Source organism: Rhizobium centroccidentale (genome assembly GCF_030182565.1).
Taxonomy (GTDB): Bacteria; Pseudomonadota; Alphaproteobacteria; order Rhizobiales; family Rhizobiaceae; genus Rhizobium.
On the sequence record NZ_JAQJCG010000013.1, the window covers coordinates 1 to 57671 of the forward strand.

The 57671-nt window shown below is 60.5% G+C and carries 55 protein-coding genes and 1 pseudogene (1 of these 56 running past the window's edge); 15 read left to right on the forward strand and 41 right to left on the reverse strand.

What is annotated here, in order from left to right:
* The 10 genes from PH562_RS17650 to PH562_RS17695 all read right to left on the reverse strand — a co-directional run.
* The coding region (locus tag PH562_RS17650) for a DUF2207 domain-containing protein (RefSeq protein ID WP_285174389.1) at positions 1–1913 on the reverse strand (1913 nt) is incomplete at its 3' end.
* An 88-nt stretch (positions 1914–2001) separates the two neighbouring features.
* Positions 2002–3258, reverse strand: coding sequence for a 3-phosphoshikimate 1-carboxyvinyltransferase (locus tag PH562_RS17655; protein ID WP_285174564.1), 1257 nt, complete (start codon positions 3256–3258; stop codon positions 2002–2004).
* An 87-nt stretch (positions 3259–3345) separates the two neighbouring features.
* Positions 3346–3897 (reverse strand): LemA family protein, encoded by a 552-nt coding sequence (locus tag PH562_RS17660; protein ID WP_285174390.1) that lies wholly within the window; start codon positions 3895–3897, stop codon positions 3346–3348.
* Between the two features lie 124 nt (positions 3898–4021).
* A complete protein-coding gene (locus PH562_RS17665) occupies positions 4022–4981 on the reverse strand; it encodes a glycine--tRNA ligase subunit alpha (RefSeq protein WP_113346150.1) in 960 nt (319 codons plus the stop codon).
* Positions 4982–5100: 119 nt separating this feature from the next.
* A complete protein-coding gene (locus PH562_RS17670) occupies positions 5101–5502 on the reverse strand; it encodes a PIN domain-containing protein (protein ID WP_285174566.1) in 402 nt (133 codons plus the stop codon).
* The gene (locus PH562_RS17675) at positions 5502–5732 is read right to left on the reverse strand and encodes an AbrB/MazE/SpoVT family DNA-binding domain-containing protein (RefSeq protein WP_095434099.1); all 231 of its coding nucleotides are present in this window, start codon (positions 5730–5732) and stop codon (positions 5502–5504) included. The genes PH562_RS17670 and PH562_RS17675 overlap by 1 nt, the downstream gene beginning before the upstream one ends.
* 64 nt (positions 5733–5796) lie before the next feature.
* Positions 5797–5988 carry an NfeD family protein gene (locus PH562_RS17680; protein ID WP_285174391.1) on the reverse strand — a complete coding sequence of 64 codons (192 nt, stop codon included), beginning with the start codon at positions 5986–5988 and terminating at the stop codon, positions 5797–5799.
* A gap of 16 nt (positions 5989–6004) precedes the next feature.
* A complete protein-coding gene (locus PH562_RS17685) occupies positions 6005–6865 on the reverse strand; it encodes a S49 family peptidase (RefSeq protein ID WP_285174392.1) in 861 nt (286 codons plus the stop codon).
* Positions 6866–6975: 110 nt separating this feature from the next.
* Positions 6976–7752 carry a tRNA1(Val) (adenine(37)-N6)-methyltransferase gene (locus tag PH562_RS17690; protein ID WP_285174393.1) on the reverse strand — a complete coding sequence of 259 codons (777 nt, stop codon included), beginning with the start codon at positions 7750–7752 and terminating at the stop codon, positions 6976–6978.
* Positions 7753–7760: 8 nt separating this feature from the next.
* Complete coding sequence (locus tag PH562_RS17695; RefSeq protein WP_069612438.1) at positions 7761–7991, reverse strand: putative signal transducing protein; 231 nt, start codon at positions 7989–7991, stop codon at positions 7761–7763.
* A gap of 108 nt (positions 7992–8099) precedes the next feature.
* On the opposite strand from PH562_RS17695, the gene PH562_RS17700 reads away from it, so the two are divergent.
* The 4 genes from PH562_RS17700 (at position 8100) to moaB (ending at position 12572) form a co-directional block, all read left to right on the forward strand.
* Positions 8100–9116 carry a polyprenyl synthetase family protein gene (locus PH562_RS17700; RefSeq protein WP_069612437.1) on the forward strand — a complete coding sequence of 339 codons (1017 nt, stop codon included), beginning with the start codon at positions 8100–8102 and terminating at the stop codon, positions 9114–9116.
* Positions 9117–9240: 124 nt separating this feature from the next.
* Positions 9241–11097, forward strand: coding sequence for a tetratricopeptide repeat protein (locus tag PH562_RS17705; RefSeq protein ID WP_285174394.1), 1857 nt, complete (start codon positions 9241–9243; stop codon positions 11095–11097).
* Positions 11098–11103: 6 nt separating this feature from the next.
* Entirely contained in the window at positions 11104–12018 is a 915-nt protein-coding gene (locus PH562_RS17710; RefSeq protein WP_285174395.1) for a 4-(cytidine 5'-diphospho)-2-C-methyl-D-erythritol kinase, read from the forward strand.
* Positions 12018–12572 (forward strand): molybdenum cofactor biosynthesis protein B, encoded by a 555-nt coding sequence (moaB, locus tag PH562_RS17715; RefSeq protein ID WP_285174396.1) that lies wholly within the window; start codon positions 12018–12020, stop codon positions 12570–12572. The genes PH562_RS17710 and moaB overlap by 1 nt, the downstream gene beginning before the upstream one ends.
* Before the next feature lie 31 nt (positions 12573–12603).
* Here moaB and PH562_RS17720 read toward each other — a convergent pair whose 3' ends face one another.
* Together PH562_RS17720 and PH562_RS17725 are read right to left on the reverse strand one after the other, a co-directional pair.
* On the reverse strand, positions 12604–12912 hold the full coding sequence (locus PH562_RS17720) for a hypothetical protein (RefSeq protein ID WP_285174397.1): 309 nt from the start codon (positions 12910–12912) through the stop codon (positions 12604–12606).
* Positions 12913–13088: 176 nt separating this feature from the next.
* Entirely contained in the window at positions 13089–13607 is a 519-nt protein-coding gene (locus PH562_RS17725; protein ID WP_285174568.1) for a glycosyltransferase family 2 protein, read from the reverse strand.
* Positions 13608–13848: 241 nt separating this feature from the next.
* On the opposite strand from PH562_RS17725, the gene PH562_RS17730 reads away from it, so the two are divergent.
* Both PH562_RS17730 and PH562_RS17735 read left to right on the forward strand, forming a co-directional pair.
* Entirely contained in the window at positions 13849–15006 is a 1158-nt protein-coding gene (locus PH562_RS17730; RefSeq protein ID WP_285174398.1) for a PA0069 family radical SAM protein, read from the forward strand.
* Positions 15007–15111: 105 nt separating this feature from the next.
* Entirely contained in the window at positions 15112–15771 is a 660-nt protein-coding gene (locus PH562_RS17735) for a ribonuclease HII (RefSeq protein ID WP_113233194.1), read from the forward strand.
* 3 nt (positions 15772–15774) lie between these two features.
* Here the strand turns inward: PH562_RS17735 and PH562_RS17740 are convergent.
* The 13 genes and pseudogenes from PH562_RS17740 to PH562_RS17800 all read right to left on the reverse strand — a co-directional run.
* Positions 15775–16596: pseudogene (locus PH562_RS17740) on the reverse strand (phosphotransferase); the annotation flags it as partial.
* Between the two features lie 64 nt (positions 16597–16660).
* Positions 16661–17152, reverse strand: a complete 492-nt coding sequence (locus tag PH562_RS17745; protein ID WP_069612429.1) for a F0F1 ATP synthase subunit B — start codon at positions 17150–17152, stop codon at positions 16661–16663.
* Between the two features lie 3 nt (positions 17153–17155).
* Positions 17156–17749, reverse strand: a complete 594-nt coding sequence (locus PH562_RS17750) for a F0F1 ATP synthase subunit B (protein ID WP_113233179.1) — start codon at positions 17747–17749, stop codon at positions 17156–17158.
* A gap of 78 nt (positions 17750–17827) precedes the next feature.
* On the reverse strand, positions 17828–18055 hold the full coding sequence (locus PH562_RS17755; RefSeq protein ID WP_015338972.1) for a F0F1 ATP synthase subunit C: 228 nt from the start codon (positions 18053–18055) through the stop codon (positions 17828–17830).
* Positions 18056–18122: 67 nt separating this feature from the next.
* Positions 18123–18875, reverse strand: coding sequence for a F0F1 ATP synthase subunit A (locus PH562_RS17760; RefSeq protein ID WP_112341244.1), 753 nt, complete (start codon positions 18873–18875; stop codon positions 18123–18125).
* A 78-nt stretch (positions 18876–18953) separates the two neighbouring features.
* Positions 18954–19298 carry an AtpZ/AtpI family protein gene (locus PH562_RS17765; RefSeq protein WP_285174400.1) on the reverse strand — a complete coding sequence of 115 codons (345 nt, stop codon included), beginning with the start codon at positions 19296–19298 and terminating at the stop codon, positions 18954–18956.
* A 314-nt stretch (positions 19299–19612) separates the two neighbouring features.
* Entirely contained in the window at positions 19613–20791 is a 1179-nt protein-coding gene (locus tag PH562_RS17770) for a cell wall hydrolase (protein WP_285174401.1), read from the reverse strand.
* Between the two features lie 187 nt (positions 20792–20978).
* The gene (locus PH562_RS17775; RefSeq protein WP_285174402.1) at positions 20979–21710 is read right to left on the reverse strand and encodes a hypothetical protein; all 732 of its coding nucleotides are present in this window, start codon (positions 21708–21710) and stop codon (positions 20979–20981) included.
* Positions 21711–21851: 141 nt separating this feature from the next.
* Positions 21852–23717, reverse strand: a complete 1866-nt coding sequence (locus PH562_RS17780) for a potassium transporter Kup (RefSeq protein ID WP_374820198.1) — start codon at positions 23715–23717, stop codon at positions 21852–21854.
* Between the two features lie 53 nt (positions 23718–23770).
* Entirely contained in the window at positions 23771–24748 is a 978-nt protein-coding gene (locus PH562_RS17785; protein ID WP_285174404.1) for a magnesium transporter CorA family protein, read from the reverse strand.
* Between the two features lie 414 nt (positions 24749–25162).
* Positions 25163–26317, reverse strand: a complete 1155-nt coding sequence (gene apbC, locus PH562_RS17790) for an iron-sulfur cluster carrier protein ApbC (protein ID WP_285174405.1) — start codon at positions 26315–26317, stop codon at positions 25163–25165.
* Between the two features lie 622 nt (positions 26318–26939).
* Complete coding sequence (locus tag PH562_RS17795) at positions 26940–27680, reverse strand: helix-turn-helix transcriptional regulator (RefSeq protein ID WP_374820194.1); 741 nt, start codon at positions 27678–27680, stop codon at positions 26940–26942.
* Positions 27681–28001: 321 nt separating this feature from the next.
* The gene (locus PH562_RS17800) at positions 28002–28811 is read right to left on the reverse strand and encodes an IclR family transcriptional regulator (protein ID WP_285174570.1); all 810 of its coding nucleotides are present in this window, start codon (positions 28809–28811) and stop codon (positions 28002–28004) included.
* Between the two features lie 125 nt (positions 28812–28936).
* Between PH562_RS17800 and PH562_RS17805 the strand changes: the two genes are divergently transcribed.
* The 5 genes from PH562_RS17805 to PH562_RS17825 all read left to right on the forward strand — a co-directional run bounded on the left by PH562_RS17805 (position 28937) and on the right by PH562_RS17825 (position 33178).
* Complete coding sequence (locus PH562_RS17805; protein WP_285174406.1) at positions 28937–29707, forward strand: SDR family NAD(P)-dependent oxidoreductase; 771 nt, start codon at positions 28937–28939, stop codon at positions 29705–29707.
* A 37-nt stretch (positions 29708–29744) separates the two neighbouring features.
* Positions 29745–30677 carry a 2-dehydro-3-deoxygalactonokinase gene (locus PH562_RS17810; RefSeq protein WP_113233170.1) on the forward strand — a complete coding sequence of 311 codons (933 nt, stop codon included), beginning with the start codon at positions 29745–29747 and terminating at the stop codon, positions 30675–30677.
* Positions 30677–31312 (forward strand): 2-dehydro-3-deoxy-6-phosphogalactonate aldolase, encoded by a 636-nt coding sequence (locus PH562_RS17815; RefSeq protein ID WP_285174407.1) that lies wholly within the window; start codon positions 30677–30679, stop codon positions 31310–31312. The genes PH562_RS17810 and PH562_RS17815 overlap by 1 nt, the downstream gene beginning before the upstream one ends.
* A gap of 3 nt (positions 31313–31315) precedes the next feature.
* Positions 31316–32203, forward strand: a complete 888-nt coding sequence (locus tag PH562_RS17820) for an SMP-30/gluconolactonase/LRE family protein (protein ID WP_285174408.1) — start codon at positions 31316–31318, stop codon at positions 32201–32203.
* A gap of 357 nt (positions 32204–32560) precedes the next feature.
* Positions 32561–33178 carry a PRC-barrel domain-containing protein gene (locus tag PH562_RS17825; protein ID WP_285174409.1) on the forward strand — a complete coding sequence of 206 codons (618 nt, stop codon included), beginning with the start codon at positions 32561–32563 and terminating at the stop codon, positions 33176–33178.
* 85 nt (positions 33179–33263) lie between these two features.
* Here the strand turns inward: PH562_RS17825 and PH562_RS17830 are convergent, their stop codons facing one another.
* Complete coding sequence (locus tag PH562_RS17830) at positions 33264–34619, reverse strand: putative bifunctional diguanylate cyclase/phosphodiesterase (RefSeq protein ID WP_285174410.1); 1356 nt, start codon at positions 34617–34619, stop codon at positions 33264–33266.
* A gap of 127 nt (positions 34620–34746) precedes the next feature.
* Positions 34747–36480: a response regulator gene (locus PH562_RS17835; RefSeq protein WP_483315360.1), complete on the reverse strand. Its 1734-nt coding sequence runs from the start codon at positions 36478–36480 to the stop codon at positions 34747–34749.
* Positions 36481–36824: 344 nt separating this feature from the next.
* Between PH562_RS17835 and mutL the strand changes: the two genes are divergently transcribed.
* The gene (mutL, locus tag PH562_RS17840) at positions 36825–38657 is read left to right on the forward strand and encodes a DNA mismatch repair endonuclease MutL (RefSeq protein WP_285174411.1); all 1833 of its coding nucleotides are present in this window, start codon (positions 36825–36827) and stop codon (positions 38655–38657) included.
* Between the two features lie 161 nt (positions 38658–38818).
* Positions 38819–39049, forward strand: a complete 231-nt coding sequence (locus PH562_RS17845) for a DUF2093 domain-containing protein (protein ID WP_069612411.1) — start codon at positions 38819–38821, stop codon at positions 39047–39049.
* A 26-nt stretch (positions 39050–39075) separates the two neighbouring features.
* Here PH562_RS17845 and lpxK read toward each other — a convergent pair whose 3' ends face one another.
* The 6 genes from lpxK to PH562_RS17875 form a co-directional block, all read right to left on the reverse strand.
* Positions 39076–40122, reverse strand: coding sequence for a tetraacyldisaccharide 4'-kinase (lpxK, locus tag PH562_RS17850; RefSeq protein ID WP_285174412.1), 1047 nt, complete (start codon positions 40120–40122; stop codon positions 39076–39078).
* Between the two features lie 84 nt (positions 40123–40206).
* A complete protein-coding gene (locus tag PH562_RS17855; protein WP_285174413.1) occupies positions 40207–40938 on the reverse strand; it encodes an HAD family hydrolase in 732 nt (243 codons plus the stop codon).
* A gap of 12 nt (positions 40939–40950) precedes the next feature.
* Positions 40951–42270, reverse strand: coding sequence for a lipid IV(A) 3-deoxy-D-manno-octulosonic acid transferase (gene waaA / locus PH562_RS17860; RefSeq protein WP_285174414.1), 1320 nt, complete (start codon positions 42268–42270; stop codon positions 40951–40953).
* A 180-nt stretch (positions 42271–42450) separates the two neighbouring features.
* The gene (locus tag PH562_RS17865; RefSeq protein WP_285174415.1) at positions 42451–42696 is read right to left on the reverse strand and encodes a DUF4170 domain-containing protein; all 246 of its coding nucleotides are present in this window, start codon (positions 42694–42696) and stop codon (positions 42451–42453) included.
* Between the two features lie 61 nt (positions 42697–42757).
* On the reverse strand, positions 42758–43564 hold the full coding sequence (locus PH562_RS17870; RefSeq protein ID WP_285174416.1) for a 3'(2'),5'-bisphosphate nucleotidase CysQ: 807 nt from the start codon (positions 43562–43564) through the stop codon (positions 42758–42760).
* Between the two features lie 27 nt (positions 43565–43591).
* Positions 43592–44944: a TldD/PmbA family protein gene (locus PH562_RS17875; protein WP_285174417.1), complete on the reverse strand. Its 1353-nt coding sequence runs from the start codon at positions 44942–44944 to the stop codon at positions 43592–43594.
* A gap of 150 nt (positions 44945–45094) precedes the next feature.
* On the opposite strand from PH562_RS17875, the gene PH562_RS17880 reads away from it, so the two are divergent.
* Complete coding sequence (locus tag PH562_RS17880) at positions 45095–46915, forward strand: monovalent cation:proton antiporter-2 (CPA2) family protein (RefSeq protein WP_285174418.1); 1821 nt, start codon at positions 45095–45097, stop codon at positions 46913–46915.
* 55 nt (positions 46916–46970) lie between these two features.
* Here the strand turns inward: PH562_RS17880 and PH562_RS17885 are convergent, their stop codons facing one another.
* From PH562_RS17885 to PH562_RS17895, 3 genes are read right to left on the reverse strand one after another with little or no spacing between them, the layout of a single operon-like run.
* Complete coding sequence (locus tag PH562_RS17885; protein ID WP_285174419.1) at positions 46971–47837, reverse strand: patatin-like phospholipase family protein; 867 nt, start codon at positions 47835–47837, stop codon at positions 46971–46973.
* 18 nt (positions 47838–47855) lie between these two features.
* The gene (gene rsmD / locus PH562_RS17890) at positions 47856–48422 is read right to left on the reverse strand and encodes a 16S rRNA (guanine(966)-N(2))-methyltransferase RsmD (protein WP_285174420.1); all 567 of its coding nucleotides are present in this window, start codon (positions 48420–48422) and stop codon (positions 47856–47858) included.
* 6 nt (positions 48423–48428) lie between these two features.
* On the reverse strand, positions 48429–50393 hold the full coding sequence (locus PH562_RS17895; RefSeq protein ID WP_285174421.1) for a pseudouridine synthase: 1965 nt from the start codon (positions 50391–50393) through the stop codon (positions 48429–48431).
* A 72-nt stretch (positions 50394–50465) separates the two neighbouring features.
* Here PH562_RS17895 and PH562_RS17900 point away from each other — a divergent pair, with 72 nt between their 5' ends.
* Positions 50466–50924, forward strand: a complete 459-nt coding sequence (locus PH562_RS17900; protein ID WP_285174422.1) for a nucleoside deaminase — start codon at positions 50466–50468, stop codon at positions 50922–50924.
* A gap of 35 nt (positions 50925–50959) precedes the next feature.
* Here the strand turns inward: PH562_RS17900 and PH562_RS17905 are convergent, their stop codons facing one another.
* The 5 genes from PH562_RS17905 to PH562_RS17925 form a co-directional block, all read right to left on the reverse strand.
* Positions 50960–51589 carry a hypothetical protein gene (locus PH562_RS17905; protein ID WP_285174423.1) on the reverse strand — a complete coding sequence of 210 codons (630 nt, stop codon included), beginning with the start codon at positions 51587–51589 and terminating at the stop codon, positions 50960–50962.
* A gap of 134 nt (positions 51590–51723) precedes the next feature.
* Positions 51724–54606: an isoleucine--tRNA ligase gene (gene ileS / locus PH562_RS17910; RefSeq protein ID WP_285174572.1), complete on the reverse strand. Its 2883-nt coding sequence runs from the start codon at positions 54604–54606 to the stop codon at positions 51724–51726.
* Positions 54607–54906: 300 nt separating this feature from the next.
* Positions 54907–56382: a monocarboxylate uptake permease MctP gene (gene mctP / locus PH562_RS17915; RefSeq protein WP_113233152.1), complete on the reverse strand. Its 1476-nt coding sequence runs from the start codon at positions 56380–56382 to the stop codon at positions 54907–54909.
* Positions 56372–56569 carry a DUF3311 domain-containing protein gene (locus PH562_RS17920; protein ID WP_047627888.1) on the reverse strand — a complete coding sequence of 66 codons (198 nt, stop codon included), beginning with the start codon at positions 56567–56569 and terminating at the stop codon, positions 56372–56374. The genes mctP and PH562_RS17920 overlap by 11 nt, the downstream gene beginning before the upstream one ends.
* A gap of 133 nt (positions 56570–56702) precedes the next feature.
* A protein-coding gene (locus PH562_RS17925; RefSeq protein WP_285174424.1) for a bifunctional riboflavin kinase/FAD synthetase crosses the window boundary here: on the reverse strand, positions 56703–57671 show its 3' portion. 15 nt of this gene lie beyond the right edge of the window; the window shows 969 of its 984 coding nt (coding positions 16–984); its start codon lies beyond the right edge, outside the window; it ends in the stop codon at positions 56703–56705.

Consider the following 57671-nt stretch of genomic DNA (forward strand, 5'->3'; position numbering starts at 1 on the left):
CCACCGCCTCCACCTCCGCCGGAGGACCCACCGCCACCTCCCCCGCCAAAGGCGGAGGAGGAGCTCGATGCCGGGGCGGGAATCGTCGAGGCGATGGTCGACGCCATGGAAGAGGAGAAATCGCCGATGGTGCCGCCGATATTGCCAGGGCGGAAATCACCGGAATACCAGATCGGCGCGTAAGCTGCCGCGGCAGCACCTGCAGCGGTGGCGAGCCAGGTCTCGAAGGCGCTCGCCCAGGGCTTCTCCACCCCGAGAGCGACCGCATAGGGCAGCAGCTTTTCGAAGTGCTGTGGCGACATTTGCGGCGCGCCCTGCATGTTCATCCGGTCGCGTTCGGCGAGCATCAGATATTGCCTGAGACCGGCGATGCCATCCATCATCTTCCGTCCGAGCGGCGTCGGGGCGCCCATGATGAAAAAGAAGACGACGTTGAGCGCGAAAATGCCGACGATGCCGGCGACCAGCGGCAGCAGGCCCGCTTCCCACAGCGGCACGACCGCGGCCGCAAAGCCGTTGACGACGACGGATACCAGGACGAAGCCGAAGAAGGCGCAGATCAGAACAGAAAGAATTCGCTGGCCCAGACCGGCGCCAGGGCGCCGGAATCTGCGGCCGATGATGTTGGTAAAGATCGTAACAAAGATCGACAGAACACCGGGCATCACGATCAGCGGCACCGCATTTTCATGCAACCGCCCAAAGATGATGATGGATGCCAGGATCAAAACCGAGAGAGCAATACCGATCACGACATAGAGCGAATTGGCCTTGTAATATTCGCCGCGATGATCGCGCTCGATCGCGCTGCGAAACTTCCCACCCAGACGCTGTACTGCTTCGCCATTCTCCTTGTCGATGACGAGCGGCGCGAACGGTCCGACGGCCTGAATGAGCACCTTGTCGCCGCCGCTGAGATCGTTGCCGGACTTGCCTGTCGGGCGGATAACGACCTTTTCCTTCAGATCGTCGAGAATGACGTAGCCGCGCACGGCAAGGTCGATCGCCGTTGCCGAGAATGCCGTCCAGCTGGAACTGGCGAAGCCCTTGTTGTCGATATAGTTGACCAGCGCCGGCGAAATGCCTTCGGGCGGATCCCAGCGCGGGACCATGACACCCGCAGGCGGATCGCGGCCGACCGCAATCCAGCTTCGCATGTAATAGGCAAACAGCAGGATCAGCCCGCCGATGGCAATGATCGTGTCGAGGTGATCCCGAAGGAACCAGCCCCATTGCTGGCTGTCGCTCGGCTGTGCGATCGCTCCTTTGGCCAGCTTGATGGCGATCGTCAGGCCTTCAGCCGCTGCAAGCGGCCTGGTCGTTGCGAAGGTAACGATATTGCCCTGTTGGCTCGCACTTGCATTCTTGCCGGTAGCGCCGAGCGGCCCCGTAAAGAAGGCAAGCTGCTGCGGCTGCACGCCATCTGGCAGAGTGACGGTTGCCGTTGCATTGAGGATCGGGAACAGCCAGCCATTGCCCGTCACGTTCCAATAAAGCTCGTCATGATCGCCGAAATAGCGCATCTGCCTGTTGGTGTCATAAGTCAGGCGAAATGTATGCGGGCCTGGGTTCAGGATACGATCGGCCTTGCCGATATAGATACGCTCGCCGCCGCTGATGCGTTCGGTGCGCCAATCTTCCGGCTGGCTGTCACGCTCGACGGAGACGACCTTGAAATCCACTTCGATCTCGCGACCGCTGGCGTCGGTCATCGTCAGCGGGAAATCCCGGAAGATCCCGCGGCGGATGTTTTGGCCCTCGGCATTGACCGAGATCGTCTCGACGACTCGCATGGAGCCGTCACGATGCAGCGCGATCGCCTGATCGAAGTTGCTGATGAGCTCGGCTGCCGTCACCGCCGTTGCACAAAGCAGCAGGCACAAAGCCAGGAAGAACCCGCAAAGCCGTGTCATCACTCCCCCAAAGGATGGCCGCGACGCCGTTGCCGGCGCCGCTCACGTCAGGAACATGCCTGCGCTCAGCCCTTGAGATGGCGGAGCGTCAGTCTTCGTAAGCGACACCAAGAGACGCCAGCACGTTCCAGTAGGACGGGAAGGTCTTGGCGACGCAATCGGGGTCGAGAATGCTGATGCCCCCGATCTTCAGGCCGGCGAGCGCAAAGCTCATGGCGATGCGGTGATCGGCAAAGCTGTCGATTTCTGCTGGCAGCACTTTGCCGGCGAGGCTCGGATCGGATGCGACGATGAGATCATCGCCCTCTTCAGTCCCGAGGTTCGGCACGATGCGGGACAGGCCGCTCGACAAGGCACGGATGCGGTCGCATTCCTTGACGCGCAGGTTTTCGATGCCGACGAAGCGCACCGGCGTTTCGTTGAAGGCGGCGAGAACAGCGAGCGTCGGAATGGCATCCTGCATCTGCGAACCGTCGATGACGGCAGGCAGATGCGGGAACTTCGAAATCAGGTCATAGGCCTTGGCATCCGGCTGCGAGAACTGCTCTGCCGGGGTGCCGAGATCGATCTTGCCGCCACTCAAAACTTCAGCTGCCCAGAGATAGGTCGCGGCGGAGGCATCGGGTTCGATCACGAAATCGGCGGCATGATAACCGGTGGGCTCGACGCGCCAGGCGACCGGGCTCACACGCTCGACCTTGGCGCCGAAAGCGCGCATGGCCGCGACCGTGAGATCGATATAGCCGAGAGCGCCGATATGTTCGCCGAGCAGTTCGACATCGACGGCGCGGTCACCGCCGGCCGCCATCATCAACAGAGCCGAAACATACTGGCTGGACAGGCCGCCGTCGATCTGCACGCGGCTCGCCTCGAAGCGGCCTGTGCCGTTGATGATGACGGGCGGGCAGCCGGTCTCAGCCGAGGCATCGACGCCGAGCGAGCGCAATGCGTCGACGAGCGGGCCGATCGGCCGCTTGCGCATATGCGCGTCGCCATCGACGACGACCTTGCCGTCGACCAGTGCTGCAGCTGCCGTCAGGAAGCGTGTCGCCGTGCCGGCATTGCCGAGGAAAAGCGGAGCAGCCGGTGCCTTGAGCTTGCCGCTGCCGGTCACGATGAAAGTCGTGTCGTCGGGCTCGTCGATGATCACGTCCATGGCGCGCAGCGCTTCGGCCATATAGCGGGTATCGTCGCTCTTCAGCGCGCCGGTCAGCCGGCTCGTGCCCTTGGCAAGGCCCGCCAGCAGCAGCGCGCGGTTGGTGATCGACTTCGATCCCGGCGGCATGGCGCGTCCGGTCAAGGGCTTGCCCGGCGGGATAATCGTGAGTTTGGCTCTACCCATCATCATTCTCTTTGGTCAGTCAGGAAGCCGGCCGATGGCCGGCGGTCGGCATCCTTTACCGCCTCACATGAAAAACCGATAGCGGAAATCTCAGAACTTTACCGTGGGAACGGCACGGTCCGCTTCGTTTGATATCTCGAAATAGGCCTTCTTCGTAAAGCCGAAGGGGCCAGCGATGAGATTGTTCGGGAAGGTCTCGACCTTGACGTTCAGATCACGCGCGGCACCGTTGTAATAGCGGCGCGACATCTGGATTTCGCCCTCGACGCCCTCCAGCGAGCGCTGCAATTCGAGGAAGTTCGTGTTGGCCTTGAGGTCGGGATAGGCTTCGGCGAGCGCGATCACGCGGCCAAGGGCCTGCGACAACAAGCCCTCTACCTGGCCCCGGGCGGCGACATCCCCAGATGGCACGGCCTGCGCCTTGTTACGAAGCTCGACAACCTCTTCCAAGGTCTGGCGCTCATGGCCGGCATAGCCTTTGACCGTCTCGACCAGATTGGGAATGAGGTCGGCGCGGCGCTTCAACTGCACGTCGATGCCGGACCAGGCCTCCTCAGCCACCTGACGTGCGCGGACGAGGCCGTTATAGGCGAAGACGACATAGAGCGCGGCCAGCACTATGATCGCTAGAAGAATAAGCATCTGAAATCCCCCATGGCGACTGCAACCCAAGGGACACTAGGCAGATTTTACGCCAATGTCACCCGGCTTTAACGGCGACCAGTACCAAGATAAACTGGCGATGCCCAACCCTGGGAAGCTTGCCTCAGGCGGCCTGCTGGTTCCAGTTGACGCCGCCTGCATCGGTCAGCAGAAAAGCCTCGCCGCAAGCCTTGGCAAGCGTGCGCACGCGCAGGATGTAGCTCTGGCGTTCCGTCACCGAAATGACGCCGCGGGCATCGAGCAGGTTGAAGACGTGGCTCGCCTTGATGCATTGGTCATAGGCCGGGAAAACGCACTTGTGCAGGCGTTGATTATCGCTGTCGCCGGGCGCGCCGGCGGCCAGCAAGGCCTGGCATTCCTTCTCCGCATCGATGAAATGGCGGTGCAGCATCTCTGTATTGGCATATTCGAAATTATGCCGCGAATATTCCTGCTCAGCCTGCAGGAAGACATCGCCGTACGTGATCTTGTCTTCGCCCTCGAGGCCGTTGAAATTCAGGTCATAGACGCTGTCGACGCCCTGCACATAGGTCGCAAGACGCTCCAGTCCGTAGGTGAGCTCACCGGCGACGGGCGCACACTCGATGCCGCAGACCTGCTGGAAATAGGTGAACTGCGAGACTTCCATGCCGTCGCACCAGCATTCCCAGCCGAGACCCCAGGCGCCAAGCGTCGGGCTTTCCCAATCGTCCTCGACGAAGCGGATATCGTGCAGCAGCGGATCGAGGCCGATCGCCTTCAGCGAGCCGAGATAGAGCTCCTGCAGATTAGGCGGATTGGGTTTCAGGATGACCTGGTACTGATAGTAATGCTGCAGACGGTTGGGATTCTCACCGTAGCGACCATCGGAGGGGCGGCGGGACGGCTGAACATAGGCAGCCCGCCACGGCTTCGGACCCAGCGAACGCAGCGTCGTTGCCGGATGGAACGTGCCCGCGCCGACTTCCATGTCGTAAGGCTGCAGAACCGCGCAACCCTTGTCTGCCCAATAATTGTGCAGCGTCAGGATCAGCGCCTGAAAGGAACGCTTCGGGTTCATGTGGTCGGGTACGTTGGCAGTCATGGGAATTGATTTCTTCCACTAGCGGATTGTTTGGCGGACAGGTGCCACGACGGGGCGAATGGGTCAAGTTTTTACTCTACAGAGTGCAGGGACATTACTCGCACTTAACCCGGGGGCCGTCAAAATGGATTGACGATGGTTAACTGCTTCTCGACTATCAGACCAGCGTGCAGATCTTCCGAATAAAACCGCTCGCAGCCACCCTCGATCGCTGCCGCTATCATAGTCGCATCATAGAAAGAAAGCTGATAGCGCTGAGCAAGATCCAGCCCTGCCAACGTGATCTTCTCGCTTACCGGAACAATGGTCGCCGACAAAGCGACGACAGCATCAACCGCTTCGCGAATATCAGCCCACGACATATTGAGTTTCTTACGCCCCACATTGGTAAACTCATTCAGCGCCTGAGCGCTGATAACGAAGGGCTGGGCCAAGAGCGCTTGTGCCTTTTCGGCCCGCTCGTCCTCCGAAAGAGCATAGAGAAGAACATTCGTGTCGAGAAAATCCAAAACGGGGCGCATCAACGAGAATTGGCGTCTTCGCGGTCAAACTTCCAATCCTTAGGGAGTTTGAGCTTGAACGATCTGACTTTTTCCAAGGCTTTCTGCCGCCTGTCGTCACGTTCAATCTCGAAGGCGTTTCCCGCGCCGATACGCACAACGATATCGTCGCCTTCCTTCAAATCGAGTGCATCGACAACAGCTGAAGGAATGCGGATGGCTAGACTATTCCCCCATTTTGCGACCTGCATAAAACACTCCAATGATATACATTAGGCAAAGTATATCAAAAACTCACGAACGAAGCAATTTGACTTACTCATCCTCGCGCTTCACATGATACTCGCCGGTTTTCGGGTCCTCGACCAGCGTTCCCATCGCGCCGGTACGGCGTTCCGTTTCGGCGCGGCGGGATTTTTCGGCGAGCCGCTGGGCATCGCGCACGAAACGCCGATAGAGCAGCCAAAGGCCGCCGACGGCGACGACAAAGAAGATGATCTGGGGCATTACCCAGCGCTCCCGCTTACAATCCGTACCGGCTCCACAATGCCCTTTCCTCTGCTGCTTCCGCAAGCCCGGATGCAAGCCCGGCGCCGAGGCCATCCATGCTCCCAAGCGAGATGCCCGGAGCCTTGCGGCCGAAAAGGCTGCGCGGTGTGGTGATCAGCGTTGGCTTGACCTTGTCGCCGAAACGCCTCCTCAACTCCTGGCGCATGTCGCCGAGGCCGTCGATCAGGCCAAGCTCAAGCCCGCGGCTGCCGGTCCAGAAAAGGCCGGAGAACACCGTTTCGTCCGCAGAGAGCTTTCCTGTGCGACGCTCGAGCACCATGTCGATGAAGACCTTGTGGATCTCCAGCTGCAGGCTCTTCAGATATTCGATGTCCTTTTCCTTCTCCGGCTTGAAGGGATCGAGGATCACCTTGTTGTCGCCGGCAGTATAGACGCGACGTTCGACGCCGATCTTCTTCAACAACTCCGGAAAACCGAACCCACCGGAGACGACGCCGATCGAACCGACGATGGAGGTGGCATCGGCAATGATCTCGTCACCCGCCAGCGCGATCATATAGCCGCCTGAGGCTGCGACATCCTCGACGAAGACCAGCACCTTCTTGTTTTTCTCGGCGGCCAGATCGCGGATGCGATTGTAAATCATCCGAGACTGGACCGGAGAGCCACCTGGCGAGTTGACGACGATTGCGACGGCGGGCGCCGTCTTCATGCCGAAGGCTTTTTCAAGAGCCTGGGATGAGCCTGCCAGATTCAGCGATTGGCGCAGCGGCCCTCCACCGGAAGAGATGACGCCGCTCAGGCGGACGACAGGGACGATCACCTCCTCCTTGCGGAAGCGCTTCGGAAGCATGCGTCTCAAGAACCCAACCATTCGTCATCCCTGTTTCATGATGTTTGCTGCCTCGTGATGTATGCATGGAAACGACAAACGCAATATTGCGGATCGTATTTGATGCCCTGATACTGAGGGCAACCGGATGGCTATCGGCGCGGATACGAAGCGCGGCCATTGTTCATATCATCGACGAAATCGGTGAATTTATGCGTCCCTTCGCCGTGCATGATCAGAGGCGCGCGCAGTGCCAGCCTCGCCCTCGAACCCTTGATCGCCGTCACCAGAATGCGCACCGCACTCTCGCCCTCGCGGGGATGGATTGGGGTAATTTCTATACCGCCGAAGCGACGGCCGCAGGCGGAGATGATCTCGCCAATCGATTCCGGCCGGGCAATCAGCGATAACTGCCCGCCAGGGATCATGATCGCGCCTGCCGTGCGGATCCATCTCTCGAACAGTCCGTCGGTCATGGCATGCGCTTCGGCCTTCAGCGCGTCCGGTGTCAGCCTGTCACTGGCATCGTTGAAGGGCGGGTTCATGATGACGTGGTGGAAGCTGTCGTCGACAAGGCCTGCTTCGTTGCGGTCTTTGCCGATCAGCGTGACATCGGCTTCGATGACGGAGACGCGGCCGGCAAAGCGGGCATTTTCCGGCAGCAGGAGGCTCTTGCGCGCGAACTCGGCCATATCGGATGAGCGCTCGAACAGCACGATCTCCGCCCGGTCGAGTCTCGACGCCACGGCCATGCCGGCTGCTCCCGCGCCTGCACCGAGATCCGCCACCCGGATCTTACGCTCATCTGCGACGAGCGCCGCCAGCAGCATGGCATCCATGCCGGAGCGGTGCCCCCTGCCCTTCGGCTGCACGACATGGAAGGCGCCGCGATGGAAGGCATCGATGGTTTCGGAGGGCTTGCCGGTCATGGCTGACCTCAGGTCCGCACCGGGCGCAACTCGTCACCGAGACCGGCATCGATGAGGATGCGGCGGGCCAGATCGGCACGCTCTTCCTCCACTAGAAAGCGTCGAGGCAGCATGCCGAGCGAACCTTCCAGAACGCTCATCGCCTGATCCGCCACCAGGCAATGGATTCCTGCATCCTTCATCAGACTCTCCGCAAATGAGAGGAGGACCGGGTCGTTGGTGCGGATCAGCTCGTGCATAAGCCTTAGAATTCCTGTCAAATTTACGCGACGAGACAATTCGCCTCTTGCCGCCTCTTTCGCCCCTTCTTATTGTGCTTTGCAGGAAATGAACAGGAGTCCGGATCGTTGGGCGTCGTGATACCGCTGGAAGAAAGCAAGAATAAACTGGCATCCATCAAGCCATTGGTGGACCTGACCAAGGCGGACATGGAACGCGTCAATCAGCTTATCCTGTCCAAGGCCGGCTCCGATGTGCAGATGATCCCCGAGGTTGCGGAGCATCTGATCTCCTCCGGCGGCAAGCGTTTGCGGCCGATGCTGACCATCGCGTCTGCCGCTCTTTACGGCTATCAGGGCGACAATCACATCAAGCTCGCGACATCGGTCGAATTCCTGCATACGGCCACCCTGCTGCATGACGACGTGGTCGACGAAAGCGATCTGCGCCGCGGCAAGTCCACAGCCCGGATGATCTGGGGCAATCAGGCAAGCGTGCTGGTCGGCGACTTCCTGCTCGGCCAGGCCTTCCGCATGATGGTGGAGGTCGGGTCGCTCGAAGCGCTTGACGTCTTGTCGTCGGCCGCCTGCGTCATCGCCGAAGGCGAGGTGCTGCAACTTTCCGTCTCCAAGAACATGGAGACGACGGAAGACGATTATCTCTCGGTCATCCGCGCCAAGACTGCGGCATTGTTTGCCGCCGCAGCCGAAGTCGGCCCGATCGTCGCCAATGCCGGCAAGGCCGAGCGCAATGCGCTGAAGTCCTACGGTACCAATCTCGGCCTCGCCTTCCAGCTCGTCGACGATGCGCTCGATTACGGCGGCAAGGCTGCCGACCTCGGCAAGAATGTCGGCGACGATTTCCGCGAGGGCAAGATCACGCTTCCGGTGATTCTGGCCTATCGCCGCGGCACCGAGAAGGAACGCGCCTTCTGGCGTGAGGCCATCGAAACCGGCGATAACAGCGACGAGAATCTCGAAAAAGCCCTCGGCCTGATCACGAAATACGGCGCGCTGGCTGACACAATTGCCCGCGCCGTACATTACGGCACCATTGCCCGCGACGCCTTGGCGCCATTGCCGGAAACGCCCTGGAAATCGGCACTTTTGGAAGTGATCGATTTCTGCATCGAACGCGTTAATTGATAGCGGCGGCCTGAATTTGTTGCAGGGCCGCTTCAAAAAAGCCATCCTGTTGTGAATCAGTTGACACGAATGCGTTGTGCCGCCGGCGAAGTCGCCGGCCATTCCCTTGATGAAAGGCTTTCTAATGCGGCAGAGACTTGCCATCCGTTTCCTTTCGGGCGTAGCCTTGGCGGCAATCCTTTCGGTGTCCGCCCTGACTGGCGCGCGCGCAGAGGATAAGCCGGCAGCGCCGGAGGCCAGTGCTCCGGTCACTTCTTTCGATCCGGATAGTGTCGATACCTTCGCAGGCGCGTTCCTCGCCGCCCGTACCGCAGATGTCGATCATGACTACGATACTGCCATTGCGCTCTACAAAAAGGCGCTGATGATCGACCCGAGCAATCCGGAAATTCGCCAGCGGCTCATGATCTCGCTGCTGCTGAACGGCAATCTGGAAGAAGGCGTCAAATACGCCAACGAGTTGAAGAGCGATCCTTCGGTCGAGCGTGTCACGACGATCGTGCGCGGCATGGACGCCATCCGCCGCCATGAATACCGCACCGCGCAGGAAATCCTCAAATATAACGGTCCGAACGATCTCGACCGAATGATGACCAACCTGCTCGCCGCCTGGGCGCGCGCCGGATCCGGCCGCGGTAAGGAAGCGATCTCGATGATCGACAAGATGAAGGGCCCGGATTGGTTCAACATCTTCAAGAACTATCATGCCGGCGCCATTGCACTGACGCTGGGCGACCTGAAGTCGGCACGCTCGCATCTCAACGATGCCATCCTCGACAAGACTGGCGGCGCGACCGCACCGGACACCTTCATGCGCGCCGTCATGGCGCTTGCGCGCCTCGAAGCCAAGGCCGGCGACAAGCAGAAAGCCTTGGATGCGATTTCGGTCGGCGACAATCTTGTCAGCAATTATGCGCCGCTGAATGCGCTGCGCGACAGCATCAGCAAGGGCGACACACCGGACCAGCAGGTCACCAATGCCAGCGAGGGTGCGGCCGCCGTTCTCTTCACCATCGGTGCCGCGCTGAACCGTGATGGTGCCGAGGATGTCGTCTCGCTCTACCTGCAGATCGCCAACTCCCTCGATCCGAAGGCCGCCGATACGCTGGTGCTGCTCGGCGGGCTGGCCGAAAAGCAGGAGCAGACCGATCGCGCGATCGCCTTCTACAAGAAGGTGCCCGATGACTCGCCGATGGCCCGCATCTCCGAGCTGCAGCTCGGTCTCGCGCTCGCCCAGGCAGGTAAGGTCGACGACGCGCGCAAACATCTAAAGGCATTGATCGATTCCGATCCCAACGATGTCCGCAGCTATCTCGCCTATGGCAGCGTCCTTTCGGATGCCAAGGACTTCCAGGCCATGGCCGACAATTACGACAAGGCCGTGCAGATCATCGGCCCCGTGCCGAAGCGCAGCGATTGGGCCGTGTTCTTCCAGCGCGGCATTGCCTATGAGCGGCTCAAGAAGTGGGCGGATGCGGAGCCGAACTTCAAGAAGGCTCTTGAGCTTAATCCGGATCAGCCGCAGGTTCTGAACTATCTCGGCTATTCCTGGGTCGACATGAACATGAACCTCGATCAGGGTCTGGACATGATCAAGAAGGCCGTCGATCTCAGGCCGGACGACGGCTATATCGTCGATTCCCTTGGCTGGGCCTATTTCCGCCTCAATCGCTTCGACGATGCCGTGAGCGAACTGGAGCGGGCAGCGCAGCTCAAGGCCGGCGATCCGACGATCAATGACCACCTCGGCGACGCCTATTGGCGCGTCAATCGCAAGCTCGAAGCCGTCTACCAATGGAATCGGGCGCTCGCTTCGAAGCCGGAAGAGGCCGATATTCCGAAGATCAAGGAGAAGGTTGAGAAGGGCTTGCCGCCGCTCGACAACGATCCGAAGACCGTCGACAAGAGCAAGCTGCCCGATCCAGCACCAGCGCCCTCGCCCGACACGAACGCTCCGGCGCCGGTCGACAAGAAGTCCTAAGATTCCATGAGCACGATCTTGGCTGCGGGCGCTTTCGACCTCACGGAAGAGGCGCCCGCAAAGATCAATTTTGCACTGCATGTCACGGGCCGCCGAGCCGATGGCTATCATTTGCTCGACATGCTCGTCAGCTTTGCCCGCCACGGCGATCGTCTTTTCTTTCGCGCAAGCGAGGATGACGATTTCAGCCTTTCCGGACGGTTCGGCCCGTTGCTTTCCGCCGATGCCGAGGCCGGCGACAATCTCGTTCTCAAGGCGCGCGATCTCTTGCGGCAGGCAGCCAAATCGGCCGGCTTCGATGCGCCCCCTGCCCATATTCATCTGGAAAAGAATCTACCGATCGCATCCGGCATCGGCGGCGGCTCGGCGGATGCGGCGGCGACCTTGCGCGGGCTGATGCGGCTATGGCGCGTTACCCTGCCGGAGGCGACAGTCAAGACCATCGCCTTGAAGCTTGGCGCCGATGTGCCGATGTGCCTTGCCAGCCAGCCGCTGGTCGCGCGCGGCATCGGCGAGGCAATCGACCTGTTGCCAGGATTTCCCGCCTTTGCCATGGTTCTCGGCAATCCGCTTGTCGGCGTCTCGACATCGGATGTGTTCCGGCAGCTCACCCGCAAGGACAACCCGCCGCTGCTGTTTCCATCGCAGATGCCGCAGGGACACGGCGAATGGATCGACACGATCAAGACCCTGCGCAACGATCTCGAACCGCCGGCACGCTCGATCTGCGGCGAGATTGGTGTGCTTTCCGGCTTGATCGAAAGCGAATCCCCAATCCTGACGCGCATGTCCGGCTCCGGTGCGACGTGCTTCGGCATTTTCAACGATATCGAACAGGCGACTGCCGCCGCCGCTTCGCTTCACAGGCAGCGGCCGGGCTGGTATTTCCAGGTAACCGAAACGATCGCGGGAGAGGCATGATGGCAGCGTCGGGCAACGAAAGATCCTTCATTCCCGTCGGCATCGCGGTATTGACCGTTTCCGATACGCGCACGCTCGCCGACGATAAATCCGGCGATACGCTGGTTGCCCGCATTGCAGAGTCGGGCCACAGGCTTGCTGCCCGCGCCATCGTGCCAGACGACAAGGAGTGCATCCGCGCGCAGGTGGAAGCCTGGACGAAGGACGATGCGGTCGACGTCGTGATCACCACCGGCGGCACGGGCTTTACCGGCCGCGACGTCACGCCTGAGGCGCTGGAGCCATTGTTCGAGAAGCGGATGGATGGGTTTTCGGAAGTCTTTCATCGCATTTCCTATGACAAGATCGGCACGGCGACGATCCAGTCGCGAGCGACCGGCGGCGTCGCCAATGCCACCTTCATCTTCGTGCTCCCGGGCTCTCCCGGCGCCTGCAAGGATGCCTGGGACGGCATCTTGAAGGCGCAGCTCGACTATCGCCACATGCCCTGCAATTTCGTGGAGATCATGCCGCGTCTCGACGAGCATCTGAAGCGCGGCGCCGGCTCGACATAGGTCTTCTGCTCGCCGCGATATTGGGCGTTGGTCATGCCTTCGGAAGGACAGGAATTGATTCCCAGGAATCGCCGCTGAGTATGATGCAGCTCCGGCCGGATATATCACTCATCAGCAGTGTCCAGTTGCCGCTCTCGGCGGCGTAGATCTCGACAATCGTGCTCTGATCGAGCTTGCCGATGGCCGAAAGCTTTTCCGAAAGATGGTCGCCAAGAAACGCGACGATATCGACGTGCTGAGCGCAGGCGAGCGTTACCTGGGAGGCGGCGACGCGAGGATAGAGGATCGATGTTGCCACGAGGGCCGTTGCCATGAGGCGGGTGAGCATTGTGCGTTTCATAACGCACCTCCTTTCGCCGAAATCCCGGCGGAAAAGGAGAGTTCCGCTGACCAGTTCCGCCTGATATCGGCATCTTCATGGTCGGCCGCCTGACGCGACACGCGTAAGGTGCCGCCACACGTAAATTATCGCAGCTATTCGCGCGTTTACAAATGGAATCTGCGGAACGCTGGGGCCTATCGCGCCGCGCGTGCTACCCAGGACGGAATGAGCTCGCTTGAAAGCCGTCGACCCTTCTGTCCCTTGGCGAACTCCGCCAGCCCCATGCCCGATCTGGCGACGGCGATCGCCTGGTGCTTGGAAAGCAGCAAACCCAGTTCCAACGGCGCCGTACGACGGCCGATTCGCTTCAGAAACGGGCGACGATAGCCGCGTGATGCTGTAAAGCGCGCCGGCACCTTGTTCAGCGAGACATATTCGGCGATCTCATCGATCCAGCCCGGTTGCGGCCGCGCGCCTGGCTCGACCAGCAGCAGCCATTCGCCCCTCGCAGACCGCAATATATCCTTGATATCCCATTGCGAATAAAAGCGGCAGCCGGCAGCATCCGCCACCTTCGATGTGCCGTCCCTGGAACCGTGATCGAGCACGACCACGTCGCTGACCAGCCCTTCGACCGCGCCTGCCACCAATGCCGCCAATGTCTGCGCCAGCTCGGGTTCGTGATCCTGGCATTCGATGATGACCGTCAACATCGCCCATTTATAGAGCGGCGCATAATTTATTGCCAGCACCTAACCCTCAGCCCTGAGCGTTTAAGAAAAGCATCATAAGCTGCCGCAAATTCTCATCGCCGGCATCGCCGAATGCCTTCCGTGAATGAGATGGAAAATGGTGATTACGGATTTTTGTTCTTGCAATGTTCTCATTTGTCGGATAGGAATTTAATCATCTTAGACGCGGCATGCGATGGCATGAGCCGCCCTGGAGCTACCGATGAACGAGCAGTCCCTTGCAGGGCAGGCCGCTTTCGCGCCTGCCAATACGGCAGACGTTGCCAATGCTTTGATCGCCGATGCCGGTCTCAGGGTCGACGTCGAGCGCCGGCGTGGGCGCGGTGCCGGATTGAACCCCAGCGGCCGCTTCGAACCGCAACAGCGCGAAGCCTTCGACGATGGATGGCAAAGCTGGGAGGAGCTGCCGCCCTTCAAGACCGAAGTGCAGGTGGAGAAGCCGCGCACGGCCATTACCCGCAACGAATCCCCCGATATTCCTTTCGACCGATCGATCAACCCTTATCGCGGCTGCGAGCACGGCTGCATCTATTGCTTCGCGCGGCCGACGCATGCCTATATGGGGCTGTCTGCCGGGCTGGATTTCGAATCGAAGCTGTTTGCCAAGCCGGATGCCGCCAAGCTTCTGGAGCGCGAGTTGGCAAAGCCCGGCTACAAGCCGCGCGTCATCGCCATAGGCACCAATACGGATCCGTATCAGCCGATCGAGAAGGAATGGCGGATCATGCGCCAGATCCTCGAGGTGCTGAATCGGGCGAACCACCCGGTTGCCATCGTTACCAAGTCGGCGCTGATCATGCGCGATATCGACATTCTGAAAGAGATGGCCGCCAAGAACCTGGTGCGCGTGGGCCTGTCGGTGACGACACTCGACCGCAAGCTGGCGCGCACGATGGAACCACGGGCCGCGACACCGCCGCGGCGGCTGGAAGCAATCCAGGCTTTGAACGAGGCCGGCATCCGCACCGCGATCATGGTGGCGCCGATCATTCCGGCGCTCAACGACCATGAGATCGAGCGTATCCTCGATGCAGGCAAGGCCGCCGGCGCACAGGAGGCGAGCTATGTCATCCTGCGGCTGCCGCTGGAAGTGAGCCCGTTGTTTCGCGATTGGCTGCTGCAGCACTATCCGGATCGCTATCGCCACGTCATGTCACTGATCCGCTCGATGCGCGGCGGCAAGGATTACGATGCGGAGTTCGGCAAGCGCATGAAGGGTGCGGGGCCTTATGCCTGGCAGATCAGCCGCCGTTTTGAAATGGCGACGCGCAGGCTCGAGCTCACGCGCCGCAATATCGCTTTGCGTGACGACTTGTTCGTGCCGCCCGATGGCAGCGGCGTCCAATTGTCGTTGCTTTGATATTCCTTGCGGGTTTTCCCTGACCCCGCTGGAAAAGCCCCCCGGTTCGCCGCCATGATCCACCGGGGGCTTGCAGGAGATCGGGTGGTGTGCGAGCTTCGCCGCATGACACGCAGCACATCACCCGATTCTCCAATGCTCTTCGAGGACGTCCCGCTCGTTCCCACTTTCGAGCTGGAGCTGATTGCACGGCGGGCCGGCCATTGGCCTGTCGCCGGGGCCGATGAGGCTGGCCGAGGCCCGCTTGCCGGGCCGGTCGTGGCCGCCGCCGTCATTCTCGACCCCGAACGGATCCCGGACGGGCTCAACGATTCCAAACAGCTGACCGCGGCCAGACGCGAAGAGCTGTTCGTGGAGATTCTCGCAACAGCCACGGTCTCTATCGCCTCATCAAGTGCGGGCCGTATCGACACGACCGATATCCGCAAGGCAAGCCTCGATGCGATGCGGCGCGCCATTCGCGGACTTGCCGTGCCGGCAAGCTATGTACTGACCGATGGGCTCGATGTGCCAGTTGGACTCGCCTGCCCCGGAAAAGCCGTCGTCAAGGGAGATGCGCGCTCCTTCTCCATCGCTGCCGCCTCGATCGTCGCCAAGGTTACCCGCGACCGAATGATGGCCCGCGCAGGTATTGTCTTTCCGGCCTATGGCTTTGCAGCCCATGCCGGCTATGGCACTCCTCAGCATCGTGCTGGCATCGAGGAACATGGTCCCTGCCCGCTGCACCGCATGAGCTTCCGCCCGTTGCGCAAAGAGGCCGTTTGAAACTCAGCCCGTCAGTCCGGCGATGATTTCAGTCGAGTATTTTCTGATATAGGCGATGTCTTCCCGGTAGATGCGATCATGTCCTTCCTGGAGATTCCGGCGATATCTCTCGATGCCGCGGGCAGCTTCCCGTTCCATGAAAGCCAATAGCGCCTCAAGCCGCTCGACGATGATTCCAGGCAATGAGGGACGCTCGGCAATGGACAAGCCATAGGCGTCGGCAAAGATACGGGCACGATCGACTTGGGCGGCAAGTGTTTCCATTTCCTCGAGAGCGATGCTGGAGGACAGCTGCGCCCAGCGGTAGACGGCATAGGCCAGATCCCATATTCGCTGACCGGGATGCGCAGCCTCGAAATCGATGATGCCGGTCACTTCGCCATCATTCAGCACGACATTGTAGGGGGCGAAATCTCCATGGCAGATGACCTCGCAAGGCGAGCGGGTCGGCAATTGCCACGTATAATCGGCTTCAAGGTCCTTTGCGAACAAGCTAGAACAATCATGATAGCGACGCAGCAGCGATGCAGCCGACCGCAGCGCCTTTTCGCCGCGCATAGCGGCGTGGCCATCGAGATCGCCGGTATCTCCGGGCAGATAGGTTACCCGCTCCCAGACCTCGTCATATCCAGCCGAAATCGGAGCTGCATCGAAACCATGCCGATGTAACGCAACCAGCAAGGCGTGCAGGCCCGGTGTCCATGCCGCAACCGGCTTCACGATGAGATCGCCTTGACGAAACGGTTCGCTACCGGTCGTTGCCTGCATCCACTCTCCCCTCATGCAATGATCTTGCCTCCCGTTGCGGTAATGATCAATCATGGCTGGGCATGAAACAAAAAAAGCCCTACCGAAGCAGGGCTCTTTCGATTTTCGATAGTCCTGGGCCTTAGTTCAGCCGCGTCTTCACTTCCTTGACGGCGTCGCTGAAGAGGCCTGACTGGACGTTGCCATCGGCCTTCTTTGCAAGAACCGATTCAGCAGCAGCGATCGCAAGGTCAACGGCGGCGGAGCGGACCGCCTTCATCGCATCGGCTTCGGCCTGCTTGATCTTCTGCTCGGACAAAGCGGTGCGGTTGGCAACGAACTCCTCGGTCTTCTTGCGAGCTTCGGTCGTCAGCATTTCCGCTTCGCGCTCGGCTGCGGCAACGATATGTGCCGCTTCAGCCTCGGCTTCCTTGCGCTTGCGCTGATATTCGGCCAGCAGATGCTGAGCCTCTTCGCGCAGACGCTTGGCTTCGGCCAGCTCGTTGCGGATCTGATCGGCGCGGTCGTCCAGCGACTTTGCCATCATGCCCGGAACCTTGAGGTAAACGATCAGGCCGAGGAAGATGAGAAGGCTGACAAACGCGAAGAAGGTGTTGTCTAAAGCGAATTCCATGGATCACCCCTCCTGCTTGGCGGCAGCAGCCGCAACCGCAGAGGCGACATCGGCCTTGCCGGCGACATTGCCAACCAGCTGCTCGACGACAGCACCGGCCGTCTCTTCGGCAATTGCACCGACATCACCGAAGGCTTTCGCCTTGATTTCGGCAATGCGGCCTTCTGCGGCCTTGAGCTTCTCAGCCAGGCTTGCCTCGATCGCCTTGCGATCCTCTTCGGCTTTGGCCTTGGCGGCATCGCGGGCAGTGGCGCCGATGGAATTCGCCTTGGCGCGCGCAGCGGCCAATTCGCTTTCATAGGTCGCGACGGCGGCGTCGGCCTCGGCCTTCAGACGCGAGGCCTCTTCGATATCCTGGGCGATCCGGTCATGCCGGCTTTCCAGAATGGTGCCGACGCGCGGAATAACGATCTTCTGCATGGCCACGTAGAAGATGACGAAGGTGATCACCAGCCAAAACAGCTGTGACGGATACGTCGTATGGTCAAACGGCGGGAATACGCCGCCGTGATGGCCTTCATTCGGCGCACCCGTTTCCGTGTGCACCGCTCCGGCGGCCGGCGGTGCTTCTTCAGCATATGCCGGGGTCACAAACATGCTCACCTCCAGGTGGTCTGCAAATACAAAGAACCACGGCTCGCTGCCCGCGAACCGTGATCTATGACGCCGCTGATATCAGACGGCGAAAAGCAGGAGGAGAGCGACGAGCAGCGAGAAGATGCCCAGAGCTTCCGTAACGGCGAAGCCGAATACCAGACGGCCGAACTGGCTGTCAGCAGCCGACGGGTTGCGCAGTGCGCCGGACAGGTAGCTGCCGAAGATATTGCCGAGGCCGAGAGCCGTGCCGGCCATACCAAAGCAAGCCAAACCTGCGCCGATGAACTTTGCTGCTTCCGCGTCCATGTTGAACTCCTTTGAAATGGTTGTGCGGTGAATGACTGACGCCCGTTAGACGCCAATGTCTTTATCCTTAGTGGCCACCCGGATGGATTGCGTCGTTGAGGTACATGCAAGTCAGCACCGCAAAGACGTAAGCCTGAAGGAAGGCGACAAGGAACTCGAGACCGGTGAGGGCGACGGTCATGATAAGAGGAAGAACAGCTCCACCGATACCAAGCGCGCCAAGTGCTCCGAGCGAGGCGACGAAGCCTGCGAACACCTTAAGCGTGATATGACCGGCCAGCATGTTGGCGAAAAGACGAACGGAGAGCGAAACCGGACGGGATAGGAAGGAGATGATCTCGATCGCCACCACCAGCGGCAGAAGAACACCCGGAACACCCTCAGGAACGAAGATCTTGAAGAAGCCGAAACCATGCTTGATCAAGCCGTAGAAAATAACGGTAAAGATGACGAGTAGCGCAAGCGCCAGCGTCACGATGATCTGGCTGGTGACGGTGTAGAAATAAGGAACAAGACCGAGCAGGTTCGCCGTCAGCACGAACATGAAGAGAGAGAAGACCAGCGGGAAGAACTTCATTCCCTTCGTCCCCGCCCCTTCTTTCAACATCGAGGCGATGAACTCATAGGCCATTTCCGCCACCGACTGCGAGCGCGTCGGGATGACACCGCGCGGCGCGCTGGCGAAATAAAGGAAGCCTGCGGAAAGCACTGCGGAAGCAACCATGAACAGCGATGCGTTGGTGAACGAAAAATCAATTCCGCCGATATCGATCGGGATAATCTTGAAGATCAGGAACTGATGGGTAGGATCGTTTGCCACCGCTTGTTCTCTTTCATTTTTCCGCTCCACCGAGCGGATGCTTCTCATCTGGAAACAGCGCCGCAGCGTTGCTTCCGCTCATTTCTTATTAGGTCCACCCTCGCCCGGCACCGGTGTGGCCACCTTGCCCGCAGAGCGCAGCACATTCAAAACGCCGGCACAAAATCCGAGAAGCAGCAAGATAATCATGCCCCACGGCGCCGTACCGACAAAACGGTCGAAGATATAGCCCAGAACGGCGCCAACGATGATTGCGGCTATGAACTCGCTGGAAAGCTTCATCGCCTGAGCATAGCCCTTACGGCTTTCCTCGGCGCGAACCTCCCCGCGTTCATCCTCTCTCACCGCAGCACGCTTGGTCGCCAATTCGGCTTCCAGCTGCGCCCGCCGCTGTTCCAGACCCTCGTCGCGGTCATCCGTCATAGTGGCATCCTCCCCATTTTCGTTGCGCGCAATCCCTGTACCCCGGTCAAACGCGTAAACGAACAGCAGGTTTCGCCACCTTTCGGCCCGTTTTGAAGTCGCGCGCAACATAGTTTTAGGAAAAAGCATAGTCAAGGCGTAGGCGTCATCTGTCCAGCCATAAATTAGCCCAATTAAATCATGAGCTTAGAGCGAAAGAGCCATATTGACCGAAAACAGAGCGGAAGAATCCTCTTCAGCCCGCGCTTCCCTGTGGCTTTTTTGCCAGGGGAAGCTGCCCTCGCCGCCGTGTCAATCTGCCGGAACCGGCCGCCTCAGCTCCAGCCGCCGCCATAAGTCCTGTAGAAGATGTGCATGCCTATGCGGCCGACCTTCACCATTTCAGCGGCCCATTTCGGGCGGACATAGACAGCATGATAATGGGTGGCGGAACCGACTTCCGGCAGCCAGATCTTGCCGGCGGTCACCGCCATGGCGACCTGGCGGGCAATGCGCCAGTGTTCGGGAGAATTGACACGCTCCTTGACGTTGTCACAGGCGAAGGAAAACTGGCAAGCGTTGGTCCAATCCTCGTTCTGATAGACGACGCCGCAAATGGTCTTCGGATAAGCGGGGTTGCGGACACGGTTGAGGATGACCTGGGCAACGGCCGCCTGTCCTTTCACGGACTCGCCCCTCGCCTCGAAATAGATGCCGGTCGCAAGGCATTGCTGCTCATCCGGCGAGAAGACCGAGGGCGGCAGGACATTGGCTGCCCAGGCATGATCCTTCGGGCCGATCTGCGGCACGAAGCGGCCCTCGCCGTCCTGATCCTTGGCGAGAATGGAATCGAAGGGCGAGACACGGGCATAGTCCGGCGCCGGCGAGGCATAGGCCGCCGCAAGAACATCGGCATTCTGATTGGTGACCAGATTGGCGATATAGGCCGGTACGCTCTCGTCCAGCTTCGGCGGCTCTTTCTTATAGAAGGCGGTGGCGATCTGGATTTCCTTGCCGCCGAGCTGCGGCTTCAGGAAGGCGGTACGCTCACCGGTCGCGGATTCCGGCCGAAGCAGCATGCTCTGGCGCTGCAGCACAGAGCCTGCGGAAAAATCCTTCGGCGGCTGCATCGGCGTGATGGCCACCACTCTGCCCTTCTTGTCCTGCCGGTTGATGCGATCCTCGTCGGGCCGGGGATCGCTGCCCTTGACTTCGGACTGGAACGCGACACGGCGTCCGTCCGGCAACACCAGACCGCCGTCTCCAATGGCGGCAGAGGCCTTGACGTCACCGAAGGCCAGTTCGGCCTGATGGGTGGAACCGGCTGGCGAGTCGGTCATCACCATGCGCCAGTTGGCTCCTTCCCTATCGATCCCGGCAAGCAGGCCGGCAAGATCGCCATAGGCTGCTGTCGACGGAAAAATAAGCCAGGCGCAAAGCCCGAAGACGGCTGGAGAGGTCCAATTTTGTGGCACGAACCGCGACTTGCGGCTGACATAACGCGAGCGAGACAATACCGGACTCCAAACGGCACTCGAAACTAGGAGCCGGAATAATCTCCCATTAACCTTGATGGATGGTTAATTCAGGCAATTCTATGGTTACGAATGTGACGGCACGCAAACAGATGTCATCGTACCCGATACATAAGGCGTCAGGATTGTCGCTCAAAGCCGCTATTCTCTATGCCTGAACAGCCCATTACGTAAGAGCCGTGAGTAACTCTGTTCCAGTCGGAGGCTCGATATGTTCGGCCTCCATGTATCGGCGCACGAGAACGACTGAGACATAAGTCCAACCAATGGCCTGCAGCAAGTTGGACCCCAAAGAGATCGCGACAGCAGGGATATTCAAGCGACCATTCGCGATAAGATCCGCGCTCCCAACGTCAGTCGCAAGAACCAAGGCGATCACCGCAGCGACGAGCGGGACGGCCAGCCCCAGGAATACCAGAGATGCCGTCGACGGAAAACGCGCGAGGCCTCTCCGCAAAGCCCCTCCTATACTCGTGTTGGTGCCATGGAGCTTCGCTGGCAACCACGTGCCAGCAAGTGAAAAGACAATGGTGAACACTGCCAAAAATGCCAGCATTGCCCATAATCCGAAGTAAGTCTTGCCAGCACCATCCGAGCTCAAAAGAAAAACAAGAGCAGGCAACATTACCAGGAATGCAAGCAGCGTCAGCGCGAGGCTCCTCAACATATATCCACCGATCGGAAGCTTTCCGGCCTTAGCCGCCGCGGTGAAATTCAGATTGCGTAGAACAGAGCTCTGTACATTCATCGCCAACATGCTCGACAGGAAGAAAGTCACGCCTGCCGTCGCGGATTTCCCGGAATACTCATCGAAAATCGAAGCGCCAACCGAACACAACACGAATATCACGTAAAATGCCGGATTATTCCGGGCGATGGATAAAGTCTGTCTGAGCATCTGCGTTCGCTTCCCCCCCGAGAGCATTGCATCGCTTTCGCCTTTAAATTGAATAGACCAGCACCCCGCTTGCGCAATAGAAAAATGAAGAGGCCCGGCGGATATCCACCGGGCCTTGAACAACCAGCAAGAATATCCGTGTCAAATGATGACGTGCGATCCGAGCTCCACCACGCGATTGGCCGGCAGGCGGAAGTAATCCGATGGGTCGGTCGCCGCGTTCGCGAGCGCGATATAGAGCCGGTCCTGCCAGTGCGGCATGCCGGATTTCGCGTCCGGCACCAGCTTGCGCCGGCCGAGATAGAAGGAGGTCGACATGATGTCGAACTTCAGGCCCGTCTTGCGCAGGGTCGCGAGTGCCTGCGAGACATTCTGCGATTCCATGAAGCCGAAGCGCAGTTCGACACGCGAGAAACGATCCGAGACCTTCTCGACCGTATAACGATCCTCCTGGGCGACGCGCGGCTTGTTGATGGTGCGGATCGTCAGGATGACGTTCTTGTCGTGCAGGACGTGATTATGCTTCAGATTGTGCAACAGCGCGGCGGGCGCGGATTCCGGATCGCTCGTCAGGAAGATTGCCGTACCGGGCACATGCGCCGGCGAATGATCACTCTTACGCTCGATGGAACTGACGAAGGAGGACAGCGGGATATCGGTGTGCCGCGTCTTTTCCATCAGGATCGAGGTACCGCGACGCCAGGTCCACATGATCACGGTGAAGGCCGTCGCGATCATGACCGGAACATAGCCGCCGTCGTGGATCTTCAGAAGGTTGGCGCCGAGGAAGACGAATTCCAGCAGCAAGAGCGGCGTGAGCACGGCAACCGCCATCGGCAGCGTCCAGTTCCAGCGGACCCGGACGAATTCAAACGCCATAATCGAGGTGACGACCATCGCGCCGGTCACCGAAATACCATAGGCCGTTGCCAGCGCGTCCGAGGTCTTGAAGGCCAATACGAGGAAGATGACGCCGAAGAACAGGACCGTATTGACCGACGGCAGGAAGATCTGCCCTGTATTGGTCTCGGAGGTAAAGAGGATTTCCATGCGCGGCAGGAAGCCGAGGTGAATCGCCTGACGCGTGAGCGAGAAAGCACCGGTAATGACGGCCTGGCTGGCAATGATCGTCGCCATCGTGGCAAGAATGACCACCGGCAGGATCGCCCAATGCGGATACATCAGGAAGAACGGGTCCGACATGGCCATGGGATCGCGCAGAACCAGCGCTCCCTGGCCAAAATAGTTGAGCGTGAGGGACGGAAACACCAGCACGAACCAGGCCCACTGGATCGGACGGCGGCCGAAATGGCCAAGGTCGGCATAGAGCGCTTCCGCGCCCGTCACGGTCAGGAATACCGCGCCGAGAACCACAACGCCAAGAAAGCCTTCGCGCATGAGGAAGCTCACCGCATACCAGGGATTGAGCGCTGCCAGAATGCTGTAGTCATCGGAAATGTGCATGATGCCGGCAAGGCCCATGACGATGAACCAAAGCGCCGTGATCGGGCCGAAGAAGCGGGCGACCGCACCGGTGCCATGCGACTGGATCGCAAACAGCAGCGCCAGGATCGCGACCGATATGGGCACGATATAATCCGACAGTTGCGGCGTGACGAGCTTCAGACCTTCGACCGCGGAGAGGACCGAAAGCGCCGGGGTGATCATCGCGTCGCCGAGGAAGAGCGCGGCACCCAGGAGGCCCAGCAGCATCAGGATGGCCGTATGGCCATTCGCCGTCTTCATCAACAGCGCGAGAAGCGACAAGGTGCCGCCCTCGCCGTCGTTGTCTGCACGTAGCAGAAAAAGGACATATTTGATCGTGACGATGATGGTCAGCGTCCAGAACATCAGCGAGACGACGCTGATGACTTCGCCGCGCGTCAGACCGTCGGCGGCCACCGGCTTCAATGCTTCGCGAAAGGCATAGAGCGGGCTCGTACCGATATCGCCATAAACCACGCCGATCGAGCCGAGCGAGAGGTATGCGAGCTTACGAGCGTTCATTTTCCCGTCGGGAGAATGATGGGTTTCGTTAGACATTCAGGATCACTAGACTCTCAGAGCCAGCCTTTCCAGCGAAAAAAGAAAAACGGAACGATGGCGGAAACCACCATCAACAACAACGATGTCGGGTAACCGTAGGCAAAATGCAGTTCGGGCATATGCTCGAAATTCATGCCATAGACGGACGCCACCAGCGTCGGCGGCAGGAACACCACGGAAGCGATCGAAAAGATCTTGATGATGGCGTTCTGCTCGATATTGATCAGCCCGAGCGATGCATCCAGCAGGAAGGTGATGTTTCCCGCGACGAAAGACGCATGCTCCGACAGTGACTGGACATCCCGCGAGACGTTGCGACACAGTTCCCTGGCCTCGTGGTCCTGTTGCATGGCTGGGATGGTATGAAGAAAGGTCAGCAGCCGGGACAGCGAACTCAGGCTGTCACGTACCTTGCTGAGCGTACGGTGATAGCCTGCGATGTCCTTGAGCTTTTCTTCCAGATAGTTGCCCGGGCGGCGGATCTTCTTTACGCGATCGCCGAACACGTGCACCGACAATATATCGATACCCGCAACGGTCTGTTCAAGGACCTCGGCGGTACGGTCGGCGATGGTTTCGAGAAGCTTGGCAAGAAGCGCGACACCCGTGCGCCGCTCCTGCGGAATGCGCTGCAGCGCCGCGATGAAGAGCGCGAAGGACTTCGGCTGCGCATAGCGGATGGTGACCAGCCGATGTCCCGTCAGGATGAAGGCGACATCGGTGAGCATCGGCAGATTGGTGTCGGCCTTCCACAACAGCGACGCCGTGAGAAAGACGGAGCCGTTTTCGACATAGAGGCGGCTCGATGGCTCGATGTCCTTCATATCCTCCCGGGTCGGCACCTCAAGGCCCAGCAGACGCTCGATGCTGGCTTCCTCCTCACGGGACGGGTCGACCATGTCGATCCAGACCGCATTGTCCGGCAGCCGGGAGGCAGCTGAAAGATCGGGAAGCTCGAGCCGCTTCTGGTCTGAGCAATAGGCAGTTATCAACTGCTCGCTCCCGCAGCAGCGGAGACGACGCTAAGGCCGAGGCACACTGCGCGCACTCGCTGCGATCCCACCAATGGCCAATGAAAAAAGCTCATAAAACCCCGGTCGTATCCCGCCGGTCCGGCCAGGAATCCGTGTCCATGTTCCATTGCGCTGCTGTACCAATCCTTCGCCCGTCCTGGCGAAGCCGCCTGCTCGGACGAAATAAAACCACCATGCGGCGGAGGGCGGTCATCGGAAATGCTCGACCAGTTCCACGCCGGCGGCGCATATGCAGCAAAGCTCGCAAAGAATCAAGTCACAACCTCTTCATTGCGCGATTTCACCGCAGTTTGGCTAAACTTGCGAAGTCATAGCACAGGATGCCGACAAGACAATCCGTCACTATCCGGAAAGCTCAGATGTCTTTGTGAATTATTCAAATACGATCGATGGCGCCGCGCGCTGCGGTGCCTCTGCCACTTGCTTCCAGACATTCGCTGCTATCTCGCGGTAAATATTCGCAACCACTCCATTGGGCTCTGCCGCCACGACCGGCGTGCCGGCATCCGAAGTTTCGCGGATGCCCATGGTCAGCGGCACTTCACCGAGGAAAGGCACACCGATGCGTTCCGCTTCCCTGCGGGCGCCGCCATGGCCGAAAATATCGTAGCGCGCACCGGTATCCGGCGCGATGAAGTAGCTCATGTTCTCGACGATGCCGAGGACGGGAACCTCGACCTTGCGGAACATGTTCAGGCCCTTGCGCGCATCGATCAACGCCAGATCCTGCGGCGTCGAAACGATAACGGCGCCGGCAAGCGGCACCTGCTGCGCCATGGTGAGCTGCACGTCGCCGGTGCCGGGGGGCATGTCGACCACGAGCACGTCGAGCTCGCCCCAGGCGACCTCGCGCAGCATCTGCAATAGCGCCGATTGCACCATCGGCCCGCGCCAGATCATCGCGGTCTCCTCTTCGACGAGGAAGCCCATCGACATCACCTTGAGGCCGTAATTCTCCATGGGATTGATGATGCGCCCATCGATCTGCGTCGGGCGTCCGGAAATCTTCAGGAGGCGCGGCATCGAAGGGCCGTAGATATCGGCATCCAGAATTCCAACCTTCAGGCCATTGGCAAGCAGCCCGAGCGCCAGATTGACCGCCGTCGTCGATTTGCCGACGCCGCCCTTGCCCGAGGCGACCGCGATGATGGCCTTGACGCCCGGAACGCCGATCTTGGCGGCGCGGGGCGGCTGTTGCGGCGCGTGCTGGTGAGGATGCGAATGGCCTTGCGGGGCAGCTTGCGCAGCCGCGGGCCGGGGCGCCGGAGCGCCAGCCTTCTTGTCAGCCGTCAGCGCGACCAGGGCACCTTTGACACCGGGCATATCCTTGACGACCCGCTCGGCGGCAAGACGCATCGGCTCCAGATCCTTGGCGCGCTCGGCCGGAACGGTGATGGAGAAATAGACCTTGCCATCGGAGATGAAGACATCCGACACCATGCCGAGTTCAACGATGTTGTGCTCCAGGTCCGGGCCGCGAACCGTCCTCAACGTTTCCAGCACCTGTTCCTTGGTGACGTCTGCCATTTCATCCTCACTGCAGAATCTTTTTCGGCAGGGCCGCATGGGGCGGACGCTTTCCGAAATCATTCTGGCTTAGATAGTAGAGAGGCGGGCCTTCGCCAAACGAAATCCGGCACGTCGTCGATAAAATGCGTCTTCGTTGCGGCCGGCAGGTCCGCCGGGTCCATAAAGGACCCTTACCAGCCGCAACGCGCTCCCAATTCGGGAAGACATGATCGCGCGCCGACATAGAACACTCGTCTGAAAGGAATAGGGCAAAGGCGCGAAAATCTTCCCACGAGCGCGCCCGAACTTGCTAAGCGTGTTAAATGAGCAACAACCGCCGCCGATCCCTTCGCCGGGAGAAGCTGTGGCGACGGGCATCGGCGACGGTCGTTTGATCCGCGCACGTTTCGTCGGCGCTGTTATCAAAGTCCCCTCTGGACCTCTGTCTTTTTAGAAGCAGGAAGCGTGCCAGTTTTCAGAGAATCCCGGAAACGACGGTATTTCAATTACTTATTTGCTGTTCCGCCTGAATCGACATGAGCCACCCCCGCCGCAGGGTTCATTATATTTTATTCGCAGCGCACAAAATTCATTCACACCCTGCTCGAATCTCGATCATCGCATCGAGATGGCGACGCCGTTATTTGATCAATCCGACGCGCAAAGCTTTGGCGACGGCCTGAGTGCGGTTGACGGTGTCGAGCTTCTTGGTGGCGCGATTGAGGTAGTGATTGACCGTATGTTCGGACAGAGACAGGATTTCGGCGATTTCGGCGCTGGTCTTTCCGGCGGCCGTCCAGTTCAGGCAATCGATCTCCCGGTCGGTCAGGGCATCGACGACGCGAACATCGAGATTGCGGATTTCCGCAAGCCGGTCGTAGACATGAACTGCTATATAGAAAAGGTCCTTGACCTCTTCCATCGAAAAGAGCTCGCGATCACCAGCCAAACAAACCGCGCCGCGAAGACCGGAGGCATCGTGCGTCGGGAAATAGACGAAACGCGTCATGCGGAAACGTTCGAACAGAGCCACGACGAGTTGCGACTTGCTCTCCTCGCGGTTGGAGCTTTTCGCTACCTCATAAAAGAAGGGCAGCGTGGAGCCGCGCAGACGCTGCAGGGCGGGGCTGGTCGACAATAGGTTTTCCTGATCGTAGATCGACAGCAGCTCTGCCGGCCAATTGTTGATGACTGAATTGCTCTGCAGGTCCGAGGACGTAATAGGCGGCAGATTGAGCACCATGAAGGCTCGGCAACGATAGGCCTCCGTCAACCCCTTCATGAAACGGAACACATCGAACTGCGTCTTAAGCCTACTGATTTCCTCGATAAAGTCCTCACCACGAGGGGACATGCCCGCCTGTATCAATGCCGCCATCATCAGTCTTCTTTATGTAAAAGAGGAAAAAAATACGAAACTTCCGTTTCTTGTCCCTCACGATTATCGTACGGCAGCCTGTCTCAGCCGCTCGGCAAAATATAAGTTTTCCAAAATCGCGACTGCATCAACGCCCGTTACTAGTATGTCCGCTCAACACCTCGCAAAATCCTATATGGCTTCAATAATCACCTGCGGATAATGGCAGTTCTTCCGCATATCTCAACAGTAAAATTCAAGATAAACGAGCAATTTTGCTAAGATCCGGCGCCTACAGCATTAAATCCGCGAGTTTCCGACAGCCGTTGCGCGAAATTTATGGAGTCAGCGCTTAGGCCCCATGCGGTTGCGCATATCCGTCATGATCGAATCAGCAGCGGCAACCACCAAAGGCGCCCATGCCCGTAACTTTTCCAGTGTGACGCGATAGGCCGGGCCGGTCACCGAGATACCGGCCAGCATATGTCCATCGTCGGAACGGATCGGCGCGGCAACGCAGCAAATGCCGCTTTCATGTTCCTCGAGATCGAAGGCATAGCCCCGCGCCCTAATCTCCGAAACATCGGAAAGCAGCTCCGAGACATCGCGAAGCGTATGCTCGGTATAAGGGTGATATTCGAGGCGTGAGATTCTCGCGTCAAGCTCGGCATCGTCGAGCGCGGAGAGCGCCGCCTTGCCGACACCGGTACAATAGGCCGGAGATGCATTGCCGACCTGCGAATACATGCGAACGGATTGGCGCCCCTCGACTTTGTCGAGATAAATGACCTCCGTGCCGCGCAGGACGCCGAGATGGACGGTTTCGCCGGTCACCTCCTGCAAGCGGTGCAGGTGTGGCTCGGCGACCGCGCGAAACTCGTTGCGCGCCCAACTGCGCGAGGCAAGCGTCAAGAGACGCAATCCGATCAGATAACGACCATCGCGGTCGACCTCCAGAAGCCCTTCCTCGACAAGGTGCGACAATTGGCGATGCAATGTGCCGCGCGGCTGATCAGAGAGGGAAAGGATGTCGGTAAAGCGCATCGGGCCATCGGCGAGTGCGACGAGATCGAGCAAGGAGACGAGCTTTCCCAGCGTCCCGGTTTCCCGGTCGCGATGCCCTTTATTTTTTCCACCCTCTGAACCCAGATCCATGCTCATTCATTTATCTCTGGCAGAGCCGCGCTATCCTTGACACCGTGCAAAGGTAGATCGATAATTCCATATAGTCAAATTATGTTCCGAATAATGGAACTTCGATTGATCCGGGAGGAGACATCTTGGTGGATACTCAGGCGCAATTTCCCGATCTGAAAGATCGCACCGTTCTCGTCACCGGCGGCGGTTCCGGCATCGGCGCAAGCCTCGTGGAAGCCTTCGCCAAACAGGGTGCAAAGGTGGCCTTCATCGACATCATCGAAGAGTCGAGCAAGGCTTTGGCGGCTAAGCTTTCAGGCCAATCGGCCCATCCCGTTTCCTTCTATCACGCTGACCTGCGTGATGTCGGCGCGATCAAAAGCACGGTTGCGGCGGTCGAGTCCGATCTCGGAGCGGTCCGCGTCCTCGTCAACAATGCAGCCTGGGACGACCGTCACGATATCGACACCACGACCGAAGAATATTGGGACAACAATCAGGCAATCAACCTGAAGCAGGTCTTCTTCGTCTCGCAGGCGGCTGTACCCGGCATGCGCGCCGCTGGCGGCGGCGCGATCATCAACTTCTCCTCGATCGTCTTCAAGATGAACCCGCCGCAGCTCGCCTCCTACGCGACCGCAAAGTCGGGCATCATCGGGTTGACCAAGAGCTTTGCCGGGCGCTTCGGCCCCGAGAACATTCGCGTCAACGCCGTTCTACCCGGAATGATAGTCACCCAGCGGCAGCTCGACCTCTGGCTGACCGAGGAGGGCATGGAAAAGACGATAGGCCGGCAATGCCTGAAGCGCGTGCTGAGTGCCGACGATCTGGTCGGGCCGGTGCTCTTCCTGGCTTCGGACTGCTCCGGCGCCATGACCGGGCAAGCCATCACCGTCGACGGCGGTATTTTTTAATCTCAAGATTTCTGACGTAAGACTTGGAGCATTTCTCATGACGAAACCCGCATATGTCGCGGTGGACTGGGGCACCAGCAGTTTCCGGCTGTGGCTGATCGATGAAGACGGCAGCATACTGGCTGAGCGCCGCAGCGGCGAAGGCATGACCACGGCGGCTCAGACCGGCTTTGCCAAGGTCCTGCAAACGCATCTCGATGCCGTATCGGCGCCGGACACCCTTCCTGTCATCGTCTGCGGCATGGCCGGAGCGCGTCAGGGCTGGGTGGAAGCCGGATATATCGACACGCCGACCTCACTTGCCGCCATCCTGACCGGGGCCGTTTCCGTGCCCGGACAATCCCACGATGTGCGCATCCTGCCGGGACTCGCGCAACGAAGCCAGCAGGTGCCTGATGTCATGCGCGGTGAGGAAACGCAGCTGCTCGGCGCGATTGCGGCCGATGCCAAGGGCGAACAGCTGGTGTGCATGCCGGGGACGCATTCGAAATGGGTGCGCGTGCTGGATGGCCAGGTGACGGGTTTTTCCACCTTCATGACGGGTGAGCTTTTCGACGTCATTACCAGGCACAGCATCCTGTCGCATGCCGTTGCTGGCGCGGCAGACATGCCGGCCGACACGAAGACATTCGAGACCGCCCTTAAGACGGCCCTGGATAAGCCGGCCCTCGTCACCAACCTGCTGTTTACGGCCCGCTCCGGCCAGCTCCTGAACGGGCTTACGGCCACAGGCGCACAGGCGCTGATCTCGGGCACCCTGATCGGTGCGGAAATCGCCGGTGCGCGCGCGTCGGCAGGGCAGAATGCAGCCATCACGCTCGTCGCCTCCGGCCGTCTCCAGGCTCTCTACGAAGACGCCTTCCGCACCCTCTCCCTCAATTACAAGACCATCGATGCCGATGCCGCCGTCCGTCGCGGATTGTCCGCCGCGGCCGAAGCGATCTGGTTCAAGAAAGAAAGCAAAAGCTGATGACGACCCGCACCCCCTTCCCGCCCATGAAGCGCCCGCTCATTGCCATTCTTCGCGGCATCAAGCCGGAGGAAACGACTGACATTCTCGGCACGCTGATCGAGACAGGCTTCACGGCAATCGAAATCCCGCTGAATTCGCCCGAACCGTTCCGCTCTATCGAGATCGCCGCCAAGATGGCGCCTGCCGATTGCCTGATCGGCGCCGGCACTGTGCTGACGGTGGAAGACGTCGACAGGCTGGATGGCGCCGGCGGCAAGCTCTTGGTAACGCCGAATGTCGAGCCTGCGGTTATCAGCCGCGCCCGCGACAAGGGCATGGTGACGATGCCTGGCGTGTTCACCGCCACGGAAGCGCTTTCGGCGGCCCGCGCCGGTGCCACTGGTCTCAAATTCTTCCCCGCCGGCGTGCTCGGCGCCTCCGGCATCACAGCCATTCGCGCGGTCTTGCCGCCCGAGCTCGTCATTGCGGCGGTCGGCGGCGTGTCGGACAAGAATTTCGCCGATTACACCAAGGCTGGCGTGCTCGCCTTCGGCCTCGGCACCAGCCTTTACAAGCCGGGAATGACGGCGGCGGAGGTTGCCGAACGCGCCAAGGTCACCATTTATGCCTATGATGCAGCCGTAGGAGCCTGATCTATGACCGATATTCATGATTTCCAGGGCAATATTCTCTGCAACACCTCCTCCGTTCTGGGAGAAGGCCCGACCTACGACCCCGATAGCGACACCGTCTGGTGGTTCAACATCCTCGGCAAGGAACTGCATGAATTGCACCTGCCGACCGGCAAGAAACAGGTTCACGAACTGCCGATGATGGCGAGCGTCCTGGCTCGTGTCGATGCGGAACGGCAGATGATCGCAACCGAACAAGGTCTCTTCCTTCGCAACATCGGAACGGGCGAATTGAGCTTCTATACGGCCATCGAAGCCGACAAGCCGGAAAACCGCTCCAATGACGGACGCACGCATGTTTCCGGATCGCTCTGGATCGGCACCATGGGAAAGCGCGCCGAGATGCAGGCGGGCGCCATCTATCATGTTGCCGGCGGCAAGGTCACCAAAATCTTTGACCAGATCAGCATTCCGAATTCCATCTGCTTCTCGCCGGACGGCACGATCGGCTATTTCACCGATACCCGCGTCAGCCAGCTGATGCGCGTGCTCGTCGACCCGGAGACGGGGCTTCCGACCGGCGAGCCGATCGTCATGGTCGACAGCATGGAAGATCCTGGCGGCCTTGACGGTTCGGTCTGCGACGCGGACGGCTATATCTGGAATGCGCGCTGGGGTTCCGGCTTCGTCGACAAATACAGCCCGGACGGCCTGCGCATCGAGCGCTATCGCGTGCCCGCGATGCAGCCGTCCTGCCCGGCCTTCATCGGCAAGAATGCGGACCGGCTGGCCGTGACCACTGCCTGGGAAGGCTTGGATGAGGAGGCGCGCTCGATGCAGCCGCAGGCGGGTGCTCTTCTGGAACTTGGCCTGACGGTGAAGGGCGTTTTCGACCCTCCATACAAGCTTTGATTGAAGACCGCCTTCAGCCGATCCGGCTGAAGGCGCTATTATTTCAACGAGTCAAGTGAGGTGCAAGACACGTTGGGCCTCGGAAAAAATTGAAATCCGAGTCGGATCGTTTTTCTGCGATCTTAATAATCTTTCTGGTTGTTTTTTGAAGCCGTAGCTATTGATTTCCCAATATATTCCTTTTGCTTTCGAGCTGAATGAAGCAATTTTCTGCAACTTTTGACGGAACCAAAACCTCCCTGAGCCATTGCTTCTACGACCGGTACGATAAGGGCCGGCAGCACAAAAGTTCCACTCGCGCTGGTAAGCATGCGCGTATGACGAAGCATGCCCATCAGAATGAAAGGTAGGTTCACGATGACTGGGAAACTCTTCACTTCCGTTGCCGCAGGCGCCATCTTTGCCACGGCGTCCGTGCTTTCACCCATGGCTTTTGCCCAGGCGCAACAGCCATCGAACGGCGCTGGTAATAATGCGCCGGTGACGCAAAGCGCGCCGGCAACGCCGGATGCCACCAAACCTGATAACTCGGCAGCACAGAAAAGTGCTCAGGCTCCTGCCCCCGCCACGGGTGGCCAGGCTGGCTATCTGACTACGCAGTCTGCCGATCAGATCAGCGCCAAGACTTATATGGGCCAGTCGGTCTATAATGGTCAGAATGAAAGCATCGGCAGCATCAACGACCTGATCCTGCAGAAGCAGGGAGGCGTCGTTGCCGCGGTCGTCGGCGTCGGCGGTTTCCTTGGCTTGGGCCAGAAAAACGTCGCTGTTCCTTTCGATAAGATCAGCGCCACCCAGAACCCGCAGGACGGGACGGTGAAGCTGACCACGACGGAAACGGCCGATTCCCTGAAGGCCGCACCGGAGTTCAAGACCCTCTCGATGCAGGCTTCCGAAAAGGCGGCTCAATCGTCCGGTACGTCGACGATGCCGGCAACCGACAACACCACGACTTCGTCGACCACCAATAAGTAAATATTGGCAAAATCGACGAAATGCAGAGGCGGCGACCCTTACGGATCGCCGCCTCTTTGACATTTTTCGGACCCGCTTTTCAGAATCAGGCGATTTCGCGTTCGTGGCTGAGATCAAAATAATGGGTCTGCAGGTAGCGCAGCGCCCCGGCACCGTCGACCGGCTTTCCGAAGTAGTAACCCTGCCCCATGGCGCAGCCCAGCGCCTTCAGCTTCGCCGCTTCGGCATGGTCCTCGATACCTTCCGCGACAACACGCAGATCAAGCCCTTCGCACATGGCAAGAACAGCCTTGATGATATGTTCGGAGGCCCTGTCCGAATTCATGCGCGAGACGAAAGCCCGGTCGATCTTGACCTTGTCGAAGATGAACTCGCGCAAGCGCCCAAGGCTGGACTGACCGGTGCCGAAATCATCGAGAGAGATGCGTACGCCGACGGCGCGAAGATCGGCAATGATGCGATGAGCCGTATCGGCCGAGCTCATGACGGCCGTTTCCGTGATTTCAAGTTCGAGGCGGTGCGGGTCCAGACCGGCGCGCGTCAGGATGGCGAGAATGCTGCTGCTGGTGCCGGGATCCATCAGCTGCGCCGAGGAGAGATTGAAGGACAGGAACAATTCGCGGGGCCACGAGAGCGCTGCCTCCGCCGCCTTTCGCAACAAGGTCTCGGACAGCGCGTCGATAAAGCCTCGCTCCTCGGCAAGCGGCACGAAGACCGCGGGAGAGACGAAGCCGAGATCCGGATCGTTCCAGCGCGCCAGAGCCTCGAAACCGAGAACCATGTTGTTGGCAAGCGATACGATCGGCTGGAAGTGTACGTCGATGGAGTCGGAGATGATGGCGTTGCGCAGCGCCTGCTCCAGCTGCGTCGCACGCTTCATCTCCTGCGCGATCTCTCTGGAATAGACGGTGATCTGGCCGCGGCCGCGACGCTTCGAGCGATAGAGTGCCGTATCCGCATTTTTCAGGAGATCGTCGAACTCTTCTCCAGCGAAAGGGTGGATAGCAAAGCCGAAAGATGCGGAAAGGCGGACATTGCGGTCGCCGAGATCATAGGGCGCCGACAGCACTTCGCGGATCATTTGCCCGAATTTCTCGGCACCGACGCGTTCGAAGACAAGCGGCAGCACAAAAGCGAATTCATCGCCGTCATGACGCGTCACGAGCGCACCATCGGGTATGCAGGCCTTGAGACGATGGGCAACCTGGCAGAGGATCTCATCGCCCGCCTCGACGCCGAACAGGTCGTTGATCGGCTTGAAGGCATCGAGATTGACGATGCCGATCGTAAAGGGTGCGGGATCGCCGGCGCGCTCGAGTGAAAGCGCGCGCGCACGCTCGCGCATGCGATGACGATTGCCCAACCCGGTGAGCGGATCGGTATAAGCGATTGCTTGCGGCTCTTGACTGGCTGGCCCCGGCAGCATCTCAGTCGATTTCATATTTGGTTCCGACCTTTTCTCCACCCGGGGGAAAAGCATGCCGAGGAAGTCTTAATAAAGGATGCCAAGAAGACGGTCATTCGGCGCCGGCGATAAGTTGCCGTCAATGGTGAGATCATTGTAACATTTATCTATTTTGCGCCTTCAGGGCACCACGCATATATTTCTGAAAGACGGTCTCGATGATGTCGGGGCTTACCGGCTTCAGAATGACGTCGTCCATGCCGACCTCGGCGCATTCCTTGCGGTCCCGCTCGAAAGCCTGAGTCAGGACGCCGATGATTGGAGTATGGGTGCCGCTGCCCTTTTCCGCGCCGCGGATCAGCCGGGTAGACTCAAAACCGTTGAGCCCCGGTAGCGAAATGTCCATCAGGATCAGTTCAGGACGATGCTCCTGCCACAGGCGCACTGCCTCATCACCGCTTGCGGCGATCACATAGCTGTATCCCAACCCTTCGAGGATCTGCGAGAAGACGATCTGATTGATGTCATTGTCTTCGGCGACCAGGATTTGCGCCCGGCGCTCCTCACCGGCCGCACGCCGCCATTCGGATGCAAGTCCCGGCTCGACGATCTCGCCCAGTTCGCCACGGATGTTGCGATTGAAATGACGCGCGATCAGGAAGGCAAGCTCGGTTGCGAGCTGCGATCCATTCAGCGACAGCGCGGCGAGGTTCTGCCGCTCGGCCAGCTCAATCCCGCGCTTGCCGAGCTGGTTGTCGACGATGACCAGGTCGATCTTGACGCCATGCGCGCTCGCCACATCCAGAAAAGCCGCCTCTTCATTCTCGTTGTGAACGACGCAGGCTTCGAAGCCATATTTCTCGAGCGTCTTCAGAGCCGCCGTTTCGGCAGCGAAATCCGGCGTGACGACGAGCACCTTGCGGCCGCTGAAATTCTCCGGAACGAATGTTTCCATGGCGGCCGGACGGCGCGAAATGGTCTGCAGCGCAACCATCGGAACATAGGCGCGGCGATAGGAGCGATCGCTGTTTTCACGAATGCTCGACGCCAGCGCGAACTCGTCGAAGTCGCTGCCATCCTTGGGCAGGTCCTGCATGGTGCAGACCAGAAAATGGCGGCCGGGTTTGCCGATGCGCTGCTTGCGGGTGACGATGTCGCGCTCGACGCCGTCGCGGGCGATCTGGCGCTGCCGCGAGATCGACATTTCACCGGTCTCGATCACATGCCGATCGCTCTCATGGAAGCGATTGGCAAGATCGGTGGAAAATATATCGATGCTCTTGCGACCGCGCACCTCGTCCGCTGCCGTCTGGTACTTCTCGCAGAACGCCCGGTTGACTGCGACGTAGACGAGGTTCTGGTCCTTGACGAAAACCGGAAAGGGTAAGTTGTCGAGGATATCCTCGGTTAGCTGCACGCGCTCCATATCGACGCGCCATTGCTCTTCGCGTTTCCTGACTTCGGAAACATCGGAAATGATGCAGAAACCGATACCCGAGGATAGTCGTCGGTTGAGGATGCGCACCCAGCGGTCGTCGATGAAATGCTCGGTCGTCTCGTAGCGTTCGCGCCAATGGGTGGCTATGCGCTGCGATATCCAATCGTCGCGATTGGCGGCCGTTCTGGTCTGGTTGCGCTGATAGCGGACACCGGTATCGAAGACGGCGCTCAGAAAATCGCGCAGCCGCGTGGAGGGTTTCAGGAATTCCTGCTCAATCGGAAAGAAGTTCAGAACCTGACGGCTGGCAAACAGCAAGAGGTCGTTCTTGTCATAGGCGAAAAAGGCGCTGGAAAGACCATCGCAAAGGGCATCGAAGAACATCGTCTGCAGACTGCCGCCGAAAGGCGTATCAGCCGTCATCATTGCCAAAGCTGCCTTTTCAATCTCGGCAGTCATTCGTCGGATTCCTACACTCAACCAGTTTCACAACACGGCAAATCGACAAAGCGGCATTCGCTCTGCAAGGCAAATTCGTGGAAGTTGCATGCTGGCCTTGGCACTTGAAGCAGATGGCACCTGGCTCCATTTTGACTGATGGCCACCAACCTGCCATCGAGAGCCGTCAGCATGCACGAAACGCGCCACCTGCGGTCATTTCAAGTTCTGTCTCCGCAACCTGTCATCATTCCCTTAAACATTGATTAAATTTCTTAACAAAGCTCCCAGGTAAACGGGTGGATCAAGGCCGCAAAATCGCCTTTCCTCTTCCCTCGCCGCCGCGAATCCACGAGAATGCAGGCATGGCCATCAAGCAACTTTCCGAGACCCTGATCAATCAGATCGCCGCCGGCGAAGTCATCGAGCGCCCGGCGAGCGCCGCCAAGGAACTGATCGAAAACGCGCTCGATGCCGGTGCGACCCGCATCGAGATCGCGACCGCAGGCGGCGGCAAGGCACTGCTGAGAGTGACTGACAACGGCTCGGGCATGGAAGAGGCGGATCTGGAGCTTGCGGTGCGGCGCCACTGCACTTCGAAGATTTCCGACACGTTGGAGGATATTCGCACCCTCGGTTTTCGCGGCGAGGCCCTGCCCTCCATCGGCTCGGTGGCGAAGCTTTCGATCGCAAGCCGCAGGGTGGGTGCGGCTGGCGGCGCCGAAATCGCCGTTGCCGGCGGCAAAGTCCTGCATTTACGCCCGGCCGCCGCCAATCCGGGCACGATCGTCGAGGTACGCGACCTGTTCTTCGCGACGCCGGCACGCCTCAAATTCCTGAAGACGGAGAAGGCGGAAGCGGCGGCGATCACCGAAGTCGTCAAGCGCATGGCGATCGCTTTTCCGCGCGTGCGCTTCGTCCTGTCAGGCAGCGACCGCTCGACGCTGGAATTTCCAGCGACCGGTGATGATCATCTCGCCCGCATGGCGCAGATACTGGGCGCCGATTTCAAGGACAATGCCATCGCGCTCGATGCCGTGCGCGAGGATGTGAGCCTCAGCGGTTTTGCCGGCGTGCCGACCTTCAACCGCGGCAACTCTGCTCATCAATATGCCTTCGTCAATGGCCGGCCGGTGCAGGACAAGCTGATCCTCTCGGCAATCCGCGGCGCCTATGCCGAGACCATTCCCTCCGGCCGTTATCCCGTCGCCGTCCTTTCCCTAAGGCTCGATCCGGCGCTGGTCGATGTCAACGTGCATCCGGCGAAATCCGACGTGCGCTTCCGCGATCCGGGGCTGGTGCGCGGGCTGATCGTTGGCGCCGTTCGCGAAGCGCTAGCGCGCGAGGGCGACCGGGCGGCCACGACTGGTGCGGATGGCATGCTGCGCGCCTTTACCGCCGGTCGCTCCGGCTTCCAATCGGGCTGGCGACCCTCGCCCGCAGCGCCGCCGTGGACCGCCGAAGCCTCGCCCTTCCGCCCCTATGAAAGACCGGCGACGCCGACGGGCCATGGTTTCTCGGAAAGACCGCAGGCCGCCTTCGACGGCCTTGCCATGCCCACCGCCCGCGCAGACGTGGCGCCCCCGCCGGAGCCTATGCGAGTTGAAGAGCCGGCACGCTTTCCGCTGGGTGCCGCACGGGCGCAATTGCATGAGAACTATATCGTCGCCCAGACGGAGAACGGGCTTGTCATCGTCGATCAGCATGCGGCGCATGAGCGGCTGGTGTTCGAAGCCATGCGCAAGGCCCTGCATTCGAAGCGGCTGTCCTCGCAAGTGCTGCTCATTCCCGAGATCGTCGACCTGCCTGAAGAGGATTGCGACCGGCTGATGGTGTTTGCCGAAGAGCTGAGCGAGCTCGGGCTCGCGATCGAACGCTTCGGGCCAGGCGCAGTTGCCGTTAGGGAAACGCCGGCCATGCTCGGCGAGGTCGACGCGCAGGGTCTGATTCGGCAGCTGGCGGACGAGATCGCCGAATGGGATACAGCCTCGGGGCTTGCCGCCAAGCTGGAATATGTCGCGGCAACCATGGCCTGCCACGGCTCCGTGCGCTCAGGCCGACGCCTCCGCCCGGAAGAGATGAATGCGCTTTTGCGCCAGATGGAAGCCACGCCCGGCTCCGGACAATGCAATCACGGCAGGCCGACCTATATAGAGTTGAAGCTAACAGACATCGAACGGCTGTTCGGGCGCAGCTAGCCTCAGCCGTTTCCAAAAGGAACTTTCCGGGAAATAGTCTGGAAAAGTTGTGCCTGCTGCGTAATTTTAAAGTGCCGCAGCGACCTTTGCGCATCATATTTGACGCGCGGCGCTGTAGTGCGGTATGGCAAATGGATGACAGAGATCAAGGACGGCATCAGATGAATCTTTTCGAAGGACATGGAAACCGCGAGGCGAAAGTTCGCTATCTCGACGGCGATTTCCAGATCCTGATGCCTGGCTCCTACGTGGTCTGCGCCATGACCGGCAAACATATTGCGCTCGATGAACTGCGCTATTGGAGCGTTGCCCGGCAGGAGCCTTATGCCGACGTTATCACCTCGCTCGAAGCCGAAAAGCGCGCCGGCGCCTTGCCCAATCAGAAGCGCTGATTTCTCGCTGAGTAGCTGATCTAGTTTTAAGCCGTTTTGCCGTGCTTTTCCCGCAAACGCCGCTCTCGCGCGGCTGCAATGGCCCTGTCGATAATCAGGGCTGGAGCCTGCGGATCGGCAAAGACCATATCGATCTCGATCACCCTGCAGCGCCGCAAGAGTTCATCGGCCCGGCCATGATGGCCGATCAGGCGCACGTAGTCCTTCGAGGTGGTGACGATCTCCAGGCCTTCGCGCGAGGCGATGTCGAGCATATCGGCGACCTCGTCCTCGCCGGGATGTTCGTGATCTCCGAAGCTGCGCCGGACGGCGATCTCCGCTCCCAGCGTTTCCACGGTTCGGAAGAACTTCGCCGGGTCAGCGATTCCGGCGAAGGCCAGCACCTTGCGGCCGCGCAAATCCTCCTGCCCGCGCACTCTGACGCTTGCAGAAAAGAAGGGCTTCCCCGCCCTTGCCGCAAGTCGAACGACACGATCGGCGGCAGTACCCTCGCCGACTTTCAGCAGGCCGGACGCATAGAGGAGCTGCGTGCGCAGTGGCGCACGCACAGGACCGCCGGGAACGAGATGGCCATTACCGATGCCTCTGCTGGCATCGATCACCACCAGCGCGTAATCGATCGCAAGCTGCGCACTCTGGAAGCCGTCATCCATGATGATGAGGTCGGCGCCCTCGCGCACCAGCCTTTCCGCACCATCGGCTCGGCGACGGGCAATGACCGTCAGCGCCTCGCGGGCGAGCAGCAGCGGCTCGTCGCCAACGGCCGTGGCATGATGATGCGAGGGATCGACGATCGTCGTGACATCAAGCGAACCGCCATAGCCGCGGCTCAGAAAGCCCGGGTTCAACCCCTTTGCCTTGGCAGCCTGAGCGAGCGCAAGCGCCGTCGGCGTCTTGCCGGCGCCGCCGACCGTGAAATTACCGACGCAGATAACAGGCACCGGCACGGAAGCCCGTTTGCCATTCACCATGCGATGCCCGGCGATACGGCCGTATAGGAACGAAAAGGGTGAGAGCCCCCAGGCACGCCAATCCGGCTTTCGCCACCAGAAGGGTGGGGCTTCCGATACCATGCGTCTAGTCCAGCCCTATTCTCGTGCCTGCAACAAAGCGGCAAGAAAGGCCAGATTGCGTGAAAAAGCAAGCCACTGCCAGGATCAGGCCGATTGCGCCACAGGCATGAGCAGGCCTTCCAGCTCGGTAATGTCGTTGAGGCAATAGTCCGAAGCGGCCGTCAGCGTCTCGCGCGAGCCGGTGCCCGTCAGCACGCCGACGGTCAGGCCGACGCCGGCGTTGCGGCCCATATGGAGATCGTGATTGTTGTCGCCGACGACGGCGACCTGTGCGGGCGAAAGACCAGTCGCCGCGTAGAAGCCGAGCACCATGCCCGGCTCCGGCTTCGTGCCGAAGCCGCTGTCATAGCCGGCGATGTAATCGATATAGTCGATGAAGCCGAAGCGGCGCGCCGTCTGGCGGATGGAGCGCTCATTGTCGCTGGAGGCGACACCGAGCTTGTATCCGCGCTCATGCAGGCGCTGGAAGAAGGCGGCGAGATCGGTGACGGGCGAGGAGAAATCGGCCGCATGCGCAAAAAGCGCGTCGAGCTTTTCAACGAGCTCCGTGACGCTTACTTTCGAGCCGGCAGCCACCAACCCCTCGGAGATCTGCCTGGTATTGCCGGCCGCGAGCAGGCTGTCGGGCACGATATGGCCTGTGATCGGGTCCATACCACAAGCGGACAAAAGATGATCTGCCAAGATCGGGTCATCCTGAGCAGCGATCCTGGCGAGCTCACGATTGACCGGCAGCCAGCTCTGGTCATAGTCGAGCAACGTGCCGTCCTTGTCGAAAAGAATGCCCGCAATCGCTCCCAGCTTCGCCGCTGTCATACCCTTCCCTTCTTATCCGTTCGCCATCGTCTTCGGCATCAGCCGCGCCTTGACCGAAAGCGGATTGATATAGGGCTCAAGGCCCTTGACCGTTGCGGCCAGCGCGCCTCGCATTTCATGCACGGCTGCGAAGCCGGCATCGATCATACCGCGTCGTGCCGTGTCGTTGGTAAGCAAATAATGCACGCCGCGCGCCAGCATCTCGGTATCGCGCACCATGCGGGCGCTGCCGCGGCGAGCGAGCAACTGATAGGAGTCGCGAAAATTCTGGACATGACCGCCCGTCAGGATCGCGCAGCCGAGCATGGCCGGCTCGAGCGGGTTCTGGCCGCCTTCGTTGAACAGCGACTTGCCCATGAAGGCAACTTCGGTCATCCGCAGATAGAGTCCCATCTCGCCGATCGTATCGCCGAGAAAGACATCGACATCGGGCGAAAGGATGTCGTTGCGGGTGCGGCGCGCCACTTTCAGGCCTTGCTCCACGAGCATCGCCTCGATCGCGTCGCCGCGCTCGGGATGGCGCGGCACGATGATGGTGAGTTGGCCATTATGCTCCTTGAGCATCGAATGGACGGAGGCTGCAGCGCCCTCCTCGCCCTCGAAAGTGGAGACAGCGGCCCAGGTCTTGCGGTTGCCGATCTGCTTCGTGTAGCTGGCAAGCGTCGGCGCATCGTAGGACGGCGCGTCCGTATCCACCTTGAGATTGCCCGATTTCAGAACCTGCAAAGCGCCGAGATCGCGGAAGCGTTCGGCATCGAGGTCGGACTGGGCCACGACCAGCGCCAGATTTTCAAACAACGCCTCGGCAAGCGAGAGATGCCGGCTCCAGCGTTCAAAGGATCGATCCGACATGCGGGCATTGACGAGGATCTGCGGGATTCGCTTGCGGCCAAGCTCCATGATCGTCGTCGGCCAGATCTCGGATTCGGCAAAAATGGCGCAATCGGGCTGCCAGTATTCGAGGAAGCGCTTCACAGCGGGCTTGAGATCGAGCGGCACGTATTGATGGATGACTTCTTCGCCAAGGCGCTGGTGCGCAACCTTGGCCGAGGTCATCGTGCCCGTCGTCAGGATGACGTGAATGTCGCGGCGACGGATCTCGCGGATCAACGGAATGACGGCCGAGGTTTCCCCCACGCTTGCGGCATGGAACCAGATCAGCGGCCCCTGCGGACGGTTGGCGCTCGCATAACCCGAGCGCTCCAGTTTGCGGGAACTATCTTCCTTGCCCTTGGCCGCGCGGACGGCGAGATAAGGCCCGATAAACGGATAGACGGCGATTCCACCAAAGCGATAGGCGCTCAAGGCAAGACGCGCCCTGAGGCTACTCATTTCGTTCGCCTCCTACCCCAGCTGATCACCATCAATGCCAAATCCCGATTATCAAACGGCCGAATAAACAGCCGAATTTTCGTTCTTATTGTGTCAAAGATACTGCTTCATGACCGGATTTAAAGCGACGAGGCTGTACCGGATAGAGATATCAAATGCAAAATTTGGTGCGAGGCGAGCTCAGGATGCCGCTTTTTCCTGCGGATCGAGCAAGCGATGCAGGTGGACGATGAAATAACGCATATGGGCGTTGTCAACGGTCTGCTGCGCCTTGGATTTCCACGCCGTCAACGCGCTTGCATAATCGGGATACATGCCGACGATATCGAGCTCATTGAGGTTGCGGAACCGGACCTCTTCGAGGCTTTCCAATTCACCGCCGAAGACAAGGTGCAGGAGCTGCTTTTTGCCGCTGGTATCAGTCATTTTCGTCTCTTTCTGCTGTCGTCCCCCTCCGCCCTTCATCTGCGGGATTTTGACCGAAAGGTCAACCGTCTCGTCGATGTGAAAGCTGGCGGAGAAACTCAGGTAATTGCGATGCCGATGCACCGCAGAGCTCTTCATGCGATACTTCGGCGCGGTTGTAGCTGAGGGTATTGCCCGAAAGGTCCACAAGCGCGCCGCCGGCCCGCTCCAGAATGAGATCGGCGGCGGCGAGATCCCAGTCATGCGAGTTGCGCTTGACGATCGTTCCCTCCAGCCTGCCGTCCGCCACCATGGCGAGACGATAGGCAAGCGACGGCACGTGCTTCACACGCTCGACCGTCTTGCGAAAATCCGGGTCGAAGCCCTTCAGCATGTCCTCGCCGGTCGCCAGCCGATGAACATCATCGCAGACCCTTTGCGAAACGCGGATCGGTTTGCCGTTCTTAAGGGCCTCACCGCCGGCCGTCGCCACGAAGAGCTCGTCCAGCGCCGGCGCATAGAGGACACCCGCCACCGGCCGGCCGTCTGTGACGACGGCAACGCTGACGCACCATAGATCCAGGCCGGAGAGAAAACCTCTGGTGCCATCTATCGGATCGACGACGAAGACGGTCGCGTGCTTCAGACGCTCGGCATCGTCATCGGTTTCCTCGGAAAGCCAGCCATAATCGGGCCTTGCGGTGCGAAGCGTGGCAGCAAGGCTTTCGTTCGCGGCAAAATCCGCGGCGCTGACCGGGGACTGGCCGTTGTTCTTCCACCAGACTTCCGGCGATTGCCGGAAGAAACCGAGAGCGATCTTGCCCGCCTCGAGCGCGGCACCCACGATCAGGTCCACGTCGCTCAATCGGCCGGCCTTGCTATCGATCATTGACTAATTCCAATCTCCGCTCGTTTCTCAGCGGCCCGCCAGCGTCAAGCCCTCAATGGCAAGCGTCGGAGCAGCGATACCGAAATCGCGGTCGATGTCGTTTGCCGGCGTCACACGCATGAACATGTCCTTCAGGTTGGAAGCGATCGTCACCTCCGAAACCGCGAAGGTCAATTCACCATTCTCGATCCAGAAACCGGTGGCGCCACGGCTGTATTCGCCTGTTATCATGTTGACGCCCTGGCCGATCAGCTCGGTAACATAGAAGCCCGTACCGACGTTGCGGATCAGCTCCTCGGGCGAAATATCGCCGGGTTCCAGCGCCAGATTGGTGGAAGCAGGCGATACGGACGTGCCGCCGCGCACACCGCGGCCGTTGGTCTTCAGCCCGCCGCCGATTTCCCGCGCCGTCGCCGTGGACAGGAACCAGGACTTCAGCACGCCGTCCTCGATCATAACAAGCCGCTTGCCCGACACGCCTTCGCCGTCGAAGGGGCGCGAGGATGGCCCGCGCACGATCAGCGGATCGTCCGTGATCGAAAGCCCGGCCTTCAATACCTGCTGGCCCATTTTGTCGCGCAGGAAGCTGGTCTTGCGGGCGACGGAAGCGCCGTTGATAGCACCGGCGATATGGCCGACGAAGCCGCGCGCTACGCGCGGGTCGAAAACGACGGTGACGTTCTTGTCCGTCGGAACCTGGCGCGGATTGAGGCGTTTGACCACACGTTCGCCGGCGCGGCGGCCGATCTCCTCGGCCGCATCGAGATCGGCGAAATAGAGGCGGCTATCGAAATCATAGTCGCGCTCCATGCCAGTGCCTTCACCAGCAATGACGCTGACGGAGCGCCCGAAGCGCGAGCCCATATAGTGGCCGGCAAAACCATGCGAGGTGACGAGCACAAGCCCGCCCATGCCAGCCGAAGCGCCGGCGCCGGAGGAGTTGGTGACGCCGGGAACGGCAAGGGCTGCCGCTTCGGTCGCAAGCGCCGCTTCGCGCAGCTGCTCTGTGGAGACCTCGGTCGGATCGAACAGTTCGAGGTCCGAGTAGCTCTTGGCGAGATCGGCATCATCGGCAAGGCAGGCGAAGGGATCTTCCGGCGAAACCTTGGCCATGGCCACGGCGCGCTCGGCAAGAGCGTTGAGATCGAAGCCGGGATTGGCCGAAACGCTAGCGACACGGTTGCCGACGAAGACCCTCAGCGAAAAGTCGTCGCTCTCGGAGGATTCGGTGCCCTCGACCTTGCCGAGGCGGACGCTGACGGAATGGGCACGCGATCGCACCACGACAGCATCGGCCGCATCCGCGCCGGCTTTCCGGGCAAGATCGATCAACTGGCCGGCGCGGGAAAGCAGAGTGGCGGAATCGATTTCTGAGGTCATGACTTGGCCTTTCCTTCGCGTTCCATTTATTGTGCACTACATAAAGCATCAAGGGCGGCAAAGCCGATTCTTGTTCTAATCCCTTCACGCATGGTTGTTTATGATGGCCGCGCGTCGCAACACCGCCTGCCCCACGGAAAGAAACAGACGATGTCCGCCCCCAATACGCTTTTCACCGAAACCCTGCTGCTGCTCGGAGGCGCCGTCGTCACAGCGCCGATCTTCAAGAAACTGGGGCTTGGCACGGTGCTCGGCTATCTCGCCGCAGGCGTTGTGATCGGGCCGATTTTGCACAGCATCAGCGACAGCGAGGCCGTGCTGGCCGTCGCCGAACTCGGCGTCGTCTTCCTGCTCTTCATCATCGGGCTGGAACTGAAGCCATCCCGCCTTTGGCAGATGCGCCGGGATATTTTCGGCCTCGGCACGGCACAGGTTGTTCTCAGCGGACTTGCACTGATGGTGGCCGCCTATTTCGGTGGCATTGCCGGCTGGAAGGGCAGCATCATCATCGGCTTCGGCCTGGCGCTTTCCTCGACCGCCTTCGCGATGCAGATCCTAGAACAGCAAGGCGACGTCAACACGAAATACGGTCAGCGCTCCTTCTCGATGCTGCTGCTGCAGGATCTCGCCATCGTGCCGTTGCTGGCGCTGATCACCGTTCTCGATGGCGCGCAGGAAACCGCCAATCCCCTTCCGAGCCTGGCAATCGCCGTCGGCGCGGTCGCGGCGATGGTCATTGCGGGCCGCTATCTGCTGACGCCGTTATTCCAGGTGATCGCTCGCACCGGCGCCCGCGAGGCGATGATTGCCGCAGCCCTCTTCGTGGTCATGGGATCGGCAACGCTGATGCAGCTTGCCGGCCTTTCGATGGCGATGGGTGCGTTTCTTTCCGGCGTGATGCTGGCGGAATCCTCCTATCGGCATGAGCTGGAAGCGGATATCGAGCCTTTCCGCGGCGTGCTGCTCGCCATTTTCTTCATCGCCGTCGGCCTGTCGCTGAAACTCGATGTCATCCTCGACAACTGGGTTCTGATCGTGCTCGCGGTTCCGGTGATGATGCTCATCAAGGCGACCGTGATCTATGCGCTCTGCCGCATAGCAGGCTCGCCGCATAATGACGCTATCCGTATCGCCGGACTGCTGCCGCAGGGTGGTGAATTCGGGTTCGTGCTCTTCAGCGCCGCCAGCGCCAGCGGTGGTCTGTTTTCCGCCAACACCGCATCGACGCTGATCGCCATCGTGACGCTGTCGATGGCGCTGACGCCCTTGAGCTCCGCGCTGGCGAAACGGCTGGTGAAGGGCGACGCGCAGGAAGAGCTGGACGAGGATTTCGAGGGTGCCGGCTCCGACGTGCTGATGATCGGCTTTTCGCGCTTCGGCCAGATCGCCGCGCAGATCCTGCTTGCCAGCGGCCGCGACGTGACCGTCATCGATTTCTCCGCCGATCGCATCCGCCAGGCATCGAGCTTCGGTTTTCGCATCTATTTCGGCGACGGCACCCGCAAGGACGTGCTGCGCTCCGCCGGCATCGACCGCGCCAAGATCGTCGTCGTCAGCACGCATCTACGCGAGGTGACCGACAAGATCGTCGAACTCGTGCAGACGGATTATCCGCATGCGCGTCTCTTCGTGCGCTCCTACGACCGCGTTCATTCGATCGAGCTGCGCCACAAGGGCGTGGATTATGAGCTGCGCGAGACGCTGGAATCCGGCCTGCTCTTCGGCCGCCGTACGCTGGAGGCGCTCGGCGTCAGCGAGGCGGAAGCCTATGAGATCGGCGAGGATATCCGCAAACGCGATGAGCAGCGGCTCGTGCTGCAGGTCAGCGAAGGCCTGCAGGCCGGCACCGACATGCTCTATTCGCGCCCCGTCAAGCCCGAACCGCTGGTCAAGCCGAAGCGTGCAGCCGATACCTACAGCGATGCGGACGATCTCGTTGCCTTGCCGCAGGAGGAGCCGGAGCGGGTTTAGTCGCTTTGTTTGCACGGTCCTAGCGTAAGCACAGCCAGCAGCTTATTGGCGGATACTAATTCTTCGCGGTTATCACCCGGTCGAGGGCGAATTTCAGTTCGTCCTTGACGCCGGCCGACATGGCGAGGATATCGCGCGCTTTCAGGAAATCGAGGACGCCGGTGCGGCCGACGGCGGGACGCAGGAAGATTTGCGGGGCCTGCAGGCGCAGCTTCAGGGCAATATTGGACTGCATAGTCAGCTGGCCGGCACCGAACAGGCTCTCGATGCGGTTCGGAACCTGTCGGCCGCTGCCTTCCGGCCCGCCGACGACGTCGATGCCGATAATGATATCGGCAAGACCGGCCAGATGTTCATAGGGAACCGGATTCATGATGCCGCCGTCGATCATCACGCGGTCTCCGAGCTTGACCGGCATGAACACGGCGGGAATGGCGGCAGAGGCGGCGAGCACGGGGAAGAGCTCGCCCTTCTCGATGACGACCTCCGCCTGGTCGTAATAATCGGTCGTGACCACCTTCAGCGGAATGTGCAGCTCGGAAAAGCTTTCCGGGATGGCCGACGGCAGGAAGGTGCGCAGAATGCGTTCGAGATTGAACTGACCGAAGCGGATGCTGCGCATGCTGACCGGCCGCAGGCTCCAGATCTTGTTGAGAACGGCCGGGCGATTGCCGACGGTTGCCAGCGTATAGTCGCGGATCTCAGCGCCACTCATGCCGACGGCCATGGCCGCGCCCATGATCGAGCCGATAGAGGAGCCTGCTATGGCGACGGGGCGAATGCCAAGCTCGTCCAGCGCCTCTATGATATGAATATGGGCGAGACCGCGCGCGCCGCCGCAGCCGAAGGCGACTGCGACGCTCGGCGTGCCGGAAGCGGCGAGCGGATAGTCGCTGCCGACGAAATCAGCATAATCGCCCATATTGTTCTCCTTCCTCCGTCAGGCCGCCAGCGGCTGGTAACGGAAGAAATGCATCTTGCTGTCGCCGAAGGTTCGCTCCTCCAGAAACAGGAAATCCGACGGCGCTGCAACTGTGACATCGGCGCGCTCCTCGAGGATCGCCAGTGCGCCCGGCACCAGCCAGCCACCGGCGGCAGCGGCCGCGAAAGCCTTCTCGCCCAGCCCCTTGCCGTATGGCGGGTCGGCGAAGAGAAAATCGAAGGGCTCGAGATTGCCGACACCGCCGAGATCCGTCGCATCACGGCGCAGCATGCGCGTGCGGCCGTGCAGGCCGAGCGCATCGATGTTTTCCCAGAGAAGGCCCCTGCCCTCGACGCTGCTTTCCACGAAGAGCACGTGGCGGCAGCCCCGTGAAGCTGCTTCCAGCCCGACGGCGCCAGTGCCGGCAAACACATCCATCATCCGCGTGCCGTCGATGGCTTCCGGATAGGCGTGGTTCAGAATGTTGAACAGGCTTTCGCGCGTGCGATCCGCCGTCGGACGAATGTCGTTCGACTTCGGCGTTGCAAGCGAGCGACCGCGAAACTCACCGCCGACGATCCTCACCGCGCGTCAGCCCCTGCCGCCCTTGGGACCGCCCCTGCCGGGGCCACCCCGACCGGAGCCGCCGCGCGGACCGCCAGAGGGGCGACCTGCGCCGCCGGGCTTGCCGCCAAAGCCGCGCGAACCACCGGGTTTTCCACCCGGCTTGCCGCCAAAGGATTTGCCGCCGCCTGGCTTTTTGCCGAAGGGCTTGCCGGCCGGCCGATCGCCGAAGGAACGCTCGCCTTGCGGGCGATCACCGAAGGGTCGGTCACCACGCGGCGGGCGATCACCAAACGGACGGTCCCCCTGCGGGCGAGCGCCACGGGGACGTTCGGAGCGCTGCTCGCTGCCGAAAGACTTGCTGCGCGGACGCTCGTCTCCCTCGGCGCGCGGACGCCGGTCACCACGGGGCTTGTCGCCAAAAGGCCGGTCGCCACGCGCGGGCCGATCTCCGAAGGAGCGCTCGGAGCGGGCTTCACCTTGGAAGGATTTCGCGCGGGGACGATCGCCACCCTCCGACCGCGAACCACGTTCGCCGCGGGGGCGGTCGCCGAACGGACGGTCCCCACGAGCGGGACGATCACCTTGCGGGCGGTCGCCGCGCGAACGCTTGCGATCAAACCCCTCGTCATCGCCGCGCGACTTGCGCGGAGCTTCTTCGCTCGAACGGATCCATTCGCCATCGCCCTCGTCGACACGATTGATGCGGACGCGCGGGCCTTCGTCCGGACGGTCGAAGCCGTTGCGCTGCGGGCGTTCGGGCTCGCCGCGCCGGGAGGCGGTCTTTGCATTCTTGGCCGCCTTCGCGGCTGCCTTTTCGCCGAGCGGGCGGGCACCAGGCGCCATCCAGACATTGGCGCTGCGGCGCGGGCCAAGCGGCTGGCGCTTCGCGCGATCATCATCCTTGTGGCCACCATCGCGGCCGCCTTCGCGGCGATCGTCACGCTTGGAATCGCGTTTGGTGTCGAGGCGGCTCAGCGCACGTTCGCGCTTATCCTCGGGACGCTCCCGACGCGGGCGCTCTTCCTTGCCCGCGCGAACTGGGGCCGTCCGAGCCGGCTTGGCTTCCGCCTCTTCGGGTTCGGCAACCGCCGGGGCATTATAGAGCGGCGCATCGAAATTCGCCTTGGCATCCTCTACCAGCCGCGGGCCGAGCTGGTCGCGCAGCGTGCGGCCGCGCACCTCGAGCACATGGCCTTCCGGCAGCTCGCCGAGCTGGAACGGGCCATAGGAGATGCGGATCAGGCGGTTGACCTCGAGGCCGAGCGCGCCGAGCACGTTCTTGATTTCGCGGTTCTTGCCTTCGCGCAGGCCCATAGTGATCCAGACGTTGGATCCTTGCGTGCGGTCGAGCGTGGCATCGATCGAGCCATAGAGCACTCCCTCGACGGCAATGCCTTCCTTCAGCTTGTCCAGCGCTTCCTGATCGATCTCACCATGAGCGCGCACGCGATAACGGCGCAGCCAGCCGGTCGTCGGCAGTTCCAAAACGCGGGCAAGACCGCCATCATTGGTCAGTAGCAGCAAACCTTCGGTGTTGATGTCGAGACGGCCGATCGACATGACGCGCGGCAGCTCTTCCGGCAGATTGTCGAAAACGGTCGGGCGTCCTTCCGGATCGGCATTGGTGGTCACCAGGCCGGCCGGCTTGTGATAGAGCCACAAGCGCGTGCGCTCGATGCCGCGGATCGGCACGCCGTCGACCTCGATCTTGTCGGTAAGGGTCACGTTGACCACCGGCGTATCGAGGAGCACGCCATTCAGCTTGACGCGGCCATCCAGGATCATGCGCTCGATATCGCGGCGCGAGGCCACACCAGCGCGCGCCATCACCTTGGAAATGCGCTCGGCCTTTCCATCCTCGACTGCGCTCTCATCCGCAGCCTTGACGGCTACGGCCTTCGCGGGCTTCGCGCCATCTCGTTTTATCGTCTTCTTGTCGCCAGCAAAGGGTTTAGACCCAGGCCGCTTGGGCTTGTCATTCATCGTCATTTGTTGTTTGCCTGAATTTTTAACGCGTGTTCCTATCAGGTCACGCCCTTGCGGTTAAGTGGAAAAACTTGAATGGCGGCTACAAATCAATTCATGGAGCTTGCTTTGGCCGAAGCGCGCCGTGCCGGAGAGCGTGGCGAAGTGCCGATCGGCGCCGTAGTCATGCTCGACAACAAGGTCATCGCCACTGCCGGCAACCGTACCCGCGAGTTCAACGACATCACCGCCCACGCCGAAATCGTCGCCATCCGCCTAGCCTGCGAGGAGCTGGGCCAGGAACGTCTTACAGGCGCCGATCTCTATGTGACGCTGGAACCTTGCACCATGTGCGCGGCGGCCATTTCGTTCGCGCGCATCCGACGTCTCTACTATGGCGCCGAGGATCCCAAAGGCGGCGGTGTCGACAATGGCGTGCGCTTCTATCGCCAGCCGACCTGCCATCATGCACCAGAGGTCTATTCCGGCCTCGGCGAGACCGCATCCGCCGACATCCTCAGAGGTTTCTTTCAAGCAAAACGCTCCGAAGACTGAAAAGCGGCAGTTTGGGACCGCCGCTTTGAGAAAGACTATTGGAAGGGCTTCCACCAGCTGCTGTTGCTGGTCTGCTGCGCGGCCTCGGCGTCCTTCTTGCGCTTCTTTTCCTTCTTCGACTCGGGCGTGCCGAGATCGTTGAGGGCAGCCTGGTCGGCAACCTGGCGATATTGCTGCGGCGGGTCGATCAGATAGCGACGCTGATCGATATAGGTGCCGGCCTGATCCTGGCGCGCGGCACGATAAGCGGCCGTCTGCTGCGCTTCGCTCATGTGATTCTTGGCGCTGTCGGCCTGAGCCAGCGGCGAACGATAGTTGACGTCGTTCTTTTTCTGATCGGCTTCTGCGGCGAGGCGCTTGCGGGCGTCTTCCGGCGATTCGAGCCAGGCCGGGTTGTCCTTGCTTGCCAGGGACTGCTGTGGAGCGGTCAGAGTGTCTTTGCTTCCGGCAACAACCAGGCCTGGGCGGTTGGGATATTTTACGCCCTTGTCCTTCGGCGTCGCCGCCGAAACGGAGGCGATGTCGCCAAGGTCATCCAGGAGCTGGACGCCGGCCGTCTTGTCGGTGCCGTAAGTCGGGCTGCTAAGGCAACCGGACATGGCGCCGCAGCCAACCACAAGTGCCGCCAAGCTGACGCCGACACGAACCTTATGCATCGCTCTCATGAAAACCCTTCCCAGCCATGCCGGAATAAACGCAATAGGACCCCATTCAACGGCAACTGCCGTAAAATTCGGGCCATTTTCAGGCAGCTTTTACCGGATGAACGCCCCAAAGGCAATTCATCCGGCAATTTTCTTCAGTTGATAGCCGCGAGCTCACGCAGCGCTGCGGCGTCACGGGCCGAGACATCCGGGTATTCCGGATCGGAGCCGACATCCGTCGTGATGCGCCAAGAACGAGCGCACTTTTGGCCTTCGGCAAGTTTGGGCACAACACTGACCTTGGCATCGTCGTCGAGGCGGAAGGCATCCGCAGGGCCCTGCTCACCCAGGATGGTGATACCGGAGGTGATGCAGATTTCCGAGAAGTCCTGACCTTCGAGCACCTTCAGCAGCTCGGGATCGGCGACATAGACGACCGGCGCGGCTTCCAACGAAGAGCCGATGCGCTTGTCCTTGCGTTCGATTTCCAGAGCGCCGGTAACGACGCTGCGTACAGCGCGGATCTTCTTCCACTTCTCGGCCAGCGCCTCGTTCTTCCACTCGGCCGGAACGGTGACGAACTGCTCGAGATGAACCGAGACTGCCGAGGGATTGCGCGAGAGCCACGCCTCTTCCGCGGTGAAGGGCAGCATCGGCGCCAGCCACGTCACCATGCAGTCGAAGATCATGCGGATGACGGCGAGAGCGGCACGGCGGCGCAGGCTCGACGGGGCATCGCAGTAGAGCGCATCCTTGCGAACGTCGAAGTAGAAGGCCGAAAGCTCGACATTGGCGAAATCGATCAGGGCGCGGGCGATGCGCTTGAAATCGAAGGCGTCGTAGCTTTCCCGCACCAGGTCGTCGAGCTCGGCGAGACGGTGCAGCATCAGCCGCTCCAGCTCCGGCATGTCGGCATAGGCGATCACCTCGCCCTTATCGTGCGCCAGTGTGCCGAGCATCCAGCGGATGGTGTTGCGCAACTTGCGATAGGCATCGACATTGGTCTGGATGATGGCTTTGCCGACGCGCAAGTCCTCAGAATAGTCCGAGGTCATAACCCAGAGGCGGAGGATGTCGGCGCCCGCATCCTTCATCACCTCTTGCGGCGAAGTGACGTTGCCCTTGGACTTCGACATCTTCTCGCCCTTCTCGTCCATGGTGAAGCCATGGGTAAGGACGGCATCGTAGGGCGCGCGGCCACGCGTCGCGGCACTTTCGAGCAGCGACGAATGGAACCAGCCGCGATGCTGGTCGGAGCCTTCGAGATAGAGGTCGGCCGGCCACTTCAGGTCCGGGCGGTCTTCCAGCGTGAAGGTGTGGGTCGAACCTGAATCGAACCAAACATCGAGGATGTCCATGACCTGTGTCCAGGGCTCGTTGGCCTTCTCGCCGAGGAAGCGCTCACGCGCTCCTTCCGCGAACCAGGCATCGGCACCTTCCTGCTCGAAAGCCTCGAGGATACGGGCGTTCACACGATCGTCCTGCAGGATGTTGCCCTGCTCGTCGACGAAGATCGCGATCGGCACACCCCAGGCGCGCTGGCGCGACAGCACCCAATCCGGGCGCTGTTCGATCATGGCACGCAGGCGGTTCTGGCCGGCGGCCGGCACGAAGCGGGTGTCATCGATCGCCTTCAGGGCGCGCGAACGCAGCGTCGAACCGTCGGCAAAGTCCTTGTCCATATAGACGAACCACTGCGGCGTGTTGCGGAAGATGACCGGCTTCTTCGACCGCCAGGAATGCGGATAAGAATGCTTCAGCCTGCCGCGTGCGAAGAGCGTGTTCGTCTCGATCAGGGCCTTGATGACCAGATCGTTGGCATTGCCCTTCTTGCCGTTGTCGTCCATGACACGGCCACCCTCGAAGCCGGGGGCATCGGCGGTGTAGAAGCCCGCGTCGTCGACCGGGAACGGGATGGCGGATGAGATGCCGCGCTTTTCGAGATCGCGGGCATGCGACGTCCAGGCGTCAAAGTCTTCGCGGCCGTGGCTGGGCGCGGTGTGGACGAAGCCCGTACCAGCATCGTCGGTAACGTGATCACCATCGAGCAGCGGCACCTTGAAGCCGTAGCCGAGAGAGGCGAGCGGATGCGCGCAGGTGAGCGCGGCCAGATCGACAGCGGTCACATCGCCGAGACGCTTGTACTGCAGCTTGGCCTTGGCGAAGGATTCCTCGGCGAGCTTGTCGGCGAAGATCAACTTCTCGCCGGGGCGCGGGCCGAAATCATTGGCCGCTTCCGTGACCTCATAGAGTCCGTAGGATACGCGCGAGGAGTATGCGATCGCCCGGTTACCGGGGATCGTCCAGGGGGTGGTCGTCCAGATGACGACGAAGGCGCCGGCGAGATTAGCCGGGCCTTCGGCCACCGGGAACTTTACCCAGATCATGTCGCTCTCGACATCGGCATATTCGACTTCGGCTTCGGCAAGCGCCGTCCGCTCGACCACCGACCACATGACCGGCTTGGAGCCACGATAAAGCTGACCGGTACGGGCGATCTTCAAAAGCTCGCCGGCGATGCGGGATTCCGCATGGAAGTTCATGGTCAGATAGGGATTGTCGAAATCGCCCGTGATGCCCAAGCGCTTGAACTCCTCGGACTGGATCTTGATCCAGCCGGCGGCAAAGTCGCGGCATTCCTGGCGAAACTCGTTCACCGGAACCTCGTCCTTGTTCTTGCCCTTCTCGCGGTACTTTTCCTCGATCTTCCATTCGATCGGCAGGCCGTGGCAATCCCAGCCCGGAACGTAATTGCTGTCATAGCCGCGCATCTGGAACGAGCGGGTGATGACGTCCTTGAGGATCTTGTTCAGCGCATGGCCGATGTGAATATGGCCATTAGCGTAGGGAGGGCCGTCATGCAGCACGAACTTTTCGCGGCCAGCGGCGGAAGAGCGCAGCTTCTTATAGAGGTTCATCTCCTCCCAGCGCTTCACCAGCTCCGGCTCCTTCTGCGGCAGTCCGGCGCGCATCGGAAAATCGGTTTCCGGCAGGTAAAGGGTCTTGGAATAATCCATCTTTTCAGCGGTATCGGTCATAGTCGTGACAATTGCCTCGGTGTCTCGGGCGTCTTGCGCCTGAACTGGCGCAGCCATACGGGGATTTTTCGGCGGCGGAAAGCGCCTCTTGAACGAGACGCCAAAAACCCGGACCTTCCGGCAGCTTACAGCGCGCGGAAGGCCGGGCCAATAATTCGTATCGCGTGGCTCAGCCGAAATTGGGTCATGGTCGCCGGTTCATAGGCGTTTTTTCCAGGGAAAGGAAGAGGAAACAGTCGCGGCAACGCACAGAAAGGCCGCGGACGTTTCCGTCCGCGGCCAATTTGAAGGTCTATCTAATCAGGCTCGTACTGCTGCCCGTGTTGGCACGACCGCATTGACGATAACGGCCACGACGATATTGGCGAGAAGCGCCAACAACCCCGTATAGACGGTGAAGCCGGTTTCGCCGAGCGGAACCATGTGCAGCGGCTTCCAGCCGGCATCCCAGACCAGATAGGTGCCGCCAAAGAAGCCGACGAACCAGCCGGCAAGCAGACCGGGCGCACGGAACCATTTGGTATAGAGACCGAAAACCAAGGCCGGCAGCGTCTGCAGGATCCAGATGCCGCCGAGCAGCTGCAGATCGAGCGCGAACTGCGTCGGCAGGAAAATGATGACCAACAGCGCGCCGACCTTGACGACAAGCGAGGTCATCTTGGCGACCTTTGCCTCGTCGGCATCGGAAACCTGCGGATCGACATAGGCCTTCCAGAAGTTGCGGGTGAAGAGATTGGCAGCGCCAATGCTCATCACGGCCGCAGGCACCAACGCCCCGATAGCGATGGCTGCGAAGGCGAAGCCTGCAAACCAGCTGGAGAACAGGGTCTGGAATAGCGCCGGAACGACATCGTTCGGGCTGTCCAACTTGAGCTGCGCAGCATGGCCCATATAGCCCAGCAGTGCCAGCAGGCCGAGCAGCAACGTATAGGCCGGCAGCAGCACCGCATTCTTGCGGATGGTGTTGCCGCTGTTGGAGGCGAAGATGCCGGTCAGCGTATGAGGATACATGAAGGCTGCGAGTGCTGAACCGAGTGCCAGTGTTGCATAAGCGACGTACTGGTTGCCGCCGAGCAGCAGACTACCCGCCCCCTTGGCTTTGAAATCCGCGTCGGCAGCCGCAAAGACATTTGCATAGCCGCCAAGCTTGGCGGGGATAAGGGCAATGGCCGCGATCACAACGATATAGATCATGATGTCCTTGACGAAGGCGATCAGCGCCGGAGCGCGAAGGCCGGCCGAATAGGTATAGAGCGCCAGGATGATGAAGGCGATTGCGAGCGGCAGTTCGCCATGAAGTCCGAGCGCCTTGAACACCGCCGTCATGCCGACGAGCTGCAGAGCGATATAGGGCATGGTGGCGATAACGCCCGTCAGAGCGACCGCCAGTTCCAGCGCCCGCGAGCCATATTGCCCGTGGACAACATCGCCCGCCGTGACATAGCCGTGATCCTTCGCGCGCTTCCAGAGAAGCGGCATAACCATGAAGACAAAGGGATAGACGACGATCGTATACGGCAGCGCGAAGAAGCCATAGGCACCGACCGTGTAGACCAGGGCTGGAACTGCGATGACCGTATAGGCGGTGTAAAAGTCGCCGCCAACGAGGAACCAGGTGATCCAAGTGCCGAAGGTGCGGCCGCCAAGGCCCCATTCGTCGATATGGGCCAAGGTCTTCGGCCTACGCCAGCGGGCGGCTACAAAGCCCATGACAGTTACAAGGGCCAGGAAGAAGATGAAGACGGCAAGCGCGGTCGGATCGATATCAGTCATCATGGCGCATGCTCCGATAGGCGATCCAGGTCAGGATAGCTGTGATCGGCACCCACGCCAGCTGATACCAGTAGAAGAAGGGGAATCCCAGCAGAACGGGGTCATGGCTGTTGTAGAAGGGAACCCAAAGCAAACCAATATAGGGAATAACGAGCAGCCAGCAGGCTGCTGTCCCAAAACGTTTATCCATCTCGTGCGCCTTTCGGAAAATGGGCGCGGCGACTCGCACCCGGCTATATGAGCATTGCAGCATCCTTCCCACCCGCTCAAGGCAAAAAGATATTGCAGCGCCGCAATCCCCGCGCGCAATTTGGCAGGTAAAATCAGCTGAAAGCGATGACCCGATCGAGCTCGCTGAGCGGCTGGACGCCGGCGAGCAGCGCCCTCGCCTCATCTTCGTCTTTACTGATTTGCGCGACCAGCGGGTCCAAGCCGTCGAACTTCAGCTCGGGGCGGAGATAGCCGAAGAAGGAGACCGAACAGACCTGTCCGTAGAGATCGCCGCTGAAATCGAAGACGAAGGTTTCCAGCAGCGGCGCGCCATTGTCCGTCACCGTCGGACGCCGGCCGTAGCTGGCGACGCCATCGCGGATGGTGCCATCGGCCGTCCGGAAGCGAACTGCATAGATGCCAGCCCTCAGCGATGACTCGGACGGCAGCTGCATGTTTGCCGTAGGGAAGCCGAGCGTGCGGCCGAGCTTCTCGCCGCCGATGACAGACGCCTGAACGGTATAACGATAGCCGAGCAGACCGGCAGCTTGAGCGACGTCGCCTTCCGCGAGCAGCGCACGAATGCGGCTCGAGGAGATGACCTCGGTGTTTTCGTCGCGAAAGGCATCGATCAGCGTCACGCCGAAGCCGTTATGGCTGCCGGCATTCATGAGGAAGGCAGGCCCTCCCTGGCGATCATGGCCGAAATGAAAATCGAAGCCAGTGACGACTTCCGATGCGTGCAGCCAGTCGATCAGGATCGAATGCACGAATTCATCCGCAGAACGCTGCGAGAAAGTACGATCGAAAGGATATTCGATGACGGCGTTGAAGCCGAGCGCCTCCAGCAACCGCGCTCGCAAAGGCGCAGGCGTCAGGCGGAAGACGGGATGATCCGGCCTGAAGACGGTGCGCGGATGCGGCTCGAAAGTCAGCACCAATGCGGGAATGCCGCGCTCCCTGGCGATCTCCAGCGCACGCGTCAGCACCGATTGATGGCCGCGATGCACGCCGTCGAAATTGCCGATGGCGACCACACCGCCCTTCAAGGCATCGGGAAGCGGCTCGCGGGTTTCGTTGCG

Coding starts and splice junctions, on each gene's coding strand:
- PH562_RS17895 (WP_285174421.1), bottom strand. CDS start 50,393: ATGACGATGAATGACAAGCCCAAGCGGCCTGGGTCTAAACCCTTTGCT.
- PH562_RS17750 (WP_113233179.1), bottom strand. CDS start 17,749: ATGTTTGTGACCCCGGCATATGCTGAAGAAGCACCGCCGGCCGCCGGA.
- PH562_RS17675 (WP_095434099.1), bottom strand. CDS start 5,732: ATGCAGGTCGCAAAATGGGGGAATAGTCTAGCCATCCGCATTCCTTCA.
- PH562_RS17870 (WP_285174416.1), bottom strand. CDS start 43,564: ATGATCGATAGCAAGGCCGGCCGATTGAGCGACGTGGACCTGATCGTG.
- PH562_RS17815 (WP_285174407.1), top strand. CDS start 30,677: ATGACGACCCGCACCCCCTTCCCGCCCATGAAGCGCCCGCTCATTGCC.
- PH562_RS17820 (WP_285174408.1), top strand. CDS start 31,316: ATGACCGATATTCATGATTTCCAGGGCAATATTCTCTGCAACACCTCC.
- PH562_RS17885 (WP_285174419.1), bottom strand. CDS start 47,837: ATGGGCGATTATGCTGATTTCGTCGGCAGCGACTATCCGCTCGCCGCT.
- PH562_RS17905 (WP_285174423.1), bottom strand. CDS start 51,589: ATGAGAGCGATGCATAAGGTTCGTGTCGGCGTCAGCTTGGCGGCACTT.
- PH562_RS17830 (WP_285174410.1), bottom strand. CDS start 34,619: ATGAAATCGACTGAGATGCTGCCGGGGCCAGCCAGTCAAGAGCCGCAA.
- PH562_RS17745 (WP_069612429.1), bottom strand. CDS start 17,152: ATGGAATTCGCTTTAGACAACACCTTCTTCGCGTTTGTCAGCCTTCTC.
- PH562_RS17655 (WP_285174564.1), bottom strand. CDS start 3,258: ATGATGGGTAGAGCCAAACTCACGATTATCCCGCCGGGCAAGCCCTTG.
- PH562_RS17710 (WP_285174395.1), top strand. CDS start 11,104: ATGAGCACGATCTTGGCTGCGGGCGCTTTCGACCTCACGGAAGAGGCG.
- mutL (WP_285174411.1), top strand. CDS start 36,825: ATGGCCATCAAGCAACTTTCCGAGACCCTGATCAATCAGATCGCCGCC.
- PH562_RS17800 (WP_285174570.1), bottom strand. CDS start 28,811: ATGGATCTGGGTTCAGAGGGTGGAAAAAATAAAGGGCATCGCGACCGG.
- PH562_RS17730 (WP_285174398.1), top strand. CDS start 13,849: ATGAACGAGCAGTCCCTTGCAGGGCAGGCCGCTTTCGCGCCTGCCAAT.
- moaB (WP_285174396.1), top strand. CDS start 12,018: ATGGCAGCGTCGGGCAACGAAAGATCCTTCATTCCCGTCGGCATCGCG.
- PH562_RS17695 (WP_069612438.1), bottom strand. CDS start 7,991: ATGCACGAGCTGATCCGCACCAACGACCCGGTCCTCCTCTCATTTGCG.
- PH562_RS17705 (WP_285174394.1), top strand. CDS start 9,241: ATGCGGCAGAGACTTGCCATCCGTTTCCTTTCGGGCGTAGCCTTGGCG.
- PH562_RS17670 (WP_285174566.1), bottom strand. CDS start 5,502: ATGCGCCCCGTTTTGGATTTTCTCGACACGAATGTTCTTCTCTATGCT.
- PH562_RS17775 (WP_285174402.1), bottom strand. CDS start 21,710: ATGCTCAGACAGACTTTATCCATCGCCCGGAATAATCCGGCATTTTAC.
- PH562_RS17855 (WP_285174413.1), bottom strand. CDS start 40,938: ATGACAGCGGCGAAGCTGGGAGCGATTGCGGGCATTCTTTTCGACAAG.
- PH562_RS17865 (WP_285174415.1), bottom strand. CDS start 42,696: ATGACTGATACCAGCGGCAAAAAGCAGCTCCTGCACCTTGTCTTCGGC.
- PH562_RS17680 (WP_285174391.1), bottom strand. CDS start 5,988: ATGCCCCAGATCATCTTCTTTGTCGTCGCCGTCGGCGGCCTTTGGCTG.
- PH562_RS17835 (WP_483315360.1), bottom strand. CDS start 36,480: ATGACTGCCGAGATTGAAAAGGCAGCTTTGGCAATGATGACGGCTGAT.
- mctP (WP_113233152.1), bottom strand. CDS start 56,382: ATGATGACTGATATCGATCCGACCGCGCTTGCCGTCTTCATCTTCTTC.
- PH562_RS17825 (WP_285174409.1), top strand. CDS start 32,561: ATGACTGGGAAACTCTTCACTTCCGTTGCCGCAGGCGCCATCTTTGCC.
- PH562_RS17735 (WP_113233194.1), top strand. CDS start 15,112: ATGACACGCAGCACATCACCCGATTCTCCAATGCTCTTCGAGGACGTC.
- PH562_RS17685 (WP_285174392.1), bottom strand. CDS start 6,865: ATGGTTGGGTTCTTGAGACGCATGCTTCCGAAGCGCTTCCGCAAGGAG.
- PH562_RS17810 (WP_113233170.1), top strand. CDS start 29,745: ATGACGAAACCCGCATATGTCGCGGTGGACTGGGGCACCAGCAGTTTC.
- PH562_RS17720 (WP_285174397.1), bottom strand. CDS start 12,912: ATGAAACGCACAATGCTCACCCGCCTCATGGCAACGGCCCTCGTGGCA.
- PH562_RS17875 (WP_285174417.1), bottom strand. CDS start 44,944: ATGACCTCAGAAATCGATTCCGCCACTCTGCTTTCCCGCGCCGGCCAG.
- PH562_RS17755 (WP_015338972.1), bottom strand. CDS start 18,055: ATGGACGCGGAAGCAGCAAAGTTCATCGGCGCAGGTTTGGCTTGCTTT.
- ileS (WP_285174572.1), bottom strand. CDS start 54,606: ATGACCGATACCGCTGAAAAGATGGATTATTCCAAGACCCTTTACCTG.
- PH562_RS17920 (WP_047627888.1), bottom strand. CDS start 56,569: ATGGATAAACGTTTTGGGACAGCAGCCTGCTGGCTGCTCGTTATTCCC.
- lpxK (WP_285174412.1), bottom strand. CDS start 40,122: ATGGTATCGGAAGCCCCACCCTTCTGGTGGCGAAAGCCGGATTGGCGT.
- PH562_RS17880 (WP_285174418.1), top strand. CDS start 45,095: ATGTCCGCCCCCAATACGCTTTTCACCGAAACCCTGCTGCTGCTCGGA.
- PH562_RS17660 (WP_285174390.1), bottom strand. CDS start 3,897: ATGCTTATTCTTCTAGCGATCATAGTGCTGGCCGCGCTCTATGTCGTC.
- PH562_RS17690 (WP_285174393.1), bottom strand. CDS start 7,752: ATGACCGGCAAGCCCTCCGAAACCATCGATGCCTTCCATCGCGGCGCC.
- PH562_RS17725 (WP_285174568.1), bottom strand. CDS start 13,607: ATGTTGACGGTCATCATCGAATGCCAGGATCACGAACCCGAGCTGGCG.
- apbC (WP_285174405.1), bottom strand. CDS start 26,317: ATGGCAGACGTCACCAAGGAACAGGTGCTGGAAACGTTGAGGACGGTT.
- waaA (WP_285174414.1), bottom strand. CDS start 42,270: ATGAGTAGCCTCAGGGCGCGTCTTGCCTTGAGCGCCTATCGCTTTGGT.
- PH562_RS17900 (WP_285174422.1), top strand. CDS start 50,466: ATGGCGGCTACAAATCAATTCATGGAGCTTGCTTTGGCCGAAGCGCGC.
- PH562_RS17780 (WP_374820198.1), bottom strand. CDS start 23,717: ATGAACGCTCGTAAGCTCGCATACCTCTCGCTCGGCTCGATCGGCGTG.
- PH562_RS17665 (WP_113346150.1), bottom strand. CDS start 4,981: ATGACTGCCAACGTACCCGACCACATGAACCCGAAGCGTTCCTTTCAG.
- PH562_RS17765 (WP_285174400.1), bottom strand. CDS start 19,298: ATGACGGATGACCGCGACGAGGGTCTGGAACAGCGGCGGGCGCAGCTG.
- PH562_RS17845 (WP_069612411.1), top strand. CDS start 38,819: ATGAATCTTTTCGAAGGACATGGAAACCGCGAGGCGAAAGTTCGCTAT.
- PH562_RS17795 (WP_374820194.1), bottom strand. CDS start 27,680: ATGATGGCGGCATTGATACAGGCGGGCATGTCCCCTCGTGGTGAGGAC.